A 57671-nucleotide genomic window follows, 5' to 3' on the forward strand; every position below is an offset into this window, starting at 1 on the left:
CTGACCCCATGCCGAACTCAGAAGTGAAACGCCGTAGCGCCGATGGTAGTGTGGGGTCTCCCCATGCGAGAGTAGGGAACTGCCAGGCATCAAATAAGTGAAGAAGCCCCGAACGAAAGTTCGGGGCTTTTTTACGTCTGCTGATAGCTGTTTAAAGCCGTAGTTAACTGAATTTGCATGAAAATCAGCAAAAAGTTGCACTAAAAACTCCCTGGCAGTCACATTTTGTAATCCAGGAATAGAGACAATTCACGCAACCAGTTAATAGATGCTTTACTGAATCCTTTGGCGTTAATTCTTCGCAAGGAAAAGAGGTAAGCATGACTGACTCACAACAACAAAAAGTGGCACTATCTGAAACGGCAGCCGACAGTAAAAAGCGCATCTGGGCGATTGTTGGTGCTTCTTCCGGCAATTTAGTCGAATGGTTTGATTTCTACGTCTACTCCTTCTTCTCACTCTATTTTGCCCACGTCTTCTTCCCAAGCGGTGATACCACCACCCAATTGCTGCAAACTGCCGGCGTCTTCGCTGCTGGTTTTCTAATGCGTCCGATCGGTGGATGGCTATTTGGCTACATCGCCGATCGTCATGGCCGCAAAGCTTCAATGCTGATCTCAGTGTGCATGATGTGTCTGGGATCATTAGTGATCGCTTGCCTACCGGGCTACGGCGAAATAGGCCTGGCTGCGCCCGTTATTCTGCTGCTGGCGCGTATGTTTCAGGGATTATCGGTTGGTGGGGAATACGGTACCAGTGCCACTTATATGAGCGAAGTAGCACTGGAAGGACGAAAAGGATTTTATGCCTCGTTCCAGTATGTGACGCTCATTGGCGGCCAACTATTGGCGGTGCTGACCGTCGTCGTCTTGCAGCAAATTCTTAGCGATGAAGAACTCCGCAGTTGGGGCTGGCGTATCCCGTTCTTCCTCGGGGCGGCGCTGGCTGTCGTGGCATTGTGGTTGCGTCGTTCGCTCAACGAAACCTCAGAGAAAAAACACCGTGAACACCGTGATGCCGGCAGTATTACAGGATTACTGCGCAATCATACTCGTGCGTTTCTAATGGTGCTGGGCTTTACCGCAGGTGGTTCGCTGAGCTTCTATACCTTCACGACCTACATGCAAAAATATCTGGTGAACACCGCCGGGATGGATGCGCGCAGTGCCAGTGGATTAATGACCGGTTGCTTATTGGTGTTCATGTTGATTCAGCCGATTGTTGGCGCACTGTCAGATAAAATCGGTCGTCGCGCCTCAATGATGATTTTCGGTGCCGGTGCCGCAATCTGCACGGTTCCGATTCTGATCCTGCTGCAAAATGTGCAGAGCAGTTGGCTGGCATTCGCTTTGATCATGTTGGCGCTGATCATCACCAGTTTCTACACCGCGATCAGTGGAATCCTGAAAGCCGAGATGTTCCCGCCAGAAGTCCGGGCGTTGGGCGTTGGGCTTTCCTATGCGGTGGCGAATGCTATTTTTGGTGGTTCGGCAGAATACGTAGCCTTGCTGCTGAAAAGGGAAGGTATTGAAACCAGCTTCTTCTGGTATGTTTCGGCAATGGGCGCTTTAGCATTCCTGGTATCGCTGATGCTGCATCGCAAAGGAAAGGGGATTGCGCTGTAGCTACTGGCTGAGATTCCACAGCGCGATACCGCTGGCGGCACCGGCGACATCCCAGCTAAGATCTTTCCAACTCCAGCCGCTCCCTGCCGAGCGGCTGTCATATAATTCTTTCCCCACACCAAAACTTAACGAAAACAGAAAGCCGAAACGCAAATTCTGCCCGTGGCTGTGATTTTGATGCTGGGAAATTTCGCTACCAGCGGCAGCCAGAACAGCGGAAGAGAAGTAGTGTTGTGCTTTATCTTTGCCGGTCCAGTTATCCTGGGCGACATGCGCACATCCACTACACAGCAAAACCACGCAGAGGATGAGCGCACGCATCGGCTAGAGCAGACGGCTAATCAAACGATCGATGCGGATACGGCGCAGACGACGAATCAGCTTGCGCACCTTCGCTGGATAATCCGAGATACTTTCCAGCTCGCGAAAATGCTGCACCACGGAAGTATGCTCACGAATCAGCGCCAGCTCTTTTTCACGCTGTTCGGCCAATTGATTCAGTGGATCGTGAATTAGCACCGCATTCTCCAGATCCAGTCGCCACGCGCGCGGATTAAGATTATTACCGGTGATCATCATCCATTCGTCATCCACCCAAATGCCTTTCAGGTGATAACTGTTCTCGCCATCTTTCCACAAGCGCACCGTCAGCTGACCGTTATTGACGTAATACTGCAAACGGCTAAGGAAGCGACGCAGGTTGATCTCATAAAGATAAGGCAGCGCGCCGATAATCTTAAACGGCTGTTCTGGCGGGATGTAGAAGTCATTAGCGGTTTTGTCGCCAATGATGATCTCAACCTCTTTGCCCTGACGCAGTAAATGAATCAGGTTACGCACCAGAATAGCTGGCAGGTTGAAATAGGGCGTGCACAACGTCAGCTTGCGCTCGGCGCAAGGCATCAAATGGAAAATGGTTTTATTCAGTAGACTGCGTTTGCCCAGGCCAACCAGCGGCGTGACGGCAAGTGATTCATTATCTGCATTGCCGGTAAACTGATAGTTAAAGCTGCGCAGTTCCTGACGGAATTGACGCGTTTCGTTCTTAATTTCCGGGCTGGAAGGGCGCTCAGTTTTATCGAGGCGGTTAACCGCATCGGATTCCTTGAGATTTTCGCAGATCCACGCATACATGGTATCGGTAAGCTGTGGATTGCGGATCAGCTGATAGCGGTCATAACGGTATTTATCATGCTGATGCAGATAGACATCGTTCAGGCTCGCACCGCTGTAGAGCAGTGTATCATCAATGATAAACCCTTTTAGATGCAGCACGCCGAGCGCTTCACGGGTGTTAACCGGAATGCCGTAAACCGGAATAGCGATATCCGGATGCTGAGCCGCCATTTCGCAATACCAGTCAGCATTGGTCACGCCGCGGGCGGCGCCAATGCGACCACGCTGCGCACGATGCCAGTCAACCAGAATACAGACATCCAGCTCCGGACGTGCCTGACGCGCTGCGTACAGCGCCTGCATTATTCCCCGCCCGCCGTCATCATTTTCAAGATACAGCGCGGTGATACAGATACGCTTTTCTGCTGAAGCAATTTTCGTCAGCAGGGTTTCGCGAAACTCGGCAGGCGAGTAAAGCGTCGTCAGATCCGACACGGATTGTGACAGTTTAGGCAGCTGTGCGAGGTGTTGTTGGTGTTTATTACGTTTAAATTTAGACAACATCACAGTGCACTTCTTCTCTGTTCATTGCATGGCCTTTTGCCATCAAATCATGATCCTAACGGTAAATAATACCATCAACCGGCCTGTAGAGGAGGACTTTTACCTTTCTGTACAGGTTAGCTGATGACATCACCAAGCGGCAAATTCAGGCTGACAATGCCATCATCCAGTTGAATATTCACGCGAAAATTGAGTTTTCGCGCCAGCGTAATCATGCCGCTATTGTTTGGCATGGTGATACCGTTCAATTGTTGCAGGCCATGATCGCGCGTATAGCGAATCATCTTCTCCAACAAGCGCCTGCCCATGCCCAAGCCTTTCAGGTCAGATCGCACCAGCACCGAGAATTCAGCATCGATATTGTCGGCATCGGAGATTGCGCGCGTTACGCCAATGATCTCGTCAACGCCATTGTGCTGGCGTACCGCGACAATCGCCATTTCGCGGTCATAATCGATTTGCGTCATATTCGCCAAATCTTCATGGATAAACTCATTGATTTCACTGAAGTAACGATAGTAGAGATCTTCTTTAGTTACCTGAGCGATAAAGGCGCGCAGCTGCGGTTCATCTTCCGGCAGGATGGGGCGGAACAGGCAATATTGCCCATCTTTCAGCTGCACCTGCTCTTCAAGATGATGTGGATAAGGACGAATCGCCAGGCGCGCTTCGTTATCACCGTTGAAAGGTGCCAGCTGCAGCGTCACATCCAGCAGCGTGAATTCATCGGCCGATGCCAGCAGCGGATGAATATCCAGGCGCTGAATTTCCGGACAATCGACCACCAGGTTGGAAACCTGCACTAACAGCTGGCTCAGCCCGGTGATATCCAGCGGTCGTAACGCGCTACGGCTGCGTACTTTGCCGCTTTTCATTGCCTGAATCACCAGATAGCGCGCCAGTGTCATATTCAGCGGTGGCAAAGCCACGGCAGCTTGCTTGTCTGGCTGCCACTCCACGCCGCCTTCACCCAGCAGGATAATGGGACCAAACAGCGGATCCTGCTCGACCACCACGCGTAACTCCTGTGCCCCGGCGCGGTTCGCCATACACTGCACCAGCAGGCCATCAATATGCGCCTGTGGATGGGTTTCGCGCACACGATCGAAAATGGCTTCAGCCGCTTGTTCCACTTCTGCGGCGCTACGCAGATACAGCATTACGCCTTGTACCTCGGACTTATGCGGAATATCCGGTGAACGTAGCTTGAGCGCTACCGGATAACCAATCTGATCGGCAATGCTGGCAGCAGCGATGCTGTCGCTGGCAATCCAGGTGGGCAGTGTCGCCAGGCCGTAAGCCTGCAACACCGGCTGCACTTCATGGGTATCCAGCGTGGTGATGCCTTTATCCAGCGCTTGTTGAATCAGCTGATGTGCCTGCGAACTGTTCTGCGTCAATCCGATTGGCAGCGCGGGCGTCTCACGCAGTTGCTTCTGGTTGCGGCGATATTCTACCTGATGCATGAACGCGGTGACGGTGCCTTCCGGTGTGCGCCAGGTGGGAATGCCGGCCTGAGTGAAAGCGCGGCGCGCGGCCTGCGAGGAGTATTCGCCGCACCAGTTAGTCAGCAGCGTGACCTGCTTACCACGCGGATGTTTGGCAACCGCAGCGATAATCTGCTCGGCGGTTTCGCTGGATGGCGAAACGGCGCTTGGCGCATGAATGATCATTAGTGCATCGAGTTCATGGCTATCCAGCAGCCGTTCAATACAGGCAACATAGCGCGCGGGTGTCGCGTCATCTTTCAAATCGAGCGGATTGCCGCGCCCAACGCCTTCAGGCAGCAGTGCGGCCAGCGCCTGCAACGTTTCATCACTCAATGTCGCCAGCTTACCGTTGCGTGCATACAGTTCATCCAATGCCAGCGCTGCCGGTGCCGCGCCGTTGCTGATGATCATCAGGCGATCACCGCGCAGTGGACGCATATGGCTCAGCGACTCAACCGCCGTAAACAGCTCGTGCGTATCCTGCACGCGCAGCAAACCGGCGCGCTGAATCGCCGCATCCCAGGCAGCATCCAGTCCGCTGTGGGTGCCGAGCATCGCCTGCGCCTGATGGCTGCGACCACTTTTTATCACCAGAATCGGTTTGTTGCGTGAGGCGCTGCGCGAAGCGGAAACAAAGCGGCGCGCATCGCTGAGGTGTTCGAGGTAGAGCAGAATAGCGCTGGTTTTGCCGTCACGCGCGAGAAAATCCAGTAGATCATCAACGTCGATATCCAGGCTATCGCCTAACGCGATAAACCAGGAGAAACCGAGATTACGCTGCTGCGCCCAATCGAGGATGGTGTTAGAGACCGCTGCGGATTGCGAAATAAAAGCAATGCGACCTTTAGCAATCGGCACCGGCGAGAAGCTGGCATTCAACCCTTGCCACGGCGCCAGCAAACCTAAGCTGTTGGGCCCGAGCAGGCGAATTTGCCACTGACTAGCGCAGGCTTTCAGCTCTTCCAACTGGCTGGACGGCGCCGAGAGAATAATGCAGGCCTTACAGCCTTTTTCACCCAGTTGCTGCAGCAGGTCGAGATTACGTTTGGCGTGGGTACAGATGATGGCGAGATCGGGGGCGAAGGGCAGGCTGGCGATATCGGGCCAAGCCAGCACGCCGCTCACTGCCTTATACTTCGGCGTCACCGGCAAAACCGGACCACTAAATCCACCGGCCAGTAGGTTACGCATCATAAAGTAGCCGGCGCGCCCCGGTGTGATTGATGCACCGATTACCGCTATTGATTTAGGTCGTAACAGCGCTTCCAGTCCGCGTTGGCTCATCATCCGCTCCTGCTATCAAGATTGGCATGATTGTAAACGCTTTTTACCGCGCTTGCCGATTCGCCGATCGCAGGCTGAGAGCCAGCTTCAGATTCCGCTACTTAATGCTTCTTCCAGAGCATGAATCGGATGATGTGGTTTTCCCGCCAGATAAGCATGACGGAAGCGTGCGAAATAGTGCTGTAATTCGGCGGCGGCGGCGAGATCGCCCGCCTGTTCCAGGAGCGCGGCAGCCACTTCGGCGGTGCAGTGCTGGCCTTCGCCGTGGGCTTCGCGCAGCGTGTAGCGCGAAGGCGCAGAAACGTTCAGCGACATCACCGGCAACGCATCCAGCCACGGGCTTTTGCGGAACATCTTGCGCGCTTCAGTCCAGGTGCCGTCGAGCATAATAAACAGCGGCGGCTTACCGGTGAGCGGCGGACTGGTGAGCACTTCACGATCGGCATCGGCGTAAGACGCAGGGAAAACCACCAGCGGCTGATAAAGCTCATTCTTCACCGCTGCCAGCAGCGCGGGATCTGGCTCGGTGCGTGACCAGCCAAATGCCTCGGTGTCCGGCAGAACATCGGCGATTAATCTTCCGGTGTTACTTGGCTTCATCGGCTCGGTATCGAACATCACCAGGCAAAAGCGACTGCGCGCTTGCTGTGGCTGGATGGTGGCGCACAGACAGTTTTTCTGCGGCAGCAGGCAGCGCTGGCAACGTATGACACGATTACCGCGCGCAAGAAACGGGCGCGTGGCGCGCGCTAAACGTTGCGCACGTAAACGCAGAACGGCATTTTCAAACATAGGTTCGCAGGCAGGATAAAAAACGCCAGTGTAATGGAATTAACCGGGAAAGGTAATAAGGAAGGCCAGCACGCGGCTGGCCTTTAGCGGTTTACAGCGATTCGTCGAGCCACTCGTTGAAAGGCGCTTTCGGCATTGCGCCATTCAGCATGTCGACCATCTCGCCGTTCTTGAACAGCATAATCGTAGGGATGCTGCGAATGCGGAAACGCGAGCTCAGCGCAGGTTCGGCTTCGGTATTCACTTTCACGAAGCGCACCTTGCCGCGACGCTCGTCTGCGACATCTTTAAACACCGGTGCGAAGTTAACGCACGGACCGCACCACGGCGCCCAGAAGTCGATCACCACCGGCAGATCGTCTTGCAGATATTTATCCAGCGTGGCGGCCGTCGCGTTGGCGATTTCACCGTTGAACAGCTCACCGCCGCAACGACCGCATTTTGCTCCATCGGCAATGCGCGACTCGGGCACGCGGTTGGTTGCCTGACAGGAGGCACAAACTGTATTCATATTTACCTCAACCCGGACCTGTAAATCTGATGATTGCCGGACATTATGAAAAGGTTGAGTGCTATGCTCAATCTGGATTGCCCAATAGGTTCAATAGTTGATAGCTAAGCACCGACACATCAGGTAATCTTCGCGCTCTCAATGCTGGAGGAACAGATGAACGACGAATTTAAAGGCAAAAGCGGCAAGGTAAAAGTGATGTACGTACGTGATGAGGATGGCGGTCAAAAGCCGAATCCCCGTACCGGCAAAGGCGGCCGTCCTGCTGCGCGCCAGGAAGATAATCGTCGTTCTGGTCCTCGCAGCAGTGCACGTAATAATGAAGAAGGTGGCCGTAGCGGCGCACGCAGCTCGGCACCGCGCGGTGCGAGTAATACCGAACGCGGCCGCAGCTTTGGACGTCGTGACGATCGTGGTGACGACAACCGCAGCTTCGGTGATTCGCCGTGGCGCACCGTTTCTCGTCCACCGGTTGCCGATGACAGCCAACTGGATGAGGCCGCGAACAAGCCGGTGATCGATCCAGAGCAGATTCGCCGTCAGCGTCAGGAAGAGACGCGCGTCTACGGTGAAAATGCCTGTCAGGCGCTGTTCCTGAGCCGTCCGGAAAGCATCGTGCGCGCCTGGTTTATTCAGAGCGTAACGCCGCGTTTCCGCGAAACCCTGCGCTGGCTGGCGGCCAACCGCAAAGCCTATCACGTGGTTGAAGATGCTGAGCTGACCAAAGCTTCAGGTACTGAACATCATGGTGGCGTGTGCTTCATCATTAAAAAACGCATGGGCATGCCGGTTACCGAGTGGCTGACAAAGGCACCGACCAAAGATTGCGTGCTGGCGCTGGAAGATGTCAGCAACCCGCACAACCTTGGCGGCATTATGCGTAGCTGCGCGCACTTCGGTGTGAAAGGTTTGCTGGTGAATGATGCTTCGCTGCTGGAATCGGGTGCGGCAGTACGTACCGCCGAAGGTGGCGCTGAGCACGTACAGGCAATCAGCGGCGAAAGCTTTGCCGATGGCCTGGAAGCGTTCCGTAAAGCGGGTTACACCATCGTTACCACCTCAAGCCACGAAGGCACACCGCTGGCGAAAGCCGAGCTGCCTGCCAAAATGGTGCTGGTGTTGGGTCAGGAGAGCGAAGGTCTGTCAGACAGCGCTTTCCAGCAGGGCGATCTCAGCCTGTCGATTGGCGGCACCGGTAACGTTGAAAGCCTCAACGTGTCCGTGGCGACCGGTATTCTGCTCGCCGAATGGTGGCGTCAGAACGCATAAAAAAACGGGCCGCAAGGCCCGTTTTTGTTTGTATCGCTTAGTGAGCGCCGCCACCGCCGCCACTGCCCGCACCAAATGGTGGACGCGCAAACCACACCAGAACCAGCAAGATCAAGAACACTCCCGCCGATGCCCAGAAGATCTCATTCGCCGAGATAATCAGACCCTGATTAGTAATTTGCTGCGCGATATACGCCGAGGCCTGCTGCTGGGTCATGCCCAGACTTTCCAGCTGGTCATACATCTGCTGTGAATTGACGTTGTATGGATTCACCGACTCCGACAGATAGCTGTGATGCATCGATTCACGGTTACTCCACATAGTGGTGGTGATCGAGGTACCAATGGAACCCGCCAGCGTACGCACGAAGTTCGACAGGCTCGATGCCGCCGCCATACGTTCTGGCGGTAAGCCTGAGAGCGTAATGGTGGTGAGCGGCATAAAGAAGCACGCTACCGCAAAGCCCTGAATAAACTGCGGCCACGCCGATGCACCAAAATCCATTCCCGGCTCAAACGTGTAGGCGCGCCAGTAGAAACAGACGGCATACATGATGAAGCTGAAGGTCACCAGCTTACGCATATCCAGCTTGTGCGCGAAGCGCCCAATGATCGGCGACAGGATTACCGGCAGAATCCCCACCGGCGCCGACGCCAATCCGGCCCAGGTGGCGGTGTAGCCATATACCTCCTGTAACAGCTGCGGCAGTAACACTATCGAGCCGAAGTAGAGCATATAGGCGAGGCTTATCGACAAACAGCCGATGGTGAAGTTGCGCATCTTGAACAACGACAGATCGACTATCGGATGGTCGTCGGTGAGCTCCCACACCAGCAACACCAATAGCGCCACCACGGCGACCACCATCAGCACAATGATTTCGGTGGAGCTAAACCAGTCGAGCTCTTTACCACGATCCAGCATCACCTGCAGCGAGCCAATGCCCACCACCAGCAGCACCAAACCCACCATATCGATCGGGCGGATTTCGGTTTTGGTTTCACGTCCGCGCAGCGTTTGCAGCGTCAGTAACACCACCACCAAACCAATCGGTACGTTGATGAAGAAGATCCAGCCCCAATGATAGTTATCGCTGATCCAGCCGCCCAAAATCGGGCCGCAGATCGGCGCGACAATCACCGTCATCGCCCACAGCGAGAGCGCCACGCTGCGTTTCGCTGGCGGATAGTTGTTCAGCAGCAAACTCTGCGACAGTGGAATCAGCGGACCGGCAACCACGCCCTGAATGATACGGAAGAAGATCAGCATCTCAAGGCTTTCGGACATGCCGCACGCCCAGGACGCCAACACAAACAGGATGGTCGCCCAGGTAAACAGCTTCACTTCACCGATACGCTTCGCCAGCCAACCGGTAATCGGAATCGAGATGGCGTTTGCCACCCCGAAAGAGGTAATTACCCACGTGCCCTGTGAGTTCGAGGCACCGAGGTTACCGGCGATGGTCGGAATCGCCACGTTAGCGATGGTGGAGTCGAGTACCTGCATAAACGTCGCCAGCGACAGGGCGATGGTCATCAGGACTAACGGCGCACCTTCAAGCGGTTTTTGTGCCATAACAGCCTCCCGCGGCGTTAGTCAGCGTTGGCACGAACGATGTCAGTAATAAGCTGGTTAACCGGCGCGAGGTCGATTGCCAACGCATTACTTTCATACGCGGCTTGCGAACGCGCGGCACTGGCCAGCGTGGCGCCATCTTTGTTCTGCGTGTCCACTTTTACCAGCGTGGAAAGGCCGATACGCAGCGGATGTTCCGCCACTTGTTTTGGATCCAGCTCGATACGCACTGGCAGACGCTGAACCACTTTGATCCAGTTACCGGTGGCGTTCTGTGCAGGCAGCAGCGAGAAGGCGCTGCCGGTACCCATATCCAGACCTACCACTTTGCCGTGATACTCCACGTCATCGCCGTAGATATCGCTGATCACCGTGGCCGATTGACCGATACGCACACCGGCAAGCTGCGTCTCTTTGAAGTTCGCATCGATCCACAGGTTAGTTGACGGCACCACCGCCAGCAGCGGCGTGGTAGTGGAGATTTGCGAACCCACCTGCACGCTACGACGTGAAATGAAGCCATCAATTGGGCTACGAATCTCGGTACGCTGCAGCGCCAGCCAGGCATCGCGCAATTCAGCCGCACTCTGCTGTACCGCCGGCTGGTTTTCCAGCGCGGTATTCAGAATCATCGCCTGATTAGCGTTGTATTGCTGCACTGCCACATCCAGCTGTGCTTTGGCGGTTGCCACGGCATCACGCGAGTGTTGCAGTTCTTCGCGACCAATCAGATTAGACGCGCCCAGCGGCTCGCGGCGTTTCAGGTCAGCTTCGGCCTGTTCTAACGCGGTTTGCTGCAACTTGATGGTGGCTTGATACTGCTTGCCATTGATCATCAGCTGGTGGGTTTGACGCACGCTGGTGGCCAAAGCGGTCTGAGCTTTCTCAAACGCCTGCTCGGCATCGGTTTTATCCAGCGACACCAGAACATCGCCTTTCTTCACCACGTCGGTGTTATCAAACCACACTTTGTTTACGCTGCCGGAAACCTGCGCCATCACCTGCACCTGGTTACCTGCCACATAGGCATCATCGGTTTCCTGGAAGTGACGCAGCACCAAATACCAGTAAGCCAGATACGAAACACCAATAATTACAAACACGATAGCCAGCAGGATCAGCACACCTTTGCGCTTCTTCTTTTTATTCGCTGGCTGTTGCGGGCTTTGAGCTTCCGCTGTCGCACTCATGTCGTTCTCCACGTTTTCCATTTAGTCGGGATGTGCTGATCCTTCAACACGGTTGCCCGAGTCGAAAAAGCCAGCGCTTGAGCGCTGGCCGGACAAAAGGGGATTAAAATAGCGATTTCGGAAGGTGATTGTGTCGCACTTCTTGCTATTAGCGCGACAGGGAAGCGATAACCTGATCTTCGTCCATTTTATCGAGACGGTTAAGTAACTTACGGGTAATCGATTCCAGCTGATCCTGCTCGTTAGTGGAGAGCGAAGACCACAAGTATTGCAGGCTCTGATGCTGCGGTGGCAGCAGCTGACGCAGGAACTCATTACCTTTTTCGGTCAAATGCAGATGCAGGCAGCGACGATCGTTCTCGCTTTCACGGCGTTCGATCCAGCCGCGCTTCTCCAGCTCATCGGCGATACGCGTGGCGTTGGTGCGTGAAGAGCCGAGAGCAGAACTCAGTTCTGAAGGCTGAATGCTCTGATTTTCCTGCGCATCAAGGGTAATCAGCGCCATGAATAAGGTCTCGTTAATTCCCTGCGCCTTCAACATTTTGTTGCGATTATCCAGCAGTTTTCCCTGCATATGCATGCACAAGCGGGTCAGAATGATCTCCTGCAGCGGAAAATCTTTATGGCGGTTAGCACGGATGTTTAGCATCTGTTCAATGGGAGTAAACGAACTTTCCATTTTAAAAAAACCTCTTAGTTGCAACTGGTATAGTAATGATGGTGACAGATTAAGCGTAGTCACAATTTCCGCAGGTGATTGTTAGTACGATCACATTGTCAACATCTGACATTCCAGGTTGTTCCTTAACCCAGGGCATTTCGCCCTGACATCCCGCCTGATCATGCAGGCAGCCGATGTCATCAATTGATCCCGGGAAACCTTTTTACTGATAAATAATTTCGCGAGAAAAAATAACTCTGGTGAATAACTGCGCTGCTAACCATAACAAAGCCAATCATCAATGAACAGTATCGCTCAGCGGTTTGGTCTCATCTTTACGATTTCTAAACACTTTTAGCTCGCAGCTTGTCCACTAAAATCAAGGTGTTGATTAACATGCTCTTAACAACGCTCGCGCGAACGCGATACCAGCAAAAATGATGGAATTCGATCGCTAATCAGGAAGCATTCATTGCGCGAGGAGAAGAGAGATAATCATTTGTGGGTAATAGTAACCGAAAAAATTATTTCAATGGTGTGTTAATTAACAGGACGTACCAGTGCGCTATAGCGCACGCTTCGCTTATCGGGGGATGAGAAAGGGTAAGGAAGAAACTTACCGTAGCGGCGCAATTTATTGCGCTGAGTGATTTTAGTGCATTTATCGCAAGAAAAACGGCGCGATAAATCGCGCCGCCACAATACCAACGCTAATGTAAATCGCGTTACTTCGCTGCCGCCAGTGCGTCCTGAATCCACTTATCGAATTCCGCCTGGTGACCTTTGATCCAGCCATCAACGTGGCCATTGATATCGGCTTCAGAAGCGTGGCCCGCATGCATCGCTGCATTTTCGGCGTTGATGTCGCCAATTGGCAGCTTCATCTCAGCAAACAGTTTTGCCGCTGCCGGATTTTTCTCGGTCCAGGCTTTGTTGGCGACAATGTGCATGGTGTTCACCGGGAAACCGTAGTTAGCACCGTTCGCCAGCTTGGTGTCGACTTTGCTCTGCTCGCCTGGCAGTGAAGAGAACGGCACCTGCAGCCATACCACATCTTTACCCGGCTTCAGCACATCGCTGACCCAATACGGTGTCCAGGTGTAATAGAACACCGGTTTGCCCTGCTTAAAGCGCGTGATGGTATCGGCGATCATCGCTGAGTAGTTGCCCTGATTGTGCTCTACGGTATTGCTTAGCTTGTAGGCATCAATCTGGTGATTAATCACCGCTTCACAGCCCCAGCCTGGCGTACAGCCGGTCAAATCCGCTTTGCCATCGCCATTGGTATCAAACAGCTTGGCGATTTTTGGATCTTTTAGCTGCTCGATATTGGTGATGTGATACTGCTCGGCGGTTTTCTTATCGATCAGGTAACCCTGCGCAGCGCCACCGACATAAGTGCCCTGACGATAAAACTTGGCATCGCCGCCCGCTGCTTTATACATATCGTCGTGCAGCGGTTTCCAGTTAGTGGCAATAAAGGTGGCATCACCGGCTGCGATAGTGGTGTATGCCACGTTGTAATCAATCTCGCTTGGCTTCTCGACGGTATAGCCGAGTTTCTCCAGCGCGCGGCTCACCAGCAGCGTCTGGAAGGTCTCTTCAGAGATGGTGCTTTGAGTCGGTTTAACGGTGATGCCTTTACCGGGCAGGTCGGCGGCGGACACGTGCGTCGCGGCGAACGTCGTCAGGACGGCAGCGATGAGAGCTGTCTTGCGCATAGTCATTCCTTATTTTACGTGTTACGTCGGAGACGGGCGGCCGCAGCGGACCGCCCATTGAAATCAGGCTTTTTTACTGAAAGGGCGCATCAGAAGACCGAGCGGGCCAGTGCTGTACCAGTGGCGGCTGCCACGGCTGCGGCTGTCGCGCCCCATCGACTGGGTCAAGCGATCGAGGATGATAGCGAGAATCACGATGCCCACGCCGCCGACGGTGGCGAGGCCCATATCCAGGCGACCAATGCCGCGCAGCACCATCTGACCGAGACCGCCAACCGCGATCATCGAGGCGATGACCACCATCGAGAGCGCCAGCATCAGCGTCTGGTTTACGCCGGCCATGATGGTCGGCATCGCCAGCGGCAGCTGCACTTTAAACAGCATCTGACGCGGGCTGGCACCGAAGGATTCACTCGCTTCAATCAGATCGGCCGGCACCTGCTTAATGCCAAGAATGGTGAGGCGCACAATCGGTGGCAGCGCAAAGATAATGGTCACCACCACGCCCGGCACGTTGCCGATACCAAACAGCATCACGATCGGCACCAGATAAACGAAGGCGGGCGTGGTCTGCATCGCATCCAGCAGCGGACGAATAATGCGCGCGGCACGTTCGCTGCGCGCCAGCCAGATGCCGAGCGGCAAGCCGATAATGATGCAGAACAGCAGGGCGGTCAGTACCAGCGCCAGCGTTACCATCGCCTGCGACCAGGCACCAATTGCGCCGATGGCAATCAGCGAGAGCAGCGTGGCAATGCCCATCGCCGGGCTGGCAATCTGCCAGGCGATCAGCGCAAACACCACAATCGCCACCGGCGCGGGCATGCCGAGCAGTAACTGCTGGAACGCGCTGAGGATGTAATCCACCGGCACGCGAATCCCCTGAAACACCGGACGGAAATGGCTGACCACCCAATCGATGCCTTCGGTTACCCAGCTATCGAGTGGAATCCAGGTTTTATGGAACGGATCCATGATGTTGAAATGTTCTGGCGCGGGAGCGGGCGCGCTGCTCAGCCAGTCGCTGCTGCTGGCAGCATTGCTGGCGGCATCGTGGCCACCGCTGCTGGCGGCGGAGGGATCGCCCCATGCATCGGCACTGCCGGAGCTGCTATCCGCAGGTGCGGCACTGCCGCTCGCCCAGGGATCGCTGCTGCTGGCAGCGGCGCTATTATCGGTTGTGGCAGGTTGCTGGGTGGTTTGGCTGGCGCTTTCCCACGGATTAGCTGTTTGTTCACTCATGATTAGGCTCCTTCACGGTCTAAAGCACGCAACAACATGCTTTTCGAAATGATACCGACGTACTGATTCTCCTCGCTGACCACCGGCACCGCGCAGGGCGCTTGTGCCACATGCGATAGCAGATCATTCAGGGAGGTATCGGCAGGAACCGCTAACGGCGTGTCGAGCAGCGCGCTATCCAGCCCTTCACCGGCCGCCAGCGCGGCTTTAAGTGAATCGGTGGAGACCACACCAACAAACTTCTGTTTCTCCAGCACATAGCCATATTCACGATCTTCATCCTGCAGCAGCTTGATGGCGGATCGCGGACCAAAACCGGCGGCTTTACGGATGAGTGAACCTGCGCTGCGACGCGCAATATCTTTGGCGCTAAACACGTGACTGATATCGACGCCACGGAAGAAGGTGCGTACATAATCGTTGGCAGGATTATTGAGGATTTCATCCGGCGTGCCGACCTGCACCACTTCGCCGCCCTGCATAATGGCAATGCGGTCGCCAATGCGCATCGCTTCATCGAGGTCATGAGAAATAAATACGATGGTACGCTGATGTTTCGCCTGCAGTTTTACCAGTTCATCCTGCATTTCGGTACGAATCAGCGGATCAAGTGCTGAGAAGGCTTCATCCATTAATAAAATATCAGGATTAATCGCCAATGCGCGGGCTAATCCAACGCGTTGACGCATGCCGCCAGAAAGTTCATCGGGATAAGAGTGAGCGTAATTATCCAGACCAACCTGACGCAATGCTTCCAGCGCTTTTTCCTGACGTTCCGCCAAAGCGACGCCGGCTAATTCCATGCCAAAAGCAGCGTTATTTAGCACCGTCATATGCGGCATTAATGCGAAGGATTGGAATACCATGCTGATCTTATTTCTGCGTACTTCACGCAGTTCCGATTCCGATATTTTGGCAATATCGACACCGTCTATGATTACCTGGCCGCGAGTGGGCTCGATCAGACGATTGAGAAGGCGAACCATGGTGGACTTACCTGAACCTGAAAGCCCCATGATGACGAAGATCTCGCCTTCTTCAATGGCCAGACTGGCATTTTTGACGCCAACAGAGAGACCGGTTTTTGCCAGAATACTCTCTTTGCTTTCGCCTTTATCGATCAGCTTAAATGCCTTTTCGGGATTATCCCCAAATACCTTATATAAATTCTTTACTTCGAGTTTAATTGCCATGCAGTAATTAATTTCCCGGTTAAATGTTTAACTATTTCTTGTTGTGGTCCTGATTAAATTTAAGCGCCCTATACCCTAGCATAGTGAAATTATCTGACAACCCTGAATGGCGATATTCGGTGGCGCGCGCGGCGGTCAATGGCTAAAATCGCCAGTGCTCACAAGGGATGCGCGTGGATTAATTTTTTATGAAGGAGAGTGGGGTTTATCACTATTTCACAGCGGAAATGGCGTCAATGGCGTGAAAAAGATGTTGTGAGGGAAAATAGAGAAGGGCGGTTTAGGAATATTTAAATATCAATTATGACGAGGCGATGGGAATAAATTTGGAATCCAGGTCGCCATAAATGGCGACCCTACGACGTAGGGTGCGCATTAATGCGCACCGGGTTTTAATGTTAAAAGTTCCAGTCTTCGTCTTCGGTTTCTACGGCTTTGCCCATGACATAGGAAGAGCCTGAACCCGAGAAGAAGTCGTGGTTTTCATCGGCGTTAGGCGACAGCGCGGACAAGATCGCCGGGTTCACTGCGGTCAGTTCCGCCGGGAACAGCGCTTCGTAGCCGAGGTTCATCAATGCTTTATTGGCGTTGTAGTGCAGGAAGGTTTTCACCTCTTCCGCCCAGCCGACTTCGCCGTACAGCGCTTCGGTATACACCACTTCGTTTTCGTACAGCGCCAGCAGCAAATCAATCGCGAACTGTTGCAACTCTTCACGGCGACCAGCATCAACATTTTCCAGCGCTTTTTGGTACTTATAGCCGATGTAGTAACCGTGAACCGCTTCGTCACGAATGATCAGACGAATCAGGTCAGCGGTGTTGGTCAGCTTGCCACGGCTTGACCAATACATCGGCAGCCAAAAACCGGAGTAGAACAGGAACGATTCAAGGAACACGCTGGCGATTTTCTTCTTCAGCGGATCCTCGGCGCGATAGTGCTCCAGCACAATCTTCGCCTTGTTTTGCAGCGCTTCATTCTCTTCACTCCAGCGATACGCCGCATCGACATCTGCGGTGTTACACAGCGTGGAGAAAATCGAACTGTACGAACGCGCATGCACCGCTTCCATAAAGGAGACGTTCGACAGCACGGCTTCCTCATGCGGCGTAATCGCATCTTCCATCAGACCCGGCGCACCAATCACGTTCTGAATGGTGTCGAGCAGCGTCAAACCGGTAAACACCCGAATGGTCAGCTGCTGTTGCTGGTGGTCCAGCGACTGCCACGCCGGCAGATCGTTGGAGAGCGGCACTTTTTCCGGCAGCCAGAAGTTGCTGGTAAGTCGGTTCCACACCTCGAGGTCTTTCTCGTCCTGGATGCGGTTCCAGTTAATCGCTTGAATTTGTTTTAGTTGCATAGTTTTCATCACAGTGAGCAGGAGACGCAGCCCTGCACCTCGGTGCCTTGAAGCGCCATCTGGCGCAGACGAATGTAATAGAGCGTTTTGATGCCTTTCTTCCACGCGTAGATCTGCGCTTTGTTGATATCGCGCGTGGTGACGTCGTCGCGGAAGAACAGCGTCAGCGACAAGCCTTGATCGACGTGCTGCGTGGCTTCGGCGTAGGTATCAATAATCGCTTCCGGCCCAATCGAGTACGCATCCTGATAAAGGTCGAGATTGTCGTTGGTCATAAACGGAGCCGGATAATAGACGCGGCCGGTTTTGCCCTCTTTACGGATCTCAATGCGCGACACAATCGGGTGAATGCTGGAGGTCGCATGGTTGATGTACGAGATCGAACCGGTTGGCGGAATCGCCTGCAGGTTCTGGTTGTACAGTCCATGCTGCATCACCGCTGCACGCAGCGCTTGCCAGTCGGCCTGCGTTGGCAGAGCTAGTCCGGCATCAGCGAACAGTTTTGCCACGCGCGCGGTGCGTGGTTGCCACGCTTGTTCGGTGTACTTATCGAAATATTGACCGCTGGCGTATTTCGAGTCGGCGAAACCGTCGAAACTCTTTTGATGCTCCTGCGCCAGCAAATTCGAGGTGCGCACGGCGTGATAGGTGACGCAATAGAAGTAAAGATTGGTGAAATCCAGCGCTTCTTCTGAACCGTACGCCATGCCTTCGCGCGCCAGATAACCGTGCAGGTTCATCTGACCCAAACCAATCGCGTGCGAGCGGCGATTGCCTTCCGCCACCGACGGCACCGAATTGATCTCACTCATCTCGGAAACTGCGGTCAGCGCACGCACGGCAGTTTCCACGGTTTGCGCCAGATTGCGTGAATCCATCGCATGGGCAATGTTGAGCGAGCCAAGGTTGCAGGAGATATCTTTACCGACGCGACGGTAGCTGAGATCGTCATAGAACTCGCTGGCGCTATTAACCTGCAAAATCTCGGAACAGAGATTACTCATGTTGATGCGGCCGGCAATCGGGTTGCTGCGGTTCACGCTGTCTTCGAACATGATGTACGGATAGCCCGACTCAAACTGAATCTCTGCCAGCGTCTGGAAGAAATCGCGCGGCTTGATATAGGTTTTGGTGATGCGATCGTCCGCCAGCATTTCGTCGTAATGCTCGCTGATGCTGATATCACCAAAGGCTTTGCCGTAGATGCGTTCAACATCGTACGGCGAGAACAGCGCCATATCGCGATTCTCTTTCGCCAGCTGGAAGGTGATATCCGGGATCACCACGCCAAGCGACAGCGTTTTAATGCGGATCTTCTCGTCGGCGTTTTCGCGTTTGGTATCGAGAAAACGGAAAATATCCGGGTGATGCGCATTCAGCCACACCGCGCCTGCGCCCTGACGCGCACCCAACTGGTTGGCGTAGGAAAACGCATCTTCCAGCATCTTCATTACCGGAATCACGCCGGACGACTGGTTCTCAATGCGCTTAATCGGCGCACCTGATTCACGCAGGTTGGAGAGCAGGAACGCTACGCCGCCCCCGCGTTTCGACAGCTGCAACGCCGAGTTCACCGCGCGACCAATCGATTCCATATTGTCTTCGATGCGCAGCAGGAAACAGGAGACTAGCTCGCCGCGCTGCTGCTTACCGCAGTTAAGGAAGGTTGGCGTAGCCGGCTGGAAGCGACCGCTCAGCATTTCTGCCAGCAGCTCGCGCGCTAAGGTTTCATTGCCGCGTGCCAGCGTCAGCGCCACCATGCAGGCGCGCTGTTCAAAAGTTTCCAGATAGCGTTTGCCGTCGAAAGTTTTCAGCGTGTAGCTGGTGTAAAACTTCCATGCACCGAGGAAGGTGTGAAAAGTGAAACCTGCCGCATTGGTTTCATCGTGCAGCTGGCACAGGAAAGCGAAATCGTACTGATTTAGCACTTCGGCTTCGTAGTAGCCTTCGGCCACCAGATAGCGCAGGCGTTCACCCGCAGAGGCAAACTGCACTGTATTGGGTTGCACATGCTGCAGGAAGAACTGGCGCGTCGCTTCGTGATCTTTGCTGAACTGGATGCGGCCATCGGCGTCATACAGGTTCAGCATCGCGTTAAGCGCGTGGTAATCCGTTAGCGAGCTGTTTAGGGTGTCTGTCGTTGCCAAAATTGGGTCACTCCCGCTTTTACATTAGCGATATCGTCGGGGGTTCCCATCAGCTCAAAGCGGTAGAGATAGGGAACCTGACATTTCTGCGCAATGATGTCGCCCGCCAGGCAATAGCCTTCACCGAAGTTGCGGTTACCGGCAGCAATCACCCCGCGAATCCCGCGTCGGTTGGCATCATCATTGAGGAATTGAATCACTTGTCTCGGCACGGCTCCGCGCGAACTGCCGCCGCCGTAGCTCGGCACCACTAAAATGTAGGGCTGTTCGATGTGCAGGCGCTGCGTGCCGTCAACCGGAATACGGCGGGCAGGCAGCCCAAGACGCGTGATGAATCGGTGCGTGTTTTCCGACTGGCTAGAGAAATAGACCAGTGGAAACATGGCTTATCCCCCGACGGCCGCGAGCTGGCGCAGGCTGGCAATTTTGTCGGGACGGAAGCCACTCCAGTGATCGTCTTGCGTCATCACCACCGGCACCTGGCGATAGCCGAGAGATTTGAGGTTGTCGATGGCTTCTGGTTGGGTATCAAGGTTGATCAGCTGATAGTCGATACCTTTGCGGTCCATGGCATTTTTTGTCGCATTGCACTGGACACAGTTGTCTTTGGTGTAAATAATAATGCGCATGATTCGTATTTCCCTTTGATTGCGGTCAGATTGCGAGATACGAAGCAAATTCCTGTTTGCATCGAACTTCGTCCTTGACGACATTTGGGTGCTGGTTGATGGGTTGAATACTAGATGTAGTGATTAAAAGGGTCAAGCCCACCAGATATAGGGTTTTGTTATTTTGATCTTCGGATAATCGCTAAGCCCAGAGATCATGCGCCTTCCAGGCCGGAAAAATTTTTTGTAAAGGGAATAAGGGTCATATCGCACTATCTCGCGCCCACAAAAAAGCCCCGCATCAGCGAGGCTTATTGAGTCTACTTTCAGGTTTATCGGCGTGAAGACACCAGCAGCGCGCCTAGCACTAAACCGATTGCCGCACCCACGCCGACGCCGTGCCACGGCTTGTCGTGTACATACGCATCAACCTGAGTACCGGCGTCACGCGCCGCTTGCGATACGCGACTCTGTCCGCCGCTCAGTTTGGCACGCGTCTGCTTCAGCAGCGCTTGCGCCTGGCTGCGTGCATTATCAACCTCATCTTTAGCTTCACTGCCATAAGATTTAAGTAACGCCTCTAGCGAATCGGCCAGTTCGTTTACATCCTGATTAATATCAATGTCATCGTTTTTTGCGCTTCGATTAAACATTTTTTAGCTCCCTTTGATTTAAAACGTAATACTCAGTGTAGACGAAGCGTGATTAAACGCAGGGATGTGCCAGGCTTTAGGGAAAATTCCGAATGCCCATGACATCCTGCTGCTGTAAGGTTGCGGGGCTGTGAGAAGAGAGGAGCAAGCATGTATTTACGACCAGATGAGGTAGCGCGCGTACTTGAGAAAGTGGGCTTCGAAATGGATACCCAAACGCCAAAAATTTACGGTTATCGTCGCGGCGAAAACTATGTGTACGTCAATCGCGAAGCGCGTATGGGACGGACCGCCTTAATCATTCACCCGACGCTGAAAGAGAAAAGCCAGAGCTTTGCTGAACCGGCTTCAGAGATGAAAACCTGCGATCACTACACGCAATTCCCACTCTATTTAATGGGCGATTCGCAGGAGCATTACGGTATTCCGCACGGCTTCAGCTCGCGCGTTGCGCTTGAGCGTTATCTGCAAGGCGTATTCGGCGCCTGATCTTGCGCCCCGTCAACGCGGGGCCGCAAATCCTCACTTAATCCTTACCTTCTGCCCCGTTGCAAATCCGCACGCTGACGCGTATAACCCTGTGTCCATATAGATGTTCAGACGTCCATACGGATAAATATGATGCAAACTCAGGATACGCCTCCGCAGGAAAATTTTAAGCGCACCATGAAAGTACGGCATCTGGTAATGCTGTCGCTTGGCGGTGTGATCGGAACCGGATTGTTCTTCAATACCGGCTACATCATCTCAACCACCGGCGCAGCCGGTACGTTGCTGGCCTATCTAATTGGTGCGCTGGTGGTGTGGCTGGTGATGGTCTGTCTCGGCGAATTGGCCGTGGCGATGCCGGAAACCGGCGCGTTCCACGTCTATGCCGCACGCTATCTCAGCCCGGCCACCGGCTATACCGTCGCCTGGCTTTACTGGCTCACCTGGACGGTGGCGCTGGGTTCCAGCCTGACCGCCGCCGGATTCTGCATGCAGTATTGGTTCCCGAGCGTGCCGGTATGGATTTGGTGTCTGGTGTTCTGCATCGCTATTTATCTGCTGAATATCGTCTCAACGCGCTTCTTCGCCGAAGGTGAATTCTGGTTCTCCATCATCAAAGTGATCACCATCATCGCCTTTATCATTCTCGGCGCAGGCGCAATATTTGGTTTTATCCCGATGAAAGACGGCAGCGCCGCGCCGGGATTGCACAATCTCACCGCTTCCGGCTGGCTGCCACACGGCACGCTGCCGATTCTGATGACCATGGTGGCAGTCAACTTCGCTTTCTCGGGCACGGAATTGATTGGCATCGCCGCCGGTGAAACCGAGCAGCCACAAAAAGCGCTGCCGCTGGCGATCCGCACCACCGTTGCACGGTTGATCATCTTCTTTATCGGTACGGTATTCGTGCTGGCGGCGCTGATCCCGATGGATCAGGCCGGGATCGTCAAAAGCCCGTTTGTGCTGGTGTTTGAAAAGATCGGCATCCCGTATGCGGCGGATATCTTCAACTTCGTGATCCTTACCGCCATCCTCTCCGCCGCCAACTCCGGCCTGTACGCTTCTGGCCGCATGTTGTGGTCGCTGGCCAATGAGAAGACGCTGCCGCGCTGTTTCGCGCGCGTTAATCGCCGCGGTATTCCGGTGCTGGCGCTGACCGTGAGCATGATTGGCGGCCTGCTGGCGCTGTTCTCCAGCGTGATTGCGCCGGACACAGTTTTTGTGGCGCTGTCGGCGATTTCTGGTTTTGCGGTGGTGGCGGTGTGGCTCAGCATCTGCGCCTCGCACTATGTGTTCCGTCGTCGCCATCTGCAGGCGGGCGGCAACTTGCAACAGCTGGCGTATCGCGCGCCGCTCTATCCGCTGACGCCGATTCTGGGTTTCCTGCTTTGCCTGCTGGCGTGCGTCGGACTGGCGTTCGATCCGTCGCAGCGTATTGCGCTGTGGTGCGGCATTCCGTTTGTGCTGTTCTGCTATGCCGCATACCATGTCACGCAACGACGCAAGTCATCCCTTAAGGCTGAGGAGGCCAACGATGTCGCGTAATCCCATCGCGCAGGCACTAACCCAAACTGACACGCTGATTCTCGATGGTGCGCTGGCGACCGAGCTGGAAGCGCGCGGCTGCAATCTGGCCGATACGTTGTGGTCGGCCAAAGTGCTGGTAGAAAATCCTGAGCTGATTTATCAGGTGCATCACGATTACTTTGCCGCTGGCGCGCATGTGGCGATCACCGCCAGCTATCAGGCCACGCCGCAGGGTTTTGCCGCGCGTGGATTAGATGAAGCGCAGGCGCTGGCACTGATCACCCAGAGCGTACAGCTGGCACAGCGTGCGCGTGACGATTATCGCGCATCCTCGGGCAGCACCGCACCATTGCTGGTGGCCGGATCCGTCGGGCCATATGGCGCGTTTCTGGCCAATGGTGCGGAGTATCGCGGTGATTACGCGCTGCCGGAAGAGCAGATGAAAGCATTCCACCGTCCGCGCGTTACGGCGTTGCTGGAAGCGGGTGTCGATCTGCTAGCCTGCGAAACGCTGCCATCCTTCGCTGAAGCGCAGGCGTTGGTGAGTTTACTGGCCGAATTCCCTGACAGCAGCGCATGGTTCTCCTTTACCCTGCGCGATGCCGAACACATCAGCGATGGTACGCCGCTGAGCAAAGTGGCGGAGCTGGTGAATGCGGCACCGCAAGTAGTGGCGATTGGCATCAACTGCGTGGCGCTGGAGAGCGTGACGCCCGCACTGCGCAGCTTACAAGCGCTGTGTGATAAACCGCTGCTGGTCTATCCGAACTCCGGCGAGCAGTACGACGCCAGCAGCAAAACCTGGCACTCCGCGCCATCGGGTTGCACGCTGCACGACAAGTTCGCCGAATGGCAGCAGGCGGGCGCACGTCTGATTGGCGGCTGCTGCCGCACCACGCCGCAGGATATCGCGGCGATTGCTGCTTGTTGTCAACCGCAATAAAGCGCAGAAAATCATCAGTGATAGCGCGATTAAGCACAGAAGGGCAGTTTACACTGTCCTATCTGATGCTGAAGCGGACCTGCTATGAACCTGCGACCTCTTTTTCCTGCCTGTGCGCTGCTGCTGAGCGGCTGCGCCACCATTGTCGGCACTGAAACGCAACCGGTAAAAATCGACTCCTTGCCGCAGGGCGCGCGTTTCACCGTACAGGACGAGACCGGCCGCGCGGTGGCACAGGGCTATACGCCGCAAACCGTTGAGCTGGCGAAATCGACCGGGAATTATTTTGGTAAGAAGCACTATCAGGTGATGCTGGAGAGTCCGGGCTACGTGCCGCTAACCTTGCCGATCGAGGCCAATGCTAATCTGTGGTATTTGCTGGGCAATATTCCGCTGTTGGGCTTCCCCGGCTGGCTGCTGGTCGATCCCTTTTATGGCGGTATGTACGATCTCAAACCTGAACATCCGCAGCCGAAGCTGAACGTCGTAGGCGCACGCGGATAATTACGCCGCCATTTATGGCGTAATGCTGCTCACTTGAGCAATAAATGCCTATGTATGAAGGTGCGCATGAATGCGCACCCTACGAAAACCTCGGCAAACAGCTGTAGGGTCGCCATTTATGGCGACCTGGTGCACATGAATGCATAGACAACGTTTACTGCGCGGTGGGCTTCACCATCGCATTGGCGCTTTTATGCTGCGCCAGATGCTGCTGCTGGAAAATGCACATGCGGATAGTGTTGCGGTATTCGCCGTTGATGAAAAATTCGTGCTTCAGTACGCCTTCCACCTCAAAACCCAGCTTGGTGTAGATATGCACCGCCTTCTTATTCTCTTCATCAACAATCAGATAGAGTTTGTAGAGATTCAGCACCGAAAAGCCGTAATCCATCGCTAACTTTGCCGCTTTCGTGGCTAAGCCTTTGCCCTGATGTGAAGGATCGATAATGATCTGAAACTCAGCGCGGCGATGCACGTGATTAATCTCGACCAACTCCACCAAACCGGCTTTGTGTCCATCATGCTCCACCACAAAGCGACGCTCGGTTTGGTCGTGGATGTGTTTGTCATACAGGTCAGAAAGCTCGACGAAGGCTTCGTACGGCTCCTCAAACCAGTAACGCATCACGCTGGCGTTGTTATCTAATTGATGAACAAAGCGTAAATCTTCCCGCTCCAGCGGACGTAACTTAACCGTCATACGGTATTCCTTGTTGTTGAATGTTGTTCCACGATGCGGCCCTGCGCCATGCGCGCCGCGCGATCGCACATGTGATCGATCACATCCGGATCGTGGCTGACCAGCACCATGGTTAAACCATCTTTCTGCTTCAGATCGTTGAGCAGGTTGAGGATCTCGGCCTGTACCGACATGTCCAGCGCCGAGGTCGGCTCATCCAGCAGCAGGATCTTCGGTTCCAGCAGCAGGGCGCGCACAATTGCCACGCGCTGGCGCTGACCACCTGATAGCTGATGCGGATAGCGATCCGCCAGCGCCGGATCCAGCCCGACATGGCGGAAGCCGGCATTAATGCGGTCATCGATATTATCACGCTTGAGCATTTTCAGCGGTTCCGCCAGCGTGCGACGCAGGCGATGACGCGGATGCAGTGAAGCGTAGGGATCCTGAAACACCATCTGCACATCGCGACGCAGTTGGCCGGTGAAGGCTTTACCGGGCTGCACGGCGGTGCCTGCCAGCGACATGCTGCCGTTCCAGTGCGGATTTAATCCCGCCAGCACCCACAGCAGCGACGACTTGCCGCAGCCGGACGGGCCAACCAGACCAAAACACTCACCGGCCGCAACCTGCAGCGACACATCGTGCACCACGGTGCGCAGCTCGTAACCCTGCTTGTGCGAAACGCTGAGGTTCGATAACTCAATCATAATTCTTCTCCAGCGCTGCACGATCCAGCACCGGCAAGCGCTCGCCGTGCGTGGCTTTACTCGGACGACAGGCCCATAAGGTGCTGGTATAAGGATGGCTGGCGTTGGAGAGTTCGGACGCCGGCAAGGTATCCAGCACGCGGCCCTGATACATCACCATCACGCGTTCGCAGTGCTCGGAAACCTGTTGCAGATCGTGGCTGATCAGCAGCAAACCCATGTTGCGTTGCTCAACCAGACGACGAATCAGCGCCAGCACCTGATCGCGCATCGCGTGATCGAGCGCCGAAGTCGGTTCATCGGCGATCAACAGTTCAGGATCGGTGATCAAGGCGATCGCCAGCATCACGCGTTGGCCCATGCCGCCAGAGAGTTGATGCGGATAGCGCTTCATCAGCTGACGCGGATCGGGCAGACCAACCGCATCCAGCATCTCGCACACTTTCTCTTTACGCTCGGCGCGGCTCAATTTATGGTGCAGCACCAGCGGCTCTTCCACCTGCCAGCCAATAGTGCGCGTGGGATTGAGTGCATATTTAGGATCCTGCATCACCATCGCCACTTTGCTACCGCGCAGCTGGATCCAGTCACGCTCGCGCAGGCTCAGCGCATCGGTGCCGACAATCTGCAAACGCTCGGCCTGCAAATGCAGCGAAGGCGACAGCAAGCCCATCAGCGTGCGCGCGGTGAGTGATTTACCGGAACCGGATTCACCCACCAGAGCCACGCGCTCGCGGCCAATTTGAAAGCCGATGTTATCGACCAGCAGCGCATCATCGCTGCGAATCGTCAGGCCTTGTACATCAATTAACAGATCATTTGGCATGACGAGTATCCAGTCGGTCACGCAGGCCATCGCCTGTCAGGTTAAACGCCAGGCTGGCGAACAGAATCGCGCCGCCGGGTGCGGCGGCAACCCACCATTGGTCGAAGATCACTTTACTGCCTTCTGCCACCATCGAACCCCATTCAGCGGTAGGCGGTTGCACGCCCATGCCGAGGAAGCCGAGGCCAGCGGCTGAAAGAATGATTCCGCCGAGGCTCAGCGCGGCGCGCACCACCGCCGTTGGCATACACAGCGGCAGAATGTGACCAAACATCAGGCGCAAGCCGGTGATGCCCTGCATGCGCGCGGCGGCGAGGTAATCACTGCGGCGCAGCGCCAGCGTTTCCGCACGCGCCTGACGGGCAAACGGCGGCCAGCTGGTAAGCGCCAGCGCCAATGCGCCATTCATCAAGCCGGGGCCGAGCATGGCGACCAGCGCCAGCGCGATCACCAGATTCGGCAGCGACAGGAAAATATCGGTAATGCGCATCAACACGCGCTCGGTCCAGCCGCCCACATAACCGGCAGTGATGCCGACCAGCAGGCCAACCGGAATGGTCAGCACCAGAATCAGTGACACCAGCAGCAGCGTTGGGCGCGCGCCGTAAATCACGCGTGACAGCAGATCGCGGCCAAAGCCATCGGTGCCGAACCAGTGCAGCGCCGACGGCGCTTGTAAACGTTGGGAGATGATCTGCGCATTGGGATCAAAGGGTGCCAGCAACGGCGCGAACAGCGCCATCGCCACCACAATCAGCACCAGCGTCAGGCCGATGGTGAGCGAGGTCACGCGCGCGCGTCGGCGGCGCGGACGCAGCGTTTCCAGTTCAGAGAGTTGTTGAGTCATCGGGTTCTCGGATCGGTTAACCAGGTCAGGGCATCGGCCAGTGCGTTGAGCAGAATAAAGCAGCTGCCAATCAGCAAGGTCGAGCCGAGAATCGCCGGTACATCAGAGGAAAACAGCGCGTTGGTCATGTAGCGACCGACGCCCGGCCAGGCAAATACCGTTTCGGTCAATACCGAACCTTCCAGCAGCGTGGCGTAGGAGAGGGCGATAACGGTAATCAGCGTGCCCAGCACGTTGGGGAAAATATGACGCAGCAAAATGCGGCCACGGCTGGCACCTTTGGCGCGCGCCAGTACCACGTACTCTTTGCTGCTCTCTTCCAGCAGCGCCGCGCGCAGCAGGCGTGTAATGCCCGCCATCGCCAGCAGGCCGAGAATCACTACCGGCAGCCACAAATGGGCAATCGCATTGCGGAACATCTCGGGATCGCCGGACATCCAGCTATCAATCAGCACAAAGCCGGTTTTAGGCTCCAGCGTGTAGATCCAGATGTCATCGAGCTGGCCCGGTCCGGCGGACCAGTGCAACACGGCGTAAAACAGCAGCAAACCCAGCAGGCCGAGCCAAAACACCGGCACCGAGTAGCCAAGCAGCGACACAAAGCGCGCCACGTTATCGATGATGCTGCCCGGTTTCCACGCCGCCAGCAGCGCCAGGGCAATGCCGAACACTGCGGCAAAAATCATCGCGCAGGTCGCCAGCTCAATGGTGGCGGGGAAGGTACGCATCAGGTCGGCGCTGACCGGTTGATTGGTTAGGTGCGATAAGCCGAGATCGCCGCGCGCCAGATGGCTGATATAGCGCCAGAACTGCACCAGCACCGGCTGATCGAGGCCGAGATCGTGGCGCACCTGCGCGTAGGTGGCTTCGCTGGCGTGATCGCCGGCGATCTGTTGCACCGGATCGACAGGCGACAGGTGCGACAGCATAAAAGTGAACGCTAACAAACCGACCAACGTCACCAGCAGCGAAAGCAGGCTGGTGACGATGTGGCTAAAACGTTGCCAGAGTGGCCGGGCGAACCCGGCCTGTGAAGCTGACACTGCCATTACTTAGAAACCTGCGAGTAATAGACCATGTCCGGGTTGATGCCCTGCACATAGCCTTGCAGATTGTCGCGCAGCGCAATCAGGTTTTTCGCCTGCAAGCCAATCACGTACGGCGAGTTCTTCAGCACTTCACGCTGCATCGCCTGATAAAGTTCGACGCGCTTGTTGTTATCGCTTTCGGCGGTGGCGGCCAGCGTTTGCTTGTTCAGCTCTGGGATATGCCAGTCAGAACGGTAAGCCACAGTTTTGCTGCCATCTTCCGGGTTGTAAGCGAAGGACGCTGCGTTGGTGTTTGGATCGAAATAGTCTGCGCCCCAGGCGTTGAGGGTGGCTTCGTATTTGTGCGCCTTCACGCGGGTAGAGACTTCAGAGCTCAGGCCAGGCTGCACTTCAACCTTCACGCCGCCTTTAGCAAAGCTGCCCTGCAGCGCCTGCGCGATGTCGAGGTAAGGCGGCTGATTGCTGGTGGAGAGCTTAAAGCTGACGTTGGTCAGACCGGCTTTCTTCAGAATCGCTTTGGCTTTCTCAGGATCGTAAGTGTATGGCGTGTCGTTGATTGCGCCGAGGAAACCTTTCGGCAGGAAGGTCTGATGCACGTCGAACTGGCCTTTCAGCAGGTCGTTTGCGATACCTTTATAGTCGAACAGGTAACGAGCCGCTTCCCACAGCGCCGGGTTCTTCAGCACCGGATTTTCACCAATGTTGAACTGGATGTAATAGAGCGACGCCATCGGAATCGCTTCGGTCTTCACGCCCGCTTTGCCTTTCAGCGAGGCAATCTGATCCGCGCCGAGGTTACGGGCGATATCCACATCGCCCTGTTCCAGCAGCAAACGACGCGCAGCCGGTTCCGGAACGTTCTTGATCAGGATGTTTTTCAGCTTCGGTGCGCCCGCCGGAGAGGTTGGGTTGGCGCTCAGCAGAATCGCTTCATGCAGCACCACTTTACGAATCTGATACGGGCCGCTACCGGCAGAGTGGGTGCCGAGCCATGCGTGGCCGAAGTCACCGTTCTTCGCGTTGGCCTGCGCGGTTTTTTCATCAACAATCGAAGAGACCGGCGCGGAGAGCAGGCTGAGCACATAGGCCGGGCTGACGTTGGCGCTCCAGCTGATCTGTACGTGGTTGTCATCAACCTTCTTCAGGAAGGTATCAACGTTATCTTTATTCCAGCCGAGCTGGGTAAGAATAAAGGAGGGATCGAGGTTGAGTTTCACCACGCGACCCAGCGAGAAGATCACATCTTCCGGACGCAGCGGATTGCCGCTGGCGAACTGAGCGCCTTTGCGCAGTTCAAACGTCAGGCTGCGATTATCGCTGCCCGCTTGCCAGGAGGTCGCCAGCGTTGGCTTCAAGTCGGTTGGATTGGTCGGATCGGACTGAACCAGGCGCTGATAAATGTTAGTGAATGCTTGCACTGTTGTGAGCTCAAAACCCTGCGCGGGATCGAAGCTATCGGCATCGTCGGTGGACTGGGCAATAACCAGCGTATCTTTCGGCGTCGCTGCCTGAACAGAGAAGGCGGCTACCAGCGATAACGCCAGCAGTGATGGAATAATTTTTTTCATGTTGTTTCCTTGCCTAAAAAAAGTAACGCGAGTTTACGAGAGCGCAGCAGTGAAGAATAGTCAATTTCAGGCTATGCATATGCATTAATGATCTAAGTCGGGTGGTTCAGTTATAAGGGTTGAAGGTTGCATGGCCATCGTAGGGTCGCCATTCATGGCGACCAATAATTCTTATATCAACTCAACTGCAACGAAATATAAATGATCTGTGATTAACCAATAATTAACTTTACTTCGTTCCTTCCGGGAATATAATGGCCGCAATTTCAAAGCAGGAGAGTTCAGTTGGACAGTCACCCTTTTAGTTGGCATCACAAGGCAAGCTGACGCGCGAATTTTTTTGTCGCTGCTTGCCACCCTGGCGGGCAGCAATCCTCCCTTTTCTGATGATTGTTCCCTTAAAACGACACTGTAACGGGCCAAAGCCCGTGGGAATATCATCATGCACATGATTTTTAACACACTTTTCCCTCCGCCTCGATACGCGCGCTGAACCCCAGCGTGCTGATTTGCGCTGCGCATTAGACAGCTTTTCGCTGTTCGATTGCGTGGTGTTTACCTTCGTCTTTATTTATTACTCGTTATTTTGCGAGCGACTCTTTTCGTCTTTAATTTCCGGGAGGTGATATGGAAATTCCCGACAGGTTATTTTTAATTTAAAAAACGCATTGCCGTTAATTTAATTTGTGTGCCACGCATGCAGGGATTTTTATTGCCGTAATAAAGAGGAATGTCACTATGACTGACATGAAACTCAACCAGGAAAAAAAGGCCTGGAATACCACGCGCCAGCCGCGTCAAAAAACACCTCGTTACCTGATTGAAGATGAAGCCGGTTTCACTGCCGATGAAACGCTGGTGCGTCTGCGCAGCGATGCCCTTGGTCTGAGTGAACGTGAAGCCGAGGCACGTTTAGGCGTCTATGGCCGCAATCAGGTTGAGCACGACAAAGCGCCACCGGCGTTATTGCAGTTGCTACAGGCGTTCAACAATCCGTTTATCTATGTCCTGATGGCGCTGGCGTTGGTGAGCTTTTTCACTGATTTCTGGCTGCCGCTGCGCAACGGCGAGGAGACCGATCTGACCGGTGTCATCATCATTGTGACGATGGTAACGCTCAGCGGTTTGCTGCGCTTCTGGCAGGAGTTCCGCACCAACAAAGCGGCGCAGGCGCTGAAATCAATGGTGCGCACCACCGCAACGGTGCTGCGTCGTGAGTCAGCGCAGCAAGCGCCGCTCAAACAGGAAGTCGATATCGCCACGCTGGTGCCGGGCGACATCATCTATCTGTCGGCGGGAGATTTGGTGCCAGCCGATGTACGGCTGCTGGATTCACGCGATCTGTTTATCAGCCAGGCGATTTTGACCGGCGAATCGTTACCGGTTGAGAAATATGACGTCACCGGCCATGTCACCAGCAAAAGCAGCGGGGCCAGCGAACAAGGCACATCGCTGCTGGAACTGGGTAGCGTTTGCCTGATGGGCACCAATGTGTCCAGCGGCAGCGCGAAAGCGGTAGTGGTGGCAACCGGCAGTGAAACCTACTTCGGCAGCCTGGCGAAATCGATTGTTGGTAACCGCTCACAAACCGCTTTTGATCGTGGTGTAAACAGCGTGAGCTGGCTGCTGATCCGCTTCATGCTGGTGATGGTGCCGATAGTGCTGCTGATTAATGGCCTAACCAAAGGTGACTGGCTTGACGCGTCACTGTTTGCGCTGGCGGTGGCGGTAGGTTTAACGCCTGAAATGTTGCCGATGATCGTCAGCTCCAACCTGGCGAAAGGCGCCATCGCCATGTCACGGCGTAAAGTGATCGTCAAACGCCTGAATGCGATTCAAAACCTCGGCGCGATGGATATTCTCTGCACCGACAAAACCGGCACGCTGACGCAGGACAACATCATTCTGGAGCATCATCTGGATTGTGCTGGCGTGGAGAACTCACGCGTGCTGATGCTGAGCTGGCTCAACAGCCATTATCAAAGCGGTACGCTGAATCTGATGGATCGCGCCATTTTGCAGTACGGCAAAAACCGCGTCAGCGAGGCGGTAGGCGATACCTATATCAAAGTGGATGAACTGCCGTTTGATTTCATTCGCCGTCGCGTCTCGGTGGTGGTGCGCGATCGTCGTCTCAATCAACAAATGCTGATCTGCAAAGGCGCGGTGGAAGAGATGCTGAGCATCGCGACTGCCGAGCGTGAAGGCAAACTGGTGCAGCCGCTGAACGAAACGCGTCGGGCAGAACTGCTGGCGTTGGCACATCAATACAATGAGCAGGGTTTCCGCGTGCTGCTGGTGGCGAGCCGCGTGCTGGCGGAGCCGGGTTTACAACAGCCGCTGAGCGTGGCGGATGAGCAAGGATTAACGGTTGAAGGGCTGCTGACTTTCCTCGATCCACCGAAAGAGAGCGCCGCCAAAGCCATCAGCGCGCTGCGCGACAATGGCGTCAGCGTCAAAGTGCTGACCGGCGATAATCCGGTGGTCACCGCGCGCATTTGCCAGCAGGTTGGCATCGACAGCGGCGCCATCATCACCGGCGACCAGATTGCCCTGATGAGCGACGAGCAGCTGGCAGAAGCCGCCGCGCAGAGTTCAGTATTCGCTAAACTCACGCCGCTGCAGAAATCACGCATCCTGCGCGCGCTGCAGCAGCAAGCCCACACCGTTGGCTTCCTCGGCGACGGGATTAATGATGCGCCGGCACTGCGTGATGCCGATGTCGGGATTTCCGTTGATAGCGCGGCGGATATCGCCAAAGAGTCCTCCGATATCATCCTGCTGGAAAAAGATTTGATGGTGTTGGAAGAGGGCGTAATGAAGGGACGCGAAACCTTCGGCAACATCATCAAGTACCTGAACATGACCGCCAGCTCTAACTTCGGCAACGTGTTCTCGGTGTTGGTGGCGAGCGCCTTTATTCCGTTCCTGCCGATGCTGGCGATACATCTGCTTATTCAGAACCTGATGTACGATCTGTCCCAGTTGGCGCTGCCATGGGACAAAATGGACCGCGAGTTCCTGCGCAAACCGCGTAAATGGGACGCGCGTAATATCAAACGCTTTATGCTGTGGATTGGGCCAACGTCGTCGATTTTCGATATCACCACCTTCGCACTGATGTGGTACGTGTTCGCGGCGAATACGCCAGAAATGCAGTCACTGTTCCAGTCCGGCTGGTTTATTGAAGGCCTGCTGTCGCAGACGCTGGTGGTGCACATGCTGCGCACGCAAAAGATTCCGTTTATCCAGAGCCGTGCAGCGCTGCCGGTGTTGTTGACCACTGCGTGTGTGATGATCGCCGGCATTCTGCTGCCGTTCTCACCGCTGGGTGCGATGGTGGGATTGGTGCCGCTGCCGTGGTCTTACTTCCCATGGCTGGTGGCAACGCTGCTCGGATATTGCGTGGTCGCGCAGGGCATGAAAATGCTCTACATCAAGCGCTTTGGTCAGTGGTTTTAAACACATGGAGGCGAAATGCGTAACCGCAATCTCAATAAGGTGGTGTTTCACCTGATACTGATGATGATCGTCATCGTGGTGTTAACGCTGGTGTTTCGTTAACGCGAAGAAGGGCAGGATTTCCTGCCCTTTTCTTTACTCTTCGTCTGGCTGGTAATACTGCACGCCGATCTCAATGCGCTCGCGGCCGCTGGCTACGCGATGGCGATTGCTGTCGCGCAGTGAATAGATGCAGCCGCAATACTCTTGCTGATAGAAGCGTTCGCGCTTGCTGATCTCAATCATGCGTGACGAGCCACCACCTTTACGCCAGTTAAACTCCCAATAAAGCATATCGGGATAGTGCGCCGCAGCACGCACGCCGCAGTCGTTGATTTGCTGCATATTCTTCCAGCGCGATATACCGAGTGAACTGGTGATCACCGGGAAGCCGTTTTCATGTGCATACAGCGCGGTGCGTTCAAAGCGCATGTCGAAACACATGGTGCAGCGCACGCCACGTTCCGGTTCCCACTCCATGCCGCGCGCCCGCTCAAACCAGTTATCTTTGTCGTAATCGGCATCGACAAAGGGCACGCCAAACTGCTCGGCAAAACGGATGTTCTCCTCTTTACGCAGCTCGTACTCTTTCAGCGGATGAATGTTCGGATTGTAGAAGAAGATGGTGTAATCGATGCCGGAAGCCAGCATCGCTTCCATCACTTCGCCCGAGCAGGGCGCACAGCAGGAGTGCAACAGCACCTTGTTGTGACCGTTGGGTAAGGGCAGCGGCTGGCGGGTAAAAGTGTCAGACATAAGATTTAGTGGTTAATGGAGTGTTGCGTAAAGTCTAAGGGGATAGCGCTGAAGATGCAAAGTTGAGGAAACGTAAAATAAAGATATTTTTTCTTCATAATTATATCAATTAGCTGTGATTGCGTTCCGTAAGTGTGTTGTAAATTCGAGTAATCAAAATGCTTTATTTTAATCTGATAAAAAATCGCTATCTTATTTAGGTGATATATTTCTCTTGTCATTAATTGTCTTGAATTCATCTCAAAAAAGGACAGTAAATTTGTGGTAAATTTGGTTGTCGATTCATTATATTCGGTAATTTGATCTCGTTTATACGAGATGGTTTTTTTGCGGGAATTTTCGTTTTTATCTGACGCACTTAGAATGGAGTTAGATGGTAATGATTTTATAAGGGAACTGCTGATGGAATGTTTACGTTAAGGCGTCAGTGAAATTCCACGTGGTGGGTTTGGGCTCTGAAGATTTAGTGTTTTAAGGATTATTATATTGCCATTTTGTTTTATGTTGGTGTTTTTTTCTTTGTGTGGGAGTGGTTCTATTTTTTCCTTCCTAAGTTTGACATTGGAATTAAATGTGTATCAATATGTGACTTGATGTCGTTCTCGCTTTTTTACCTTCATTAGAAGGCTTTTTTAATTAGCTTTGTAATTGTTTATTTTTATTAAAAACGGAAGTTTTAATTAATTCAAAAGGAGTATTTATGAGTAGACCCTTACCACTGAATAAAGATTTAATTGTATGTGTCCCCAAGAATTACTCCTCTACAATGAAAGGAAAGTTTTTTGAAAGTTTTTGCGCAGATATTTTACGTCGGCAATCTTTCAGAATTGATGGAATGGAAGTTAGAAAGTCTGGAATGGAAATTGATATTCAAGCTACGCATACGCCTTCGAATGAGAAGCTTTATGTAGAGTGTAAGTTCATGCAGCAAAAAATCGACTCATCAATAGTGGACTTGGCTTTTTCTCAGTCATTCAGAGCAAAAGTCAAAAAGATAGCGCTTTTTTCTATTTCAGACTTAGGTAAAGATGCACAATCAACTCTTGAAGACTTTAGAATGGATGAGAGAATTGATTATTCTTTTTTCGATAAGAAAGAAATTCTCAAGTCAATTTTAGCAACTGGAAAAGTAGAAGATTTTCCATCTGAAAAAATCCCTGCAAAATATACAAGTGCTTCCCTTCTTGTTCATCCTGAAGTGGAAATGACTTGGCTGCTTCAGGAATCTGAAAACGGCAGTCCTATACGTCTAGTCCCTTTTGCAGTAGATGAAATGAAAACTCATCCATCAATCTCAAAGTTAAGTGAGATAATGAGGGAACAAGGTTTTTTTGAAGGACTTGAAATTACTGATTATTTTTATTTGTCTCAACCTGAGCTGAAAAAGAATAATATTATTCTATCTGAGTCGTATGAGAAGGAAATTGTAAGCGATATTATACTTGCTGATGATTTGATGGATTATAAACCTTGTAGGCCCAAGGATTTTGTTGGCCGAGATACCGTTCAGAAAGAAATATGGGATTATCTAGATGGTGTTAGGATTGGAGAGTTTAAAAGCCGAGTTCTTTCACTAGTCGGCAGGTCGGGGAATGGTAAATCATCATTAATTGCAATGCTTTCATCAAGATTTAAAAATATAAAATGGAGAAATAAGTTTTTTTTAGCATCAGTAGATGTTAGATCAGCAAGAGGCGGAAGGTTTGTGGCTGAAGCTGTTGTTAAAGCATTCAATATGGCAATTAATGAAGGTTTCATAAAATATAATAAAGAATTTATTATTGAAAATATTGCTGATATTACTAGCTCAGAAAGCTTCAAAGAGTGTATGAGGTATTTAGAAGATAATGAAAAGGTTTTGACTATCTTCTTTGATCAATTTGAAGAAGTTTTTATGAAAGAGGAACTTTTTGGGTTATTTAAAGCATTTGAAAGATTTGGTTTAGATGTGTCAGCTTTGCAAAGCAATATTGTGGTCGGTTTTTCCTGGAGAACTGGTATTACATTAGGAGATGAAAATCCAGCATATTCCATGTGGAATAATTTGAAAGATTATAGGGTTGAAAAGAGACTTGAGCAATTCGAACTTAAAGATTCTTCGAAATTAATAAGTGGCTTTGAACTAACTACTGGATTTAAGTTAAAAAAACCATTGCGGACCAGATTGATACAGCAAGCTCAGGGATATCCTTGGCTGTTGAAAAAATTGTGCATTCATGTTTTCAAAAAACTGAAGGGTGGTATATCTCAAGATCAGATGTTAGTGAGTCAACTTCAAATATCTAATTTATTTTATGAAGATTTGGATAGGCCTGAAAAACAAAATGCTTGTCTTAGATTTGTAGCTAAAAATTCACCAGTTAGCCAGTATGAAACAACTAAAGATTTTGGTAGTGATACGGTTTTAAATTTGATATCAGATAGGATGATAATAAAAACAGGCGAAAAGTTATCAGTTTACTGGGATGTTTTTAGAGATTATTTAAAAGGTAATGCGTTACCAGTAATACCTTGGTCGTATATGCCGTCAAACTCGCCAAAGATGATATCATCAATATTAAATGTAATAAACTTATTCAAAAAAATCAGCGTGGATGCATTGCAAAAACGACTGAATTACACAAGGGGGACTCTCGCTAATGTTATTATGGATTTGCAGTATTTTGTATTGATCGACAGAAACGCTAAGGGTGATATTTTATCTAGAGATAGCATCAATTCGTTGCCTGAATTTTTAAGGGAGCATTTTAACAGTCATAGTGTATATCTAAACCTTCTTGAGCATGTTGAAGATGCTGACTTAAAAAGGGTTAATATAAAGCAATATGAGGAAGTAATAAAAAACACATATCTTAATAAAGATGGGAGTTATCCGAAGGGATACAATTCTCGCTTTTTGGCATGGTTGCAATATACAGGCCTAGTCTCTGTAATAGGACAGTCAGTTGTTATATATGATGGCGAACTGGCATCGCCTGCTTTTGGTGTGGTTGATTTAGAGAAACGAGGTGTTAAAAATAGACGCGGGTCTCTTTTCCTAGCAGCAACAACTCCTGAGAAAACATCTGAGGTAGCAAAGTATCTATATGACAATAAAAACATGGATTATAACTACATTAAGGAAAATAAATATAGGAATGCTATTCAAGACCTTGTTGCATTAAGTTTCTGCTTTAGAAAAGATGATCAGGTTATTATCAATCCTAAAGTCGATTCAATGTTACAACACAGCAGTGTTGAACGCGTACTGGCTCGCTTAGTTTCGGATTCACCAGCAATGAAGATCCTTAATTCTTATGTAAATAAATTTGGTGAGGATGATAAAAAGACGTTGGGTACAACACTTGCAGAAGAATTAGGGCGTACTTGGAAATTAGATACAATATTACGATATGTATATGCATTAATGCGGTATCGAAATTTTTCGTTAGATAAATTATAGCTAGATGTTGTCTTTAAAAGTAAAAGGCTGAATTCACAGCCTTTTACATAATTAACTACTTTAATAGTTTATTCAGTCACTTTCTTCTTCAGATCGCTGGCACCTTCTTTGGTTTTATTCCAGCCTTTCTGCGTGCCTTCTTTAGTGGCATCCCAACCTTTCTCAGAACCTTCTTTGGTTTTGTTCCAGGCTTTCTGCGTACCTTCGCTGGCTTTGCTGGTCATGCTGTCGCTTTTACCTTCAGCGGCATGCTTGGCTTTGAGCTGCTGCTCTTTACCTTCGTTCTGCGCCTGATGCAGTTTTTCTTTAGCGGTGTTAGCACCGGCCTGCGCGTTAGCGACAGTCTCATCAGTTGCATGTGTGGTCGCGGCAAAAGCCGAAGAAGCCATCAGAATGGCAGACAGTGCAATAATGGTCTTTTTCATAATTCCCTCTTTCATGAAATATGTCGTCTCAGGTATTCATCCTGGCATAGGCCGGGATGGAAAGATTTAAGAATAAACCAGGAATGAAAAAGGTCTAGTTTCGTTGGTTAAATCGACACCAGATAGCATTTTAGGTTGTTGCAGAGAGTGAAGGGAGCCACCTTAACGGTGGCCCCCTTAGCATTAATCTGCCAACTGCTGCGCAATCGCGCTATACATTAACGCCGCTTCAAGTGGCTGAGCATTCATCTTAGGTTCAGCTTCCGGCCAGGTTGACCATTGCACGATCACCAGGTTTTCAGCACGGTTCACCATAATCACCTGACCATAAATTCCCAGCGCCCACAGGGAATTTTTCAACGCTTTATCGGCGGTTGGAGCGACATGTTGCGCATTGGCGGCAACCGCGTTGTTCCACCACTGATAGCCATAGGTGCCTTCAGGATGAGCGGCGGATACCGAGTTACTTGCCTGCGTCCAGTTGGATGCATCATCCAGCCAGTGATCGGGCAATATCTGCTGACCATTTGGCAAACGACCATCATTCATGATGAACAAGCCGAAGCGGCCCCAATCTTCCAGCGTGGCGTTAAAACCATGCGCGCCCACGTCGTGCTGGCCTTTGGCATAGGCATGCCACACGCCATCGCTGGCCATGCCGTAAGGCTTCCAGATGGATTGCTCCAGCCAGGAGGCGATTGACATGCCGGTCGCTTTCTCCAGCACATCGCCGAGCAACCACGCACCGCCGGATGAGTACGACCAGGATTCTCCCGCCGGATGTGCGCGATGCAGCTGTTTGATGATATTGCGCACGCAATCGTAGGTGCCAGGTCGCGCTTCACACTGTGTCAGATGCGCAAAGTCAGAGTTGGGATTGGTGTAATCCTCGTTCCAGGCAACACCGGAAGTGTGCTGGATCAATTGCTTCAGCGTGACGCCATCCCAGGCGCTGCCTTTGAGATCTGGTTCGTAATCCGTCACCCGATCGTCAAGCGAATGGATTTTACCTTGCTTGATGGCGATACCTACCAGCGTGGAAACCACCGATTTGCCCACTGAACGAGACGTCCATAATGTCTGGTCGGTATTGCCTGCGCCAAGATACTTATAGGCAATTTTCCCGTTCTTCAGCACCAGCATGCCGCTGACATTTTCCCGTTTCAGGTAATCGGACAATGAATAGCGTTCGCCGTTAAAGGTGTAAGAAGCATCGGTCAGCGGCTTGCTGGCGGCTTTCAATGGCGTTGAATCGCCATGATGAAATACATCGCCCGCGTAGTTGCGGTAATCATTGCGGAATCCCACCACGCGATCGGCCTGGCTCCAGCTCAGCATCTGATGCGGATTCGGCAGCTTTTTATCAAAAGGCTGCGGGCAAGATTGCAGCATTACGCCACCGCAATTCTGTGTTTCCGCCGCTAAGGAGTGCGAGGAGAAGGAAAGGGCGATCGCGCTTAACGATGCAGCCAACAGGATCGGTTGTAAAAGACGTTTATGCATTTTTTTCTCTGCGCGTGAGGAGTGAATAAGCAACAGTATATGAATGGTTAATCCCCTGATAAAATCACTCAATGGGGGAAAAACCCTCTAAATTATGGAGTCTGCTATGACCGCGTTGCGCTACTCTTTTTCGCAAATTGAAGCCTTTGCCACGATTGCTGAAACCGGCAGCGTCTCGAAAGCTGCCCTGTTGCTGGGGAAGGATCGCACCACGGTGCGTGACTTGCTGGATTATCTTGAAGATGCGTTGGGTTACACGCTTTTCTTACGGGAAGGGCGCAGGTTGCTGCTAACGGAGAAAGGTCAACAGCTGCATCGTCAGGCGCATCTTTTTCTGCGTCAGGCGCAGGCATTTGAATCCTATGCGCGCGCATTGCCTGCTGCCGTCAAGCAGGAACTGGTGCTGGTTTACGATCCTTTCGTTCCGCACGCTTTTCTTCACGCGGTGATTGAATACATGGCTGAGAAAAACATCCGTTTTAACGCATGGAGTGGTACGCGTGATGAGGCTGAAGCGGCGCTCAAAAGTGGGACGGCGCATGTTGCTATCTGCCAGGCGCAGCACCGTACGTTGGGAAATGAGATGGAATGGCAGGCGCTGGGCACCATCGAACTTAATTTTTTCGCCGCCCGCACGCTGTTTCGCGATCAGCCGCGGCCGGTGACGCTGCTCAATCTGTCACTGATTCCGCAGTTGGTTATGCATCCACACCACGATGAACAGATTAGCCGACGCCTGCAAATTTCTGGCAAATCCCTGTTCGTTAACGATCGCGCCATCCTGCAACATTTGCTGGAAAGTAGTGCGGGTTGGGGATTCCTGCCGATGCATTTTCAGGCTCAGCAGTGGCGCAATGTGCAACTATTGCCCACCGAAGTTGGCAATCAGGGATTGAATGTTACGCTGGTAACGTTATGGAATCCGGGGGGCAATAAACATGCGATAGCCGAAGCGTTTATTGCCAGCCTGCCCGAGCTGTGGAGCCGCATCTACTCTTCATCGCGTTCTTTAGCGGCGCGCTGACGATCGTAGAACTCATCTTCGGCGGCGATGATCTCATCCATCAGCGAATTCATATCCACTTCATGCAACTCTTCTACGAAGAGACCGGTAAGCGGCGTTTCTGGCGTCAGCTTTCCGTCTTCATATAACTGCCAGATCTCTTTCGCATAGCGCGTTTGCAAAATCTGCGGAGCGTATTGCCCGTAATAGGCGGTGATGTTATTTACATCGCGCTCAAACATCGATTCCGCGTGATTGTTTGCCGCGGCATCAACAGCTTGCGGCAAGTCGATAATGACCGGTCCGTTGGCATCCTGTAGCACGTTGAATTCCGACAGATCGCCATGAACAATACCGGCGCACAGCATGCGCACGATATTGCGGATCATGGTATCGAAATCCTTCATGGCGTTCTCTTCGGAGAGGAACACATCGCTCAGGCGTGGCGCAACCAGGCCTTCTGCGTCTGTGACCAGCTCCATCAACAATACGCCGTCGATGCAAATATAGGGCTGTGGGACGCGTACGCCGGCATTTGCCAGGCGGAATAACGCATCAACTTCGGCGCTTTGCCAGGTCTCTTCTTGCTGCTTACGCCCGAATTTCGACCCTTTTTGCATCGCACGTGAATTACGGCTGTTACGGACTTTACGTCCTTCCTGATAATGCACGGCCTGCTTAAAACTTCGTTGCGTGGCGTCCTTGTACACTTTGGCACATTGGATTTTGCCGCCCGTTAACACGGTATAAACGTCAGCTTCTTTGCCGCTTCTTAGTCTCTGTAGTACTTCATCAACCAAGCCATCATCGACGAGAGGCTGGAGTCGGTTTGGGATTTTCATGCGAGTCGCCTTGAAAGAGTCCAGATACAAAAAAGCCCGTAAGGCTTGCGCCATACGGGCTCTTAGGACTTCATCGGATGACTCTGGTAATCACCGATGGAGAATTTTGGTGGAGCTGGCGGGAGTTGAACCCGCGTCCGAAATTACTACACCGTCGGCACTACATGCTTAGTCAATCTTTACATTCGCCGGCCAGCTGCGGACAGACACGCCACTGACAAACTAGCCTGATTAGATTTAGTGCTTCAACCCCAGGCAAGGCATCCACACGATCTCTTTTGGGTTTGACCTCTCTTGATCCCCGTCTTAAGAGCGGAAGCTAGGGAGAGAGGGCTTCAAAGCAGGTTATTAAGCTGCTAAAGCGTAGTTTTCGTCGTTTGCGACTATTTTTTTGCGGCTTTTTACGAGGCAAACCGCCCCTCGGCATGCTCCTAAGGCTTCACAATCCCGTCGAGTCCAGAATCAGCCCCAAGAAATTTCAATACTACAGACAAGTGGCGTCAAGATCCAGCGCTTAACGCTTTGAATTCTTCATAATACGTGCTTTATCCATCTTCCATTCGCGCTCTTTAACGTCATCACGCTTGTCGTGCTCTTTCTTACCGCGCGCCACACCAATCTTCAGTTTGGCCCAGGCATTTTTCCAGTACATCGACAGTGCAACCACGGTAAAGCCTTCACGGTTAACGCGACCATACAGCGAATCGAGTTCGCGTTGTTTTAGCAGCAGCTTGCGACTTCGCGTGGGATCACACACCACATGCGTTGAAGCCACCGCTAGCGGCTGGAAAGTAGAGCCGAACAGGTAAGCTTCACCATCGCGCAGCAGAATGTAGCTATCGCTGATGTTTGCCTTACCGGCACGCAGTGATTTGACTTCCCATCCTTGTAACGACATACCCGCCTCGAACTCTTCTTCAATGAAGTATTCATGACGTGCGCGTTTATTGAGGGCAATAGTGGCTGAACCGGGTTTGTTAACTTTTTTCTTTGTCATAGTGCGGCGTAGTCTACATCACTCAGTTTATGGGCGCATCCCCTGTCCTGCAGGGCGGTAAAAAACACTCCATTTTAGCACAGCAAGCAAAGCCGTGAATTTTTGTTTGGTGACCGAAAATGGTATTATTCAATGGTTTTGTGATGAACAGGAACCATTATGGCCCAGATTAGTCGTTCAGCGCTGGTCCCTTATAGCGCTGAGCAGATGTACCGTCTTGTGAATGACGTGGATGCTTATCCTCAGTTTCTGCCGGGCTGCACCGGCAGTCGCGTGCTGGATAACAGCGGAGATCAAATGACCGCGGCCGTTGATGTCTCGAAAGCCGGCATCAGTAAAACTTTCACCACACGCAATACGCTGATCAGCAACCAAAGCATATTGATGCAGTTGGTTGATGGCCCGTTTCGTAAATTGACCGGCGGCTGGCATTTCACCTCATTGGGCGATGATGCCTGCAAAGTTGAGTTGAACCTCGATTTTGAGTTTACCAATATGCTGGTAGAAATGGCGTTTGGCCGCATCTTTAAAGAGCTGGCGAACAGCATGGTGCAGGCGTTCAGTCAGCGCGCGAAAGAGGTTTATCGTGCCTGATATCAGCGTGGAAGTGGTTTACGCACTGCCGGATAAGCAGTATTTGCGTGCCGTCACGCTTGAGGAAGGTGCAACCGTTGAGCAAGCGATCAAGGCGTCGGGTTTGCTGTCACTGCGTAAAGATATTGACCTGAACTCGAACAAGGTCGGGATTTTTAGCCGCCCGGTAAAATTGGCTGATGTCGTGCAGGATGGTGATCGCATTGAGATCTATCGTCCGCTGATTGCCGATCCGAAAGAGTTGCGGCGTCAACGCGCAGAGCGTTCAGCTGAAAAGAAATAGTCAGAAGTAAAAACTAAAAAAGGCGCTTAAGCGCCTTTTTTATTGCCGTTCACTTAGCCTTCTTTGCCAGCGAGCTTCGGCTTATTGTCGATGTTGGTCAGCGTTCCGTTGCTATCAAAGGTCAGCGTCAGGGTTTGCTGTTTCACACTTTCATGACCTGGTTCCTGGCGGAACACGTAGTACCAAACGTTGCTGCCAAACGGATCGCGCATCATCGGCGTACCGAGCGTGTAGGCAACCTGCTGCTGCGTCATGCCGTTATGAATCTTCGACACATCGTTGGCGACCAGGTAATTCCCCTGATTGATATCCGGACGATACACAACGCGCTCAAGGGTGGAACATCCAGCGGTCATCATCAACATTACTACTGCCGCGGCAGTCAGCGTTTTACAGCGCATCTATACATTCCTTTTCTGGGGCCAAACGCCTTTCAGCAGGCTATTTTTTTGCCATCAAATTCTGAACTCTGCCTGCGGCAGGCTTTATTACTCAGACGACATAACTGCCGATGATAATAAACCTTTTCGCTATTTGAAACCTCTACAGAGCAAGCATATGACCACCAGCCGGGAAAAAAGTGCGGTATCAGGCGGCTAAAAGTTCTTTAGCGTTGGCCAGCGTGTTGCGCGTCACCTCGCTGCCGCCCAGCAAACGCGCCAACTCTTGCAGTCGCGCGCGTTTATCTAGCGGCTGCATATGGGTTTCTGTCATCGCGCCATCGGTCTCTTTGCTGACGTAGAAGTGCTGATGACCGCAGCCAGCAACCTGCGGCAGATGCGTGACACACATCACCTGGGTTGACTCGCCTAGCTGACGCAGCATTTGGCCTACCACTGCGGCGGTTGGGCCGCTGATACCGACATCCACTTCATCGAAGATCATTGCTGGCGTTTCCATTTTCTGTGCGGTGATCACCTGAATCGCCAGCGCAATACGCGACAGCTCACCGCCGGATGCCACTTTGCCCAGCGGCTGGAGCGGTTGACCTGGGTTAGTCGTGACGCGGAAATCAATGCGCGTTGCGCCATCTGCAGTGAGTTGATCCGCATTGAACTCCAGCACGATAGCGAACTGGCCGTGCGGCATTGCCAGCGTGCGCATGCTTTGGGTAATCAGCTGGCTCAACTCTTGAGCGGAGTGTTCACGCAGTTGATGCAGATTTTCAGCACTGACTAACGCGGCTTTATGGTGAGCGACGACTTCAGATTGCAGGGTTTCCTGATCGCTCTCTTGCTGCGAAAGCAGTTCCGCTTCATCAAGCAATTGCTGATAAAGCACCGGCAAGGTTTCAGGTGAGACATGATGCTTGCGCGCCAGTGCGATCTGACGTGACAGACGTTGCTCCAGCTCATGCAGGCGATTGGGATCGAGATCCAGACGTTCACAATAGTGACGCAGTTCATCGCTGGCTTCACTGAGCTGAATTGCGGCTTCCTCCAACAGATTGAACACGCCGCTGACTTTATTATCCAGCGTCACCAGTTCACCCAGCATGTGACGGGCGCTATACAGCAGGCTCTGCAGGTTGGTGTCATCACCATCGGCGAGAATTTGCAGCGCTTGCTGGCTGGTGGATAGCAACTGGCCGCTGTTCGCCAGGCGCTTGTACTCTTCATCAATCTGTTCGAATTCGCCCAGCTGCGGGGCGAATTCATTGAGTTCTTTCAGCTGATATTGCAACAGCTCGCGACGTGATTCACGCTCTTGCGAGAGCTGCTGATGCTGCGCCAGCACGCGGCAACTCTGATGCCAGCGCTGATAGTGCTGGCGCATTTCAGATAGCAAATCATCGTGGGCTGCATAAGCATCCAGCAGATGTTTTTGGTGATCGGATTTGAGCAACAGCTGATGCGCATGCTGGCCGTGAATCTGAATCAACAATTGACCGAGTTCACGCAGCTGCGAAAGCGGCACCGACGTGCCGTTGATAAAGCCACGCGAACGACCATCCGCGCTGATCACACGACGCAGCAAACACTCATTGCCTTCATCCAGTTGATTCTCCACCAGCCAGCGCTGTGCGGAAGGCGAAGCTTTGAGTTGGAAGCGGGCGCAGATATCCGCGCGACTGGCACCCTGACGCACCATATCTGCTTCAGCGCGTCCGCCTAAACACAGGCCCAGCGCATCGATGGCGATAGATTTACCTGCGCCGGTTTCACCCGTGATCGCCGTCATACCACGATGAAAGTCGATCTCCAGTTCACGAACGATAGCAAAGTTACTGATGGTCAATTGTGCCAGCATAGAATCACCTGTATGTAAAAACAGATATGGTTTTACATACAGTATATCCTGGTATTTTATACAGTAAAGTGGTCAGTGCTGATTTTCAGAACAATTTTTTAGACCAACCCAGCTTTGAACTTAGGGTATTAAAATAGTTGTAATTTTTAGGATGGATGAGATTGAGATGATTAGCGCTGCGGCGAATCAGGACATCTTCACCTTCCTGAATTGGCAAGGCAATCTGGCTGTCACAGCTGATCTCCAGATCGCTGCGCAGGGAAGAAAAACGCAGGCGGATGGTGCTGCTACTGTTAATCACCAGCGGGCGCGCTGAGAGCGTATGAGGGAACATCGGGACCAGCGTAATGGCATCCAGTGACGGCGTTAGAATGGGGCCGCCAGCCGAGAGCGAATAGGCGGTGGAACCGGTTGGCGTGGAGATGATCAAACCATCGGAGCGCTGTGAAAAGGCAAACACCTCATCAATATAGACTTCGAATTCAATCATGTGCGCGACTTTACCGGGATGCAGCACTACTTCATTAATGGCGCTGCCAATACGCGGCGAGCAATCTTCTTTGCACACCTGCGCCTCCAGCAAGAAGCGGCTTTCGACGAAGTAATCGCCCTGCAGCACATCGTCCAGCTGCTGCTGCGCGTTGTCCGGATCGAGATCGGTAAGAAAACCGAGGTTGCCACGGTTAATGCCAATTACTTTGATGTCATAGCGCGCCAGCACGCGGGCAGCACCAAGCATGTTGCCATCGCCACCTACTACAACCGCTAAATCAGCGCGTTGACCAATATCCGCAAGGCTGCCGGTTTCGGCATTTTTCAAATCCAGTTCGCGCGCAATCTGCTGCTCGACAATCACCTCATAACCCTTTGCCGTAAGCCAGCGCCAGAGCATTTCATGGGTGGTTAACGCAGTGGGATGGCGCGGATGGCCGACAATCCCGATGCAGTTAAAGTGTTTGTTCATTTAGCGCGAGTTCCTTATAAGCCAAAACGGCCAGGCAATGTGATGGGTCTACTTGAAACCGTCAAACTGATCCCCATAATAAGCCAACCAGCGAGATGAATGTGCAAAACGCGGAGAAATTCATGAGTAGTAAAGAACAGAACACCCCAAACGAGCAAGTCTCAGACGAAATTCAACAGGATCAGCAGCGCGTGGACGCAGAGACAACCGCTGAGGTGGATCCGCGTGATGAGCGTATCGCGCAACTGGAAGCCGAGTTAGCCGTGTCGCAAACCGGCGTGCGTGATGCACAGCTGCGTGCGCAGGCGGAAATCGAGAATATCCGTCGTCGTACTGAAATGGATGTGGAAAAGGCGCATAAATTTGCGCTGGAAAAATTTGCCAACGAGCTGCTGCCAGTGATCGATAGCCTGGAGCGCGCGCTGGAAGTCGCAAACAAAGATAACGCTGAACTGGCTTCGATGATTGAAGGTATCGAGCTGACGCTGAAGTCGCTGCTGGGCGCGGTGCGTAAGTTTGGCGTGGAAGTGGTTGGCGAAACCAATGTGCCATTCAATCCGGAGATCCATCAGGCGATGTCGATGATGGAATCAGAAGAGATGGCGCCAAATCACGTGCTGATGGTGATGCAGCGCGGTTACACCCTCAACGGTCGCCTGTTGCGTCCGGCGATGGTGGCAGTGACCAAAGCCAAAGGCTAATCTGTCGCTGTAATAACAACGGCCGCTTAATGCGGCCGTTTGTTTTTTCAAGGCAGCACCGGCATCCAGTCAATCGGTGACTGGCCTGATTGGCTCAGCAGCGCATTCGCCTGTGAGAAGTGTTTGCTGCCAAAAAAGCCGCGATGCGCGGAGAGCGGGGAAGGATGCGGCGCTTTCAGCACATGATGACGTTGCGTATCAATGATGCTGCCTTTCTTCTGCGCGTGCGATCCCCACAGCAAGAAAATCACCCCTTCGCGATGCTGATTGATGGCGCTGATGACGTTATCAGTGAAAGTTTCCCAGCCAAAGCGCGCGTGCGAATGCGCCTTACTGGCTTCCACCGTTAACACGGTGTTCAACAGCATCACGCCTTGCGTTGCCCAGCTTTCAAGAAAACCGTGCGTAGGGCGCACAAAGCCGGGCATATCCTGCTCCAGCTCTTTGTACATATTCAGTAATGACGGCGGGATCGCCACGCCGGGCAGCACAGAAAAGGCCAGACCATGCGCCTGATTCGGGCCGTGATAAGGATCCTGACCCAAAATCACCACTTTGATATCGCCCAGTTCGGTCAGCCGAAAGGCATTAAACACATCCTTCTGCGGCGGATACACCGTTACGCCGGCAGCGCGTTCATTGGCCACCGCTTTCAGCGTTTCCACGAAGTAAGGTTTCTCTTTCTCTTCAGCCAGCACGTCGTGCCAGGTCAGCTTCTCAGCCATCATTGACTCCCTGCAAAATAGTGCGCCTAGCTTAACGTGTCGAACTCAACAGCAGAAGGGTAAAAATAATTTGAATATTTACGTAAAAAGTTAGCGAGTGAAGTTGTTATGAATCAAGTTGTTAGTATTTCTGCGCTCAATCGCGTTTGGACGAAATTGATACAGGTCAAAACGGCGCTTTTCTTGCAGTGATATACCACAGCATTCCAAAACCTTATGAACCTCGCTGTCCGGTTGCGACAGCGTAAAGCCCTGGAGACCTACTATGATTACCGGTATTCAAATTACTCAGGCAAATAATCCACAGCTGTTGAACTCATTCTGGCTGCTGGACGATGATAAAGCCGAAGCGCGCTGCCTGTGCGCCAAAGGGGATTTCGCGGAAGATCAGGTTGTTGCTATCAGCGACCTCGGCGAAATCGCTTACCGTGAAATTCCACTTGAGCAGAAGCCGCAAGTGCGTATCGAAGGTGGTCAGCATCTGAACGTTAACGTGCTGCGCCGCGAAACGCTGGAAGATGCCGTCAATCATCCGGAAAAATATCCGCAGTTGACCATTCGCGTATCAGGCTATGCCGTACGCTTTAATGCGCTGACGCCAGAGCAGCAGCGTGACGTGATTACACGTACATTCACCGAAAGCCTGTAATTGCAGCGCTGACGAAAAGACACACAGCAATACAAGCCGCGCCAATGTTGATTGACGCGGCTTTTTTTATATAGCTTGATGACAAAGAAAGGCTTCTTGAGGCCGTTTGATAGCGAAAGCGCTTTTTCGCTACGCTTAAAACAAAAAAATCGCCTCAAAAGAGGCGATTAATTACAGCGAGTGCTGTTTTATTCCGCACCAGACTCTGGTGCATCGCTACCGCTTGGCTTGCGGCGTTTACCCACATTTTTGGTATCGCGATGGCGTTGTTTGACGCGCGGTTTCTCTTGTTCTTTCTCTTTACGCTCTTGACGCTTCGCAAGGGCTTTTTTCGACGGTTTCCCCGTCACTTTGGCACTTGGCGCACGGCTTTCTGGACGCAGCTCATCAATCACACGCGCTTTCAACGGCTCGTTGATGTAACGGGTGATTTTGCCCAGCAGCACGTGGTCATGCGCTTCGACCAGCGAGATGGCGGTACCTTTACGGCCTGCACGCGCGGTACGGCCGATGCGGTGCAAATAGGTATCGGCGGTGCGCGGCAAATCGTAGTTAATGACGTGTGAGATATCGTCAATGTCGATACCGCGCGCAGCAACGTCGGTGGCAATCATCACCGTAACGCGGCCATCATTCATACGTTTGATCGCTTCGTTACGATTGACCTGCACCATTTCGCCTTCGAGATAGCTGGTGCGAATGCCGGCTTCATGAAGCCAGGTGACCAGCTCATGTAGGCGCTCACGTTTACGCACAAATACGATGACGCGCGTGGCGTCTGGCTGTTTCAACAGGTGAATCAGCAGCTTGTTTTTATGCTGCAGATCGTCGGCGCGGTAATACCATTGCTGAATCTTTTTACGTTCACTTTTGCTTGGGTCGGCTTCAATAAACACCGGCTCGTTGAGCAAGCGCTCGGCGAAGTCTTTGATGTGATCGCCTTCCAGCGTCGCTGAGAACAGCAGCGTCTGTTTGCGCCAGCGGGTTTCTGCGGCGATGGTTTCGATGTCCTGCGCAAAGCCCATATCGAGCATGCGGTCAGCTTCATCAAGAATCAGCGTTTCTACTGCGCGGCAGTCAAAGTTCTCTTCTTTGATGTACTGCAGCAAACGGCCAGTAGTCGCGACAACGATGTCCTGGTTTTCGCTGAACACTTCGGCATGGTTCATATACGCCACACCACCGGTGATGGTGGCGATATCCAGATGCGTGTGTTTAGCCAGTTCGCGCGCGTGATCGGCAACCTGCATCGCCAGTTCGCGCGTTGGGGTGATGATCAGAATGCGTGGTGGGCCTGATTTCTTGCGCGGGAAATCGAGCAAATGCTGTAAAGCGGGCAGCAAAAACGCTGCAGTTTTCCCCGTCCCGGTTGGAGCCGAACCCAGAACGTCACGGCCTTCCAGCGCGGCAGGAATGGTCTCGGCCTGAATAACAGTAGGGCGAGTAAAGCCTTTTTCCTGCAAAGCTTGTAGCAGGCTTTCGTCGAGTTCGAGTTCGGAGAATGTGGTTACGGTCATGGTCTACCTCAGTTTGGGGCGCTGATTATAGACAGAACGAATATAATCTTCATCTGTTTGTGTAGGTATTACAGGCGCAGGTGAATTCCCATCGCCACCACGTTACACTTCCGGCAGTAAAAAATTCAATGGTAGTGAAGTATGTCTCAGGACCAGCCGCAGGTGCGGCCGACGTTAAGAAAAGATGGTTTTACCTTTAAGCAATTTTTCGTGGCGCACGATCGCTGTGCGATGAAAGTCGGCACCGATGGCGTGTTAATCGGGGCTTGGGCGCCAGTGGCAGGCGCGCGTCGCATCCTCGATATTGGCTGCGGCAGCGGGTTGATAGCGCTGATGCTGGCGCAACGCACGCCCGATTCGGTAGAAATTGATGCCGTTGAACTGGAAGCCAGCGCAGCGCAGCAGGCGCAGGAAAATATGCAGGCCTCGCCGTGGGCAGATCGCATTCATGTGCATCATCAGGATATTGTCAGCTGGAGCGAACAGTGTGAAAAACGCTTTTCACTCATCGTCAGTAATCCGCCTTTTTTTGCGCCAGGAATGGCAACAGGCAGTATCGCGCGTGATACCGCACGCAGCACCGCAACACTCGACCATCTCACGCTGCTGCGCTGTGCCGCCCAGTTGATTGAAGAAGAAGGACTATTTTGTGTGGTGCTGCCAGCTGAAGCAGGCGAAGCATTGATTTCACTGGCGCTGGCGGATGGCTGGCATTTGCGTTATCGCTATGATGTCGCCGCCTATGCGCAGCGCCCGCCGAATCGCGTGGTGTTGGGCTTTTCTCCCTCTGCCGGCGAAACGTTGCTGGAACGTCTCGCCATTCGTGATGAAGATAAAAGCTATTCAGCCGACTGGCTCAGTCTGGTGAAAGACTTTTACCTGTTTCGCTAACTTCGGGCTGCAGGATGGTCGGTAACGCCTCATCCAGCAAATCGGGATTGTCGAGGGTAAAGTGCAGCCCTCGGCTCTCCTTCCGCTCCAACGCACAGCGCACCATCAGTTCGGCGACCTGCACCAGATTGCGCAGCTCGAGCAAATTGTTAGAGAGGCGGAAGTGCGCGTAGTACTCATCAATTTCCTGTTGCAGCAAATTAATGCGCCGCAGCGCGCGTTCCAGACGTTTGGTGGTGCGCACAATGCCCACGTAATCCCACATGAATAGCCGCAGTTCATGCCAGTTATGTTGGATCACTACGCGTTCATCGGCATCATCAACGCGGCTTTCGTCCCACGCGGGCAGATGTTCTACCGCTGCGACGTCCGGCAAGCGGGCGATCATATCTTCAGCCGCTGACCAACCGTAAACCAGGCACTCGAGTAAGGAGTTGGATGCCATGCGGTTTGCGCCATGTAAGCCGGTATAGCTCACTTCACCTATCGCGTACAGCCCATCTACGTCAGTGCGGCCTTGCTGGTCGACCATCACGCCGCCGCAGGTGTAATGCGCGGCTGGCACAATCGGAATCGGCTGTTTGGTGAGATCGAGGCCAAAGGTCAGCAGCTTTTCGTAAATCATCGGGAAGTGCGCGCGCACAAAGCTTTCCGGCTGGTGGCTAATGTCCAGATACATACAATCGACGCCCAGCCGTTTCATCTCATGATCGATGGCGCGCGCCACAATATCGCGCGGCGCTAACTCGGCACGCTGATCAAAGTCAGGCATAAAGCGCGTGCCGTCAGGACGTAACAGCCAGGCGCCTTCACCGCGCAGTGCTTCGGTCAGCAGGAAGTTTTGTGCCTGCGGATGGAATAAACAGGTGGGATGGAATTGATTGAATTCGAGGTTCGCCACGCGACAACCGGCGCGCCATGCCATGGCAATGCCATCGCCAGACGCTACGTCTGGATTGGTGGTGTACTGATAGACTTTTGCTGCGCCGCCAGTGGCTAACACCACGGCGCGCGCGCGACAGGTTTCCACCTGTTCACGCTTACGGTTCCAGATCCACGCGCCAACCACGCGGCGCTTGCCGGGCAGGCCAAGCTTATCGGAGAGAATCAAATCCACCGCATTGGTACGCTCGATAATGCGGATGTTGGGATGGCTCAACGCCTGGCTTACCAGCGTGGTTTCTACCGCGCGTCCGGTGGCATCGGCGCTGTGTAGAATGCGGCGATGACTGTGTCCGCCTTCGCGCGTGAGGTGATAACGCGCCTCGCCATCAGCCTGCGGCTCTTTATCGAAGGCGACGCCGTTATCAATTAGCCACTGTACGCAGTGACGCGCGTTGCTGGCGATAAAGCTCACCGTATCGCGATCGCACAAGCCTGCGCCAGCAACCAGCGTGTCTTCAACGTGTGATTCGATGCTGTCAGTTTCATCAAACACCGCCGCAATCCCGCCCTGCGCATACAGCGTTGAGCCCTCATTCACCTGCGCTTTACTCAGCACGGTAACCTGATAATGCGGCGCTAAGCGCAGCGCTAACGATAAACCTGCCGCACCGCTGCCGACGATGAGGACATCACACTGATATTCCGGGAGAGAAGTCATGGTGTTTAATTTACTAAACAAAAGGTGGCTTGAGCATAAGCCGGGATGGGGATGCTGTGAAGTATTTTGAACAAATTGCGCGGAAAAATTATTCAGCAAAGGGAGATAATAACGTGAATTCAGTAAGTTAACTCTGAAATTAAGCACAATGTGTTTTTTATATCAAACACTCTGAAAATTCAGGTAATAAAGGTGAAAATGACGGCGTCATAAGGTACTCTGCCAGCGATTATCGGTGCCGCAAAAGACACCACCAGCGTGGCAAGTCGCTACACTGAAAGACAATCAACAACAATGATGTCGTGGTTCCGATACGGAAAAATTCTGGTCGTAGTGAACTTCAGACCATTAGGTCACTCTAAGCGCATGCTTGCTCAGAACAATGAGATGTGCTGGCAGTTCACTTACGCATAAAAAAGTTTTGGGGAGATATTACCTCGGATGAGCGAGCAGTTAACGGATCAGGTTCTCGTTGAGCGGGTTCAGAAGGGAGATCAAAAGTCCTTTAATTTACTGGTGATTCGATACCAGCATAAAGTGGCGAGCCTGGTTTCACGCTATGTTCCGTCAGGCGATGTGCCTGATGTGGTTCAGGAATCTTTTATTAAAGCGTATCGCGCACTGGAATCTTTCCGTGGCGACAGCGCCTTTTATACATGGCTGTACCGCATTGCGGTAAACACAGCGAAAAATTATCTGGTTGCTCAGGGGCGACGTCCGCCATCCAGTGATGTGGATGCGATTGATGCGGAAAATTTCGAAAGTGCAGGTGCACTGAAAGAAATTTCGAACCCTGAGAACTTAATGTTGTCTGAGGAACTGAAACAAATCGTCTTTCGTACCATTGAGGCGCTTCCCGAAGATCTTCGTATGGCCATTACCCTCAGGGAATTGGATGGCCTGAGTTACGAAGAGATTGCCGTCATCATGGATTGTCCGGTCGGTACCGTACGTTCGCGTATCTTCCGTGCACGAGAGGCTATTGATAATAAAGTTCAACCGCTTATCCAACGTCAGTGATAACGGCTACTGGAAGGGTACCAAGGCATGCAGAAAGAAAAACTTTCCGCTTTAATGGATGGTGAAACTTTAGATAACGAGCTGTTGGCGTCGTTATCTAAGGATGCGGATCTTCAGCAAAGCTGGGAAAGCTACCATCTCATCCGCGACACCTTACGAGGTGATATCGGAGAAGTGCTGCATTTTGATATCTCCGCACGTGTGGCTGCGGCCATCGAAAACGAACCGGCACGCAAAGTCACTCCGCTGATCCCTGAAGCGCAGCCTGAGCCGTCACGTTACGAGAAGATGCCGTTCTGGCGTCGCGGTGGCAGTTGGGCGGCACAGCTGACGCAAGTCGGTGTTGCTGCTTGTGTTTCACTGGCTGTCATTGTCGGTGTTCAGCACTACAACAGTTCTCCAACCGGCAGCGCGACTGAAGCGTCAGATTCACCGGCATTCAACACCTTGCCGATGATGGGTAAAGCGTCTCCGGTTAGCTTAGGCGTGCCTTCTGAAGCCTTTGACACTAACAGCTCTAATCAGCAGGTGCAGGAACAGCGTCGTCGCGTCAATGCCATGCTGCAGGATTATGAACTGCAACGTCGTCTGCATGCCGATCAGGTTCAGTTTGAGAAAAACGATCCGCAACAGGCTCAGGCTAATGTTCCCGGAAATCAGTCGTTAGGAACTCAGCAGCAGTAATGAAGCAGCTTTGGTGTGCCGTTAGCCTGCTGGCAGGCAGCCTGTTTTGCTCATCTATCGCCTCGGCGCAGACCTCTGCGTCCGGGGCGTTGTTACAACAGATGGAGCAGGCAAGCCAGAACCTCAACTACGAATTCGCCTACATCAATGTCTCGCGTCTCGGCATTGAATCTCTGCGTTATCGTCACGCGGTTATCGACAATCGTATCTTCGCCCAACTGTTGCAGATGGACGGGCCGCGCCGTGAAGTGATCCAGCGCGGAAACGACATCAGCTATTTCGAGCCGGGATTAGATCCCTTCTCGCTGCCGGGCAATCACATCATCGATGCGTTACCTGGTTTGATGTTCGCTGACTTCTCCCGTTTGGGCGAAGCCTACGATTTCATTCCGGTTGGCCGTTCGCGTATGGCCGATCAGATGTGCGAAGTGGTGCGCATCGTGTCACGTGATGGCACGCGCTACAGCTATGTAGTGTGGCTGGATGTGGATACCAAATTGCCGCTGCGCATCGATCTGCTCGATCGAGACGGTGAAACGCTGGAGCAGTTCCGCGTCATCAGCTTTGCCGTCGATGAAGGCGTGCGCAATCTGATGCAAGGACTTGAGAAGGCCAACTTGCCGCCATCGCTGTCTTTACCAGCGGGTGACAAAGTCGAACTCAGCTGGCAGCCAGGCTGGCTCCCGGCGGGCATGAAACTGATCTCACAAAGTCGCCGTGATATCCCATCGATGAACAAAACGGTCGAATCGCGCCTGTACAGCGATGGCCTGTTTAGCTTTGCCATCAACGTTACGCCAGCAGATAAAAGCAGCAGCGTGCAGGCATTGCGCACTGGGCGTCGTACGGTGCAGACAGAAGTACGCAATAATAACGAAATCACGGTGGTGGGCGAGTTACCGCCAGCCACGGCTAAACGTATTGCGGACAGCATAGATTCGGGTTCACCAAAATGATGAGAGAATGGGCCACCGTGGTGGCGTGGAAAGAAGGCATTGCCACACTGCACACGGAAGCGAAAACGTCTTGTAACAGCTGCTCGGCGCGTAAAGGCTGCGGCAGCCACGCGCTTAATCAGCTGGGTCCGAAAAATGCCCACGTGATGACTATCGCCAGCGCGGAGCCGTTGCAACCCGGCCAGCGCATTGAGTTAGGCATCCGCGAAAGCAGCTTGTTGGGTTCCGCTTTGCTGGTTTACATGACGCCGCTGTTTGGCCTGTTTTTAGTGGCGGGCATCTTCCAGATGCTGTTCGCCAGCGATCTGGCTGCGGCCTGTGGCGCGTTGTTGGGCGGCATTGGCGGCTTTATCGTCGCGAAAGGTGTATCCAAACTCTTCGGCGATCGCGAGGCTTTCCAGCCGGTGATTCTTAGCGTTGCGTTACCGCCTGATGCGTTGCGCGTGGAAAGCGAAGCGTGATCCCAGTCCAGGCCGCATTTGATGCGGCCTTTCTCAATCGGCTTAACCGCTGAAATCTGTTGCGATTCCCCACAGTTCCATTCTTTAACGCGCGGCGTTAACAGTGTAATATGCGTCGTCATTAATGAGGCCGACAGGGTTCCGGGTAAAGCTCACTTTCCTGAATGTGTCCGTGCTCAAGTTTCCCACTGATTTTCTACGTGAAGATATTCATATAAATGAAGCACATACGAAATTTCTCCATCATCGCTCACATTGACCACGGCAAATCAACGCTCTCTGACCGTTTGATTCAAATTTGTGGTGGCCTGAGCGATCGTGAGATGGCGGCGCAGGTTCTGGACTCCATGGATCTGGAACGTGAGCGCGGCATTACCATTAAAGCGCAGAGCGTGACGCTCGATTACAAAGCGCTGAACGGTGAAACTTACCAGCTCAATTTTATCGATACTCCCGGTCACGTTGACTTCTCCTATGAAGTTTCCCGCTCGCTGGCGGCATGTGAAGGAGCATTGCTGGTGGTCGATGCAGGGCAGGGCGTTGAAGCGCAGACGCTGGCAAACTGCTACACCGCAATGGAGATGGATCTGGAAGTGGTACCGGTACTGAACAAAATCGACCTGCCTGCCGCCGATCCAGAGCGCGTAGCGGAAGAGATTGAAGATATCGTCGGCATTGACGCGACTGATGCGGTGCGTTGCTCGGCGAAAACCGGCGTCGGCGTGCCCGACGTGCTGGAACGTCTGGTGCGTGACATCCCGCCGCCAGAAGGCGATCCGGAAGGTCCGCTGCAGGCGCTGATCATCGATTCCTGGTTCGATAACTACCTTGGTGTGGTATCGCTGATTCGTATTAAGAACGGCACGCTGCGCAAAGGCGACAAAGTTAAAGTCATGAGCTCCGGTCAAAGCTATAACGCTGACCGTCTCGGCATCTTTACGCCGAAGCGTGTTGATCGCAACGAACTGAACTGCGGTGAAGTAGGCTGGCTGGTGTGTGCGATTAAAGACATCCTCGGCGCGCCTGTGGGCGATACCCTGACCTTGCAGCGCAATCCGGCGGAGAAAGTGTTGCCTGGCTTCAAGAAAGTGAAGCCGCAGGTTTACGCAGGTCTGTTCCCGATCAGCTCTGACGACTATGAAGCGTTCCGTGATGCGCTGGGCAAATTGAGCCTGAACGATGCGTCACTGTTCTACGAGCCAGAGAGCTCAACGGCGCTGGGCTTCGGTTTCCGCATCGGCTTCCTCGGTCTGCTGCACATGGAGATCATTCAGGAGCGTCTGGAGCGTGAATACGATCTGGATCTGATCACCACCGCGCCAACCGTAGTGTATGAAGTGGAAACCACCGACGGTGAAACCATCTACGTTGATAGCCCGTCGAAGCTGCCACCGCTGAACAATATTGCCGAGCTGCGTGAGCCGATTGCGGAGTGTCACATGCTGCTGCCGCAGGAGTTCCTCGGCAACGTCATTACGCTGTGTATCGAAAAACGTGGCGTACAAACCAACATGGTTTACCACGGCAAGCAGGTTGCGCTGACGTATGAGATTCCGATGGCGGAAGTGGTTCTCGACTTCTTCGACCGTCTGAAATCAACCTCGCGCGGTTATGCCTCGCTGGATTATAACTTCAAACGTTTCCAGACCTCTGACATGGTGCGTGTCGACGTGATGATTAACTCAGAACGTGTTGATGCGCTGGCGCTGATTACTCACCGTGATAACTCACAGTATCGTGGCCGCGATCTGGTGGAGAA

52 protein-coding genes, 1 rRNA gene and 1 other RNA gene (1 of these 54 running past the window's edge) are annotated in these 57671 nt (G+C 52.9%); 20 read left to right on the top strand and 34 right to left on the bottom strand.

Features of this window, described 5'->3' with window-relative positions; genetic code table 11:
* Together rrf and BM323_RS08890 are read left to right on the top strand one after the other, a co-directional pair.
* Positions 1-88, top strand: a 5S ribosomal RNA gene (gene rrf / locus BM323_RS08885); the annotation flags it as partial.
* Positions 89-320: 232 nt separating this feature from the next.
* Positions 321-1625, top strand: a complete 1305-nt coding sequence (locus BM323_RS08890) for an MFS family transporter (RefSeq protein WP_008101659.1) — start codon at positions 321-323, stop codon at positions 1623-1625.
* On the opposite strand, the gene BM323_RS08895 is transcribed toward BM323_RS08890, so the two are convergent.
* The 5 genes from BM323_RS08895 to trxC form a co-directional block, all read right to left on the bottom strand.
* Positions 1626-1946, bottom strand: coding sequence for a YfiM family lipoprotein (locus BM323_RS08895; protein ID WP_008101657.1), 321 nt, complete (start codon positions 1944-1946; stop codon positions 1626-1628).
* 3 nt (positions 1947-1949) lie between these two features.
* Positions 1950-3305, bottom strand: a complete 1356-nt coding sequence (gene pssA, locus BM323_RS08900; protein WP_008101655.1) for a CDP-diacylglycerol--serine O-phosphatidyltransferase — start codon at positions 3303-3305, stop codon at positions 1950-1952.
* A 116-nt stretch (positions 3306-3421) separates the two neighbouring features.
* A complete protein-coding gene (locus BM323_RS08905) occupies positions 3422-6079 on the bottom strand; it encodes a bifunctional acetate--CoA ligase family protein/GNAT family N-acetyltransferase (RefSeq protein WP_008101652.1) in 2658 nt (885 codons plus the stop codon).
* 87 nt (positions 6080-6166) lie between these two features.
* A complete protein-coding gene (locus BM323_RS08910) occupies positions 6167-6871 on the bottom strand; it encodes a tRNA-uridine aminocarboxypropyltransferase (protein WP_008101650.1) in 705 nt (234 codons plus the stop codon).
* 91 nt (positions 6872-6962) lie between these two features.
* Entirely contained in the window at positions 6963-7382 is a 420-nt protein-coding gene (trxC, locus tag BM323_RS08915; protein ID WP_008101648.1) for a thioredoxin TrxC, read from the bottom strand.
* Positions 7383-7538: 156 nt separating this feature from the next.
* On the opposite strand from trxC, the gene BM323_RS08920 reads away from it, so the two are divergent.
* A complete protein-coding gene (locus BM323_RS08920; RefSeq protein ID WP_008101646.1) occupies positions 7539-8651 on the top strand; it encodes a tRNA/rRNA methyltransferase in 1113 nt (370 codons plus the stop codon).
* Between the two features lie 37 nt (positions 8652-8688).
* Here the strand turns inward: BM323_RS08920 and emrB are convergent, their stop codons facing one another.
* The 11 genes from emrB to BM323_RS08975 form a co-directional block, all read right to left on the bottom strand.
* Positions 8689-10227, bottom strand: a complete 1539-nt coding sequence (gene emrB / locus BM323_RS08925) for a multidrug efflux MFS transporter permease subunit EmrB (protein ID WP_008101642.1) — start codon at positions 10225-10227, stop codon at positions 8689-8691.
* A gap of 17 nt (positions 10228-10244) precedes the next feature.
* On the bottom strand, positions 10245-11417 hold the full coding sequence (emrA, locus tag BM323_RS08930) for a multidrug efflux MFS transporter periplasmic adaptor subunit EmrA (protein ID WP_008101640.1): 1173 nt from the start codon (positions 11415-11417) through the stop codon (positions 10245-10247).
* 148 nt (positions 11418-11565) lie between these two features.
* Positions 11566-12096 (bottom strand): transcriptional repressor MprA, encoded by a 531-nt coding sequence (mprA, locus tag BM323_RS08935; protein WP_008101638.1) that lies wholly within the window; start codon positions 12094-12096, stop codon positions 11566-11568.
* A 707-nt stretch (positions 12097-12803) separates the two neighbouring features.
* Positions 12804-13799 (bottom strand): glycine betaine/L-proline ABC transporter substrate-binding protein ProX, encoded by a 996-nt coding sequence (proX, locus tag BM323_RS08940; RefSeq protein ID WP_008101636.1) that lies wholly within the window; start codon positions 13797-13799, stop codon positions 12804-12806.
* Between the two features lie 63 nt (positions 13800-13862).
* Positions 13863-15041: a glycine betaine/L-proline ABC transporter permease ProW gene (gene proW / locus BM323_RS08945; RefSeq protein ID WP_008101634.1), complete on the bottom strand. Its 1179-nt coding sequence runs from the start codon at positions 15039-15041 to the stop codon at positions 13863-13865.
* A gap of 2 nt (positions 15042-15043) precedes the next feature.
* Complete coding sequence (proV, locus tag BM323_RS08950) at positions 15044-16234, bottom strand: glycine betaine/L-proline ABC transporter ATP-binding protein ProV (RefSeq protein WP_008101632.1); 1191 nt, start codon at positions 16232-16234, stop codon at positions 15044-15046.
* A 398-nt stretch (positions 16235-16632) separates the two neighbouring features.
* Positions 16633-17592 (bottom strand): class 1b ribonucleoside-diphosphate reductase subunit beta, encoded by a 960-nt coding sequence (gene nrdF / locus BM323_RS08955; protein ID WP_036647504.1) that lies wholly within the window; start codon positions 17590-17592, stop codon positions 16633-16635.
* Between the two features lie 8 nt (positions 17593-17600).
* A complete protein-coding gene (nrdE, locus tag BM323_RS08960; protein WP_008101628.1) occupies positions 17601-19739 on the bottom strand; it encodes a class 1b ribonucleoside-diphosphate reductase subunit alpha in 2139 nt (712 codons plus the stop codon).
* Positions 19718-20122: a class Ib ribonucleoside-diphosphate reductase assembly flavoprotein NrdI gene (gene nrdI, locus BM323_RS08965; protein WP_007886412.1), complete on the bottom strand. Its 405-nt coding sequence runs from the start codon at positions 20120-20122 to the stop codon at positions 19718-19720. Before nrdI ends, nrdE begins: the two co-directional genes overlap by 22 nt.
* A 3-nt stretch (positions 20123-20125) precedes the next feature.
* Complete coding sequence (gene nrdH / locus BM323_RS08970) at positions 20126-20368, bottom strand: glutaredoxin-like protein NrdH (RefSeq protein WP_008101624.1); 243 nt, start codon at positions 20366-20368, stop codon at positions 20126-20128.
* 311 nt (positions 20369-20679) lie between these two features.
* Positions 20680-21000 (bottom strand): DUF883 family protein, encoded by a 321-nt coding sequence (locus tag BM323_RS08975; RefSeq protein ID WP_008101623.1) that lies wholly within the window; start codon positions 20998-21000, stop codon positions 20680-20682.
* Positions 21001-21150: 150 nt separating this feature from the next.
* Between BM323_RS08975 and BM323_RS08980 the strand changes: the two genes are divergently transcribed.
* The 4 genes from BM323_RS08980 (at position 21151) to BM323_RS08995 (ending at position 24466) form a co-directional block, all read left to right on the top strand.
* Positions 21151-21489 carry a DUF2002 family protein gene (locus tag BM323_RS08980; protein ID WP_008101622.1) on the top strand — a complete coding sequence of 113 codons (339 nt, stop codon included), beginning with the start codon at positions 21151-21153 and terminating at the stop codon, positions 21487-21489.
* Positions 21490-21621: 132 nt separating this feature from the next.
* Positions 21622-23037: an S-methylmethionine permease gene (gene mmuP, locus BM323_RS08985; protein ID WP_175501698.1), complete on the top strand. Its 1416-nt coding sequence runs from the start codon at positions 21622-21624 to the stop codon at positions 23035-23037.
* Complete coding sequence (gene mmuM, locus BM323_RS08990) at positions 23027-23962, top strand: homocysteine S-methyltransferase (RefSeq protein ID WP_008101620.1); 936 nt, start codon at positions 23027-23029, stop codon at positions 23960-23962. The genes mmuP and mmuM overlap by 11 nt, the downstream gene beginning before the upstream one ends.
* Before the next feature lie 84 nt (positions 23963-24046).
* Positions 24047-24466, top strand: a complete 420-nt coding sequence (locus BM323_RS08995) for a hypothetical protein (RefSeq protein ID WP_008101619.1) — start codon at positions 24047-24049, stop codon at positions 24464-24466.
* Between the two features lie 154 nt (positions 24467-24620).
* Here BM323_RS08995 and speG read toward each other — a convergent pair whose 3' ends face one another.
* The 6 genes from speG to BM323_RS09025 are packed head-to-tail and all read right to left on the bottom strand — an operon-like array spanning position 24621 to position 30145.
* Complete coding sequence (gene speG / locus BM323_RS09000) at positions 24621-25166, bottom strand: spermidine N1-acetyltransferase (RefSeq protein WP_008101618.1); 546 nt, start codon at positions 25164-25166, stop codon at positions 24621-24623.
* On the bottom strand, positions 25163-25855 hold the full coding sequence (locus tag BM323_RS09005) for an ABC transporter ATP-binding protein (RefSeq protein ID WP_008101609.1): 693 nt from the start codon (positions 25853-25855) through the stop codon (positions 25163-25165). The genes speG and BM323_RS09005 overlap by 4 nt, the downstream gene beginning before the upstream one ends.
* Complete coding sequence (locus tag BM323_RS09010) at positions 25848-26681, bottom strand: ABC transporter ATP-binding protein (protein ID WP_008101594.1); 834 nt, start codon at positions 26679-26681, stop codon at positions 25848-25850. The genes BM323_RS09005 and BM323_RS09010 overlap by 8 nt, the downstream gene beginning before the upstream one ends.
* Positions 26671-27528, bottom strand: a complete 858-nt coding sequence (locus tag BM323_RS09015; protein WP_008101592.1) for an ABC transporter permease — start codon at positions 27526-27528, stop codon at positions 26671-26673. The genes BM323_RS09010 and BM323_RS09015 overlap by 11 nt, the downstream gene beginning before the upstream one ends.
* Positions 27525-28577, bottom strand: a complete 1053-nt coding sequence (locus BM323_RS09020) for an ABC transporter permease (protein ID WP_008101590.1) — start codon at positions 28575-28577, stop codon at positions 27525-27527. Before BM323_RS09020 ends, BM323_RS09015 begins: the two co-directional genes overlap by 4 nt.
* Positions 28577-30145: an ABC transporter substrate-binding protein gene (locus BM323_RS09025; RefSeq protein WP_008101588.1), complete on the bottom strand. Its 1569-nt coding sequence runs from the start codon at positions 30143-30145 to the stop codon at positions 28577-28579. The genes BM323_RS09020 and BM323_RS09025 overlap by 1 nt, the downstream gene beginning before the upstream one ends.
* A gap of 738 nt (positions 30146-30883) precedes the next feature.
* Between BM323_RS09025 and mgtA the strand changes: the two genes are divergently transcribed.
* Entirely contained in the window at positions 30884-33607 is a 2724-nt protein-coding gene (gene mgtA / locus BM323_RS09030; RefSeq protein WP_008101586.1) for a magnesium-translocating P-type ATPase, read from the top strand.
* A 135-nt stretch (positions 33608-33742) separates the two neighbouring features.
* Here mgtA and BM323_RS09035 read toward each other — a convergent pair whose 3' ends face one another.
* Positions 33743-34402, bottom strand: a complete 660-nt coding sequence (locus BM323_RS09035; RefSeq protein ID WP_008101584.1) for an epoxyqueuosine reductase QueH — start codon at positions 34400-34402, stop codon at positions 33743-33745.
* Between the two features lie 700 nt (positions 34403-35102).
* Between BM323_RS09035 and BM323_RS09045 the strand changes: the two genes are divergently transcribed.
* A complete protein-coding gene (locus tag BM323_RS09045; RefSeq protein ID WP_091003695.1) occupies positions 35103-37844 on the top strand; it encodes a restriction endonuclease in 2742 nt (913 codons plus the stop codon).
* Positions 37845-37912: 68 nt separating this feature from the next.
* Here BM323_RS09045 and BM323_RS09050 read toward each other — a convergent pair whose 3' ends face one another.
* The gene (locus tag BM323_RS09050) at positions 37913-38269 is read right to left on the bottom strand and encodes a hypothetical protein (protein WP_008101580.1); all 357 of its coding nucleotides are present in this window, start codon (positions 38267-38269) and stop codon (positions 37913-37915) included.
* A gap of 183 nt (positions 38270-38452) precedes the next feature.
* The gene (locus BM323_RS09055; protein ID WP_008101578.1) at positions 38453-39772 is read right to left on the bottom strand and encodes a serine hydrolase domain-containing protein; all 1320 of its coding nucleotides are present in this window, start codon (positions 39770-39772) and stop codon (positions 38453-38455) included.
* A gap of 106 nt (positions 39773-39878) precedes the next feature.
* Here BM323_RS09055 and BM323_RS09060 point away from each other — a divergent pair, with 106 nt between their 5' ends.
* A complete protein-coding gene (locus BM323_RS09060; protein ID WP_008101577.1) occupies positions 39879-40796 on the top strand; it encodes a LysR family transcriptional regulator in 918 nt (305 codons plus the stop codon).
* Here BM323_RS09060 and BM323_RS09065 read toward each other — a convergent pair.
* From BM323_RS09065 to smpB, 3 genes are all read right to left on the bottom strand, one after another.
* Positions 40763-41617 carry a PA4780 family RIO1-like protein kinase gene (locus BM323_RS09065; protein WP_036647485.1) on the bottom strand — a complete coding sequence of 285 codons (855 nt, stop codon included), beginning with the start codon at positions 41615-41617 and terminating at the stop codon, positions 40763-40765. The two genes, BM323_RS09060 and BM323_RS09065, sit on opposite strands and share 34 nt — an antisense overlap.
* A 107-nt stretch (positions 41618-41724) precedes the next feature.
* Positions 41725-42087: a transfer-messenger RNA gene (gene ssrA, locus BM323_RS09070) on the bottom strand.
* Between the two features lie 44 nt (positions 42088-42131).
* Positions 42132-42614 carry an SsrA-binding protein SmpB gene (gene smpB / locus BM323_RS09075; RefSeq protein ID WP_007886141.1) on the bottom strand — a complete coding sequence of 161 codons (483 nt, stop codon included), beginning with the start codon at positions 42612-42614 and terminating at the stop codon, positions 42132-42134.
* Between the two features lie 159 nt (positions 42615-42773).
* Here smpB and BM323_RS09080 point away from each other — a divergent pair, with 159 nt between their 5' ends.
* On the top strand, positions 42774-43208 hold the full coding sequence (locus BM323_RS09080) for a type II toxin-antitoxin system RatA family toxin (protein ID WP_008101549.1): 435 nt from the start codon (positions 42774-42776) through the stop codon (positions 43206-43208).
* Positions 43201-43491 (top strand): RnfH family protein, encoded by a 291-nt coding sequence (locus tag BM323_RS09085; RefSeq protein WP_008101547.1) that lies wholly within the window; start codon positions 43201-43203, stop codon positions 43489-43491. The genes BM323_RS09080 and BM323_RS09085 overlap by 8 nt, the downstream gene beginning before the upstream one ends.
* A gap of 53 nt (positions 43492-43544) precedes the next feature.
* Here BM323_RS09085 and bamE read toward each other — a convergent pair whose 3' ends face one another.
* From bamE to nadK, 3 genes are all read right to left on the bottom strand, one after another.
* Entirely contained in the window at positions 43545-43892 is a 348-nt protein-coding gene (gene bamE / locus BM323_RS09090) for an outer membrane protein assembly factor BamE (RefSeq protein WP_008101544.1), read from the bottom strand.
* Between the two features lie 187 nt (positions 43893-44079).
* Complete coding sequence (recN, locus tag BM323_RS09095) at positions 44080-45741, bottom strand: DNA repair protein RecN (RefSeq protein WP_008101542.1); 1662 nt, start codon at positions 45739-45741, stop codon at positions 44080-44082.
* Positions 45742-45826: 85 nt separating this feature from the next.
* Positions 45827-46705, bottom strand: a complete 879-nt coding sequence (gene nadK, locus BM323_RS09100) for an NAD(+) kinase (RefSeq protein ID WP_008101540.1) — start codon at positions 46703-46705, stop codon at positions 45827-45829.
* A 122-nt stretch (positions 46706-46827) separates the two neighbouring features.
* Here nadK and grpE point away from each other — a divergent pair, with 122 nt between their 5' ends.
* The gene (gene grpE / locus BM323_RS09105; protein ID WP_008101539.1) at positions 46828-47406 is read left to right on the top strand and encodes a nucleotide exchange factor GrpE; all 579 of its coding nucleotides are present in this window, start codon (positions 46828-46830) and stop codon (positions 47404-47406) included.
* Between the two features lie 47 nt (positions 47407-47453).
* Here the strand turns inward: grpE and ung are convergent, their stop codons facing one another.
* Entirely contained in the window at positions 47454-48131 is a 678-nt protein-coding gene (gene ung / locus BM323_RS09110; RefSeq protein ID WP_008101537.1) for a uracil-DNA glycosylase, read from the bottom strand.
* A 265-nt stretch (positions 48132-48396) separates the two neighbouring features.
* Between ung and grcA the strand changes: the two genes are divergently transcribed.
* Positions 48397-48780 carry an autonomous glycyl radical cofactor GrcA gene (grcA, locus tag BM323_RS09115; protein ID WP_008101535.1) on the top strand — a complete coding sequence of 128 codons (384 nt, stop codon included), beginning with the start codon at positions 48397-48399 and terminating at the stop codon, positions 48778-48780.
* 188 nt (positions 48781-48968) lie between these two features.
* On the opposite strand, the gene srmB is transcribed toward grcA, so the two are convergent.
* The gene (gene srmB, locus BM323_RS09120; protein WP_008101533.1) at positions 48969-50297 is read right to left on the bottom strand and encodes an ATP-dependent RNA helicase SrmB; all 1329 of its coding nucleotides are present in this window, start codon (positions 50295-50297) and stop codon (positions 48969-48971) included.
* 141 nt (positions 50298-50438) lie between these two features.
* Between srmB and BM323_RS09125 the strand changes: the two genes are divergently transcribed.
* On the top strand, positions 50439-51188 hold the full coding sequence (locus tag BM323_RS09125; RefSeq protein WP_008101529.1) for a tRNA(1)(Val) (adenine(37)-N(6))-methyltransferase TrmN: 750 nt from the start codon (positions 50439-50441) through the stop codon (positions 51186-51188).
* On the opposite strand, the gene nadB is transcribed toward BM323_RS09125, so the two are convergent.
* Positions 51154-52791: an L-aspartate oxidase gene (gene nadB, locus BM323_RS09130; RefSeq protein ID WP_008101527.1), complete on the bottom strand. Its 1638-nt coding sequence runs from the start codon at positions 52789-52791 to the stop codon at positions 51154-51156. The two genes, BM323_RS09125 and nadB, sit on opposite strands and share 35 nt — an antisense overlap.
* A 441-nt stretch (positions 52792-53232) precedes the next feature.
* Between nadB and rpoE the strand changes: the two genes are divergently transcribed.
* The 5 genes from rpoE to lepA form a co-directional block, all read left to right on the top strand.
* Positions 53233-53811 carry an RNA polymerase sigma factor RpoE gene (rpoE, locus tag BM323_RS09135; RefSeq protein ID WP_007886161.1) on the top strand — a complete coding sequence of 193 codons (579 nt, stop codon included), beginning with the start codon at positions 53233-53235 and terminating at the stop codon, positions 53809-53811.
* A gap of 27 nt (positions 53812-53838) precedes the next feature.
* A complete protein-coding gene (rseA, locus tag BM323_RS09140; protein WP_008101525.1) occupies positions 53839-54495 on the top strand; it encodes an anti-sigma-E factor RseA in 657 nt (218 codons plus the stop codon).
* Positions 54495-55451 carry a sigma-E factor regulatory protein RseB gene (gene rseB, locus BM323_RS09145; protein WP_008101523.1) on the top strand — a complete coding sequence of 319 codons (957 nt, stop codon included), beginning with the start codon at positions 54495-54497 and terminating at the stop codon, positions 55449-55451. The genes rseA and rseB overlap by 1 nt, the downstream gene beginning before the upstream one ends.
* The gene (gene rseC, locus BM323_RS09150; protein ID WP_008101521.1) at positions 55448-55912 is read left to right on the top strand and encodes a SoxR-reducing system protein RseC; all 465 of its coding nucleotides are present in this window, start codon (positions 55448-55450) and stop codon (positions 55910-55912) included. The genes rseB and rseC overlap by 4 nt, the downstream gene beginning before the upstream one ends.
* 218 nt (positions 55913-56130) lie before the next feature.
* Positions 56131-57671, top strand: the 5' portion of a protein-coding gene (gene lepA, locus BM323_RS09155) for a translation elongation factor 4 (RefSeq protein WP_008101519.1). It continues 259 nt past the right edge of the window; the window shows 1541 of its 1800 coding nt (coding positions 1-1541); the start codon lies at positions 56131-56133; its stop codon lies off the right edge, out of view.

This window comes from Pantoea sp. YR525 (assembly GCF_900116775.1).
GTDB classification, from domain to species: Bacteria; Pseudomonadota; Gammaproteobacteria; order Enterobacterales; family Enterobacteriaceae; genus Pantoea; species Pantoea symbiotica.

Bases quoted from the DNA above. Each gene is read 5' to 3' on its own strand.
- nadB (WP_008101527.1), bottom strand. From the start codon at position 52,791: ATGACTTCTCTCCCGGAATATCAGTGTGATGTCCTCATCGTCGGCAGC.
- BM323_RS09065 (WP_036647485.1), bottom strand. From the start codon at position 41,617: ATGAAAATCCCAAACCGACTCCAGCCTCTCGTCGATGATGGCTTGGTT.
- BM323_RS08995 (WP_008101619.1), top strand. From the start codon at position 24,047: ATGAACCTGCGACCTCTTTTTCCTGCCTGTGCGCTGCTGCTGAGCGGC.
- bamE (WP_008101544.1), bottom strand. From the start codon at position 43,892: ATGCGCTGTAAAACGCTGACTGCCGCGGCAGTAGTAATGTTGATGATG.
- nadK (WP_008101540.1), bottom strand. From the start codon at position 46,705: ATGAACAAACACTTTAACTGCATCGGGATTGTCGGCCATCCGCGCCAT.
- BM323_RS08890 (WP_008101659.1), top strand. From the start codon at position 321: ATGACTGACTCACAACAACAAAAAGTGGCACTATCTGAAACGGCAGCC.
- recN (WP_008101542.1), bottom strand. From the start codon at position 45,741: ATGCTGGCACAATTGACCATCAGTAACTTTGCTATCGTTCGTGAACTG.
- srmB (WP_008101533.1), bottom strand. From the start codon at position 50,297: ATGACCGTAACCACATTCTCCGAACTCGAACTCGACGAAAGCCTGCTA.
- BM323_RS09125 (WP_008101529.1), top strand. From the start codon at position 50,439: ATGTCTCAGGACCAGCCGCAGGTGCGGCCGACGTTAAGAAAAGATGGT.
- pssA (WP_008101655.1), bottom strand. From the start codon at position 3,305: ATGTTGTCTAAATTTAAACGTAATAAACACCAACAACACCTCGCACAG.
- grpE (WP_008101539.1), top strand. From the start codon at position 46,828: ATGAGTAGTAAAGAACAGAACACCCCAAACGAGCAAGTCTCAGACGAA.
- ung (WP_008101537.1), bottom strand. From the start codon at position 48,131: ATGGCTGAGAAGCTGACCTGGCACGACGTGCTGGCTGAAGAGAAAGAG.
- emrB (WP_008101642.1), bottom strand. From the start codon at position 10,227: ATGGCACAAAAACCGCTTGAAGGTGCGCCGTTAGTCCTGATGACCATC.
- BM323_RS08980 (WP_008101622.1), top strand. From the start codon at position 21,151: ATGTATTTACGACCAGATGAGGTAGCGCGCGTACTTGAGAAAGTGGGC.
- BM323_RS09020 (WP_008101590.1), bottom strand. From the start codon at position 28,577: ATGGCAGTGTCAGCTTCACAGGCCGGGTTCGCCCGGCCACTCTGGCAA.
- BM323_RS08895 (WP_008101657.1), bottom strand. From the start codon at position 1,946: ATGCGTGCGCTCATCCTCTGCGTGGTTTTGCTGTGTAGTGGATGTGCG.
- mmuP (WP_175501698.1), top strand. From the start codon at position 21,622: ATGCAAACTCAGGATACGCCTCCGCAGGAAAATTTTAAGCGCACCATG.
- BM323_RS09055 (WP_008101578.1), bottom strand. From the start codon at position 39,772: ATGCATAAACGTCTTTTACAACCGATCCTGTTGGCTGCATCGTTAAGC.
- rseC (WP_008101521.1), top strand. From the start codon at position 55,448: ATGATGAGAGAATGGGCCACCGTGGTGGCGTGGAAAGAAGGCATTGCC.
- BM323_RS08910 (WP_008101650.1), bottom strand. From the start codon at position 6,871: ATGTTTGAAAATGCCGTTCTGCGTTTACGTGCGCAACGTTTAGCGCGC.
- proW (WP_008101634.1), bottom strand. From the start codon at position 15,041: ATGAGTGAACAAACAGCTAATCCGTGGGAAAGCGCCAGCCAAACCACC.
- BM323_RS09080 (WP_008101549.1), top strand. From the start codon at position 42,774: ATGGCCCAGATTAGTCGTTCAGCGCTGGTCCCTTATAGCGCTGAGCAG.
- BM323_RS08920 (WP_008101646.1), top strand. From the start codon at position 7,539: ATGAACGACGAATTTAAAGGCAAAAGCGGCAAGGTAAAAGTGATGTAC.
- BM323_RS08975 (WP_008101623.1), bottom strand. From the start codon at position 21,000: ATGTTTAATCGAAGCGCAAAAAACGATGACATTGATATTAATCAGGAT.
- speG (WP_008101618.1), bottom strand. From the start codon at position 25,166: ATGACGGTTAAGTTACGTCCGCTGGAGCGGGAAGATTTACGCTTTGTT.
- BM323_RS09060 (WP_008101577.1), top strand. From the start codon at position 39,879: ATGACCGCGTTGCGCTACTCTTTTTCGCAAATTGAAGCCTTTGCCACG.
- nrdH (WP_008101624.1), bottom strand. From the start codon at position 20,368: ATGCGCATTATTATTTACACCAAAGACAACTGTGTCCAGTGCAATGCG.
- BM323_RS09005 (WP_008101609.1), bottom strand. From the start codon at position 25,855: ATGATTGAGTTATCGAACCTCAGCGTTTCGCACAAGCAGGGTTACGAG.
- rseA (WP_008101525.1), top strand. From the start codon at position 53,839: ATGCAGAAAGAAAAACTTTCCGCTTTAATGGATGGTGAAACTTTAGAT.
- BM323_RS08905 (WP_008101652.1), bottom strand. From the start codon at position 6,079: ATGAGCCAACGCGGACTGGAAGCGCTGTTACGACCTAAATCAATAGCG.
- BM323_RS09015 (WP_008101592.1), bottom strand. From the start codon at position 27,528: ATGACTCAACAACTCTCTGAACTGGAAACGCTGCGTCCGCGCCGCCGA.
- BM323_RS09035 (WP_008101584.1), bottom strand. From the start codon at position 34,402: ATGTCTGACACTTTTACCCGCCAGCCGCTGCCCTTACCCAACGGTCAC.
- mmuM (WP_008101620.1), top strand. From the start codon at position 23,027: ATGTCGCGTAATCCCATCGCGCAGGCACTAACCCAAACTGACACGCTG.
- rpoE (WP_007886161.1), top strand. From the start codon at position 53,233: ATGAGCGAGCAGTTAACGGATCAGGTTCTCGTTGAGCGGGTTCAGAAG.
- nrdI (WP_007886412.1), bottom strand. From the start codon at position 20,122: ATGTTTCCACTGGTCTATTTCTCTAGCCAGTCGGAAAACACGCACCGA.
- emrA (WP_008101640.1), bottom strand. From the start codon at position 11,417: ATGAGTGCGACAGCGGAAGCTCAAAGCCCGCAACAGCCAGCGAATAAA.
- BM323_RS09025 (WP_008101588.1), bottom strand. From the start codon at position 30,145: ATGAAAAAAATTATTCCATCACTGCTGGCGTTATCGCTGGTAGCCGCC.
- proX (WP_008101636.1), bottom strand. From the start codon at position 13,799: ATGCGCAAGACAGCTCTCATCGCTGCCGTCCTGACGACGTTCGCCGCG.
- rseB (WP_008101523.1), top strand. From the start codon at position 54,495: ATGAAGCAGCTTTGGTGTGCCGTTAGCCTGCTGGCAGGCAGCCTGTTT.
- mprA (WP_008101638.1), bottom strand. From the start codon at position 12,096: ATGGAAAGTTCGTTTACTCCCATTGAACAGATGCTAAACATCCGTGCT.
- BM323_RS09010 (WP_008101594.1), bottom strand. From the start codon at position 26,681: ATGCCAAATGATCTGTTAATTGATGTACAAGGCCTGACGATTCGCAGC.
- trxC (WP_008101648.1), bottom strand. From the start codon at position 7,382: ATGAATACAGTTTGTGCCTCCTGTCAGGCAACCAACCGCGTGCCCGAG.
- BM323_RS09045 (WP_091003695.1), top strand. From the start codon at position 35,103: ATGAGTAGACCCTTACCACTGAATAAAGATTTAATTGTATGTGTCCCC.
- proV (WP_008101632.1), bottom strand. From the start codon at position 16,234: ATGGCAATTAAACTCGAAGTAAAGAATTTATATAAGGTATTTGGGGAT.
- grcA (WP_008101535.1), top strand. From the start codon at position 48,397: ATGATTACCGGTATTCAAATTACTCAGGCAAATAATCCACAGCTGTTG.
- nrdF (WP_036647504.1), bottom strand. From the start codon at position 17,592: ATGCAACTAAAACAAATTCAAGCGATTAACTGGAACCGCATCCAGGAC.
- BM323_RS09050 (WP_008101580.1), bottom strand. From the start codon at position 38,269: ATGAAAAAGACCATTATTGCACTGTCTGCCATTCTGATGGCTTCTTCG.
- smpB (WP_007886141.1), bottom strand. From the start codon at position 42,614: ATGACAAAGAAAAAAGTTAACAAACCCGGTTCAGCCACTATTGCCCTC.
- mgtA (WP_008101586.1), top strand. From the start codon at position 30,884: ATGACTGACATGAAACTCAACCAGGAAAAAAAGGCCTGGAATACCACG.